The 57,671-nt window shown below is 44.1% G+C and carries 38 protein-coding genes (1 of these 38 cut by a window edge); 18 read left to right on the top strand and 20 right to left on the bottom strand.

The genetic code is table 11. The features are described from left to right. Positions 1-352 precede the first annotated feature (352 nt). The 7 genes from deoD (at position 353) to sstT (ending at position 9,792) form a co-directional block, all read left to right on the top strand. The gene (gene deoD, locus CAG58_RS07425; protein ID WP_161426019.1) at positions 353-1,063 is read left to right on the top strand and encodes a purine-nucleoside phosphorylase; all 711 of its coding nucleotides are present in this window, start codon (positions 353-355) and stop codon (positions 1,061-1,063) included. A gap of 23 nt (positions 1,064-1,086) precedes the next feature. After that, positions 1,087-2,556, top strand: coding sequence for an IS1 family transposase (locus CAG58_RS07420; RefSeq protein WP_161426020.1), 1,470 nt, complete (start codon positions 1,087-1,089; stop codon positions 2,554-2,556). A 349-nt stretch (positions 2,557-2,905) separates the two neighbouring features. After that, positions 2,906-4,393 (top strand): hypothetical protein, encoded by a 1,488-nt coding sequence (locus tag CAG58_RS07415; RefSeq protein ID WP_161426021.1) that lies wholly within the window; start codon positions 2,906-2,908, stop codon positions 4,391-4,393. Beyond that, positions 4,374-5,954: a GGDEF domain-containing protein gene (locus CAG58_RS07410; RefSeq protein ID WP_004396804.1), complete on the top strand. Its 1,581-nt coding sequence runs from the start codon at positions 4,374-4,376 to the stop codon at positions 5,952-5,954. Before CAG58_RS07415 ends, CAG58_RS07410 begins: the two co-directional genes overlap by 20 nt. A 283-nt stretch (positions 5,955-6,237) precedes the next feature. Next, the gene (locus CAG58_RS07405) at positions 6,238-6,891 is read left to right on the top strand and encodes a flagellar brake protein (protein ID WP_233268140.1); all 654 of its coding nucleotides are present in this window, start codon (positions 6,238-6,240) and stop codon (positions 6,889-6,891) included. A gap of 390 nt (positions 6,892-7,281) precedes the next feature. Next, positions 7,282-8,205 carry a DUF368 domain-containing protein gene (locus CAG58_RS07400; RefSeq protein WP_161429832.1) on the top strand — a complete coding sequence of 308 codons (924 nt, stop codon included), beginning with the start codon at positions 7,282-7,284 and terminating at the stop codon, positions 8,203-8,205. Between the two features lie 372 nt (positions 8,206-8,577). After that, on the top strand, positions 8,578-9,792 hold the full coding sequence (gene sstT, locus CAG58_RS07395) for a serine/threonine transporter SstT (protein ID WP_161425826.1): 1,215 nt from the start codon (positions 8,578-8,580) through the stop codon (positions 9,790-9,792). 132 nt (positions 9,793-9,924) lie between these two features. Here the strand turns inward: sstT and CAG58_RS07390 are convergent, their stop codons facing one another. From CAG58_RS07390 to lamB, 3 genes are all read right to left on the bottom strand, one after another. Beyond that, entirely contained in the window at positions 9,925-11,079 is a 1,155-nt protein-coding gene (locus tag CAG58_RS07390) for a tetratricopeptide repeat protein (protein ID WP_161425825.1), read from the bottom strand. A 271-nt stretch (positions 11,080-11,350) separates the two neighbouring features. Then, complete coding sequence (locus CAG58_RS07385; RefSeq protein WP_161425824.1) at positions 11,351-12,178, bottom strand: MalM family protein; 828 nt, start codon at positions 12,176-12,178, stop codon at positions 11,351-11,353. Positions 12,179-12,287: 109 nt separating this feature from the next. Further along, a complete protein-coding gene (lamB, locus tag CAG58_RS07380) occupies positions 12,288-13,478 on the bottom strand; it encodes a maltoporin LamB (RefSeq protein ID WP_161425823.1) in 1,191 nt (396 codons plus the stop codon). Positions 13,479-13,924: 446 nt separating this feature from the next. Between lamB and glgX the strand changes: the two genes are divergently transcribed. The 3 genes from glgX to CAG58_RS07365 all read left to right on the top strand — a co-directional run bounded on the left by glgX (position 13,925) and on the right by CAG58_RS07365 (position 18,773). Then, positions 13,925-15,898 carry a glycogen debranching protein GlgX gene (gene glgX / locus CAG58_RS07375; protein ID WP_004396810.1) on the top strand — a complete coding sequence of 658 codons (1,974 nt, stop codon included), beginning with the start codon at positions 13,925-13,927 and terminating at the stop codon, positions 15,896-15,898. 167 nt (positions 15,899-16,065) lie between these two features. Continuing rightward, complete coding sequence (locus tag CAG58_RS07370) at positions 16,066-17,910, top strand: ABC transporter ATP-binding protein (RefSeq protein WP_161425822.1); 1,845 nt, start codon at positions 16,066-16,068, stop codon at positions 17,908-17,910. A gap of 158 nt (positions 17,911-18,068) precedes the next feature. Further along, on the top strand, positions 18,069-18,773 hold the full coding sequence (locus CAG58_RS07365; RefSeq protein WP_161425821.1) for a DUF445 domain-containing protein: 705 nt from the start codon (positions 18,069-18,071) through the stop codon (positions 18,771-18,773). Positions 18,774-18,813: 40 nt separating this feature from the next. Here the strand turns inward: CAG58_RS07365 and CAG58_RS07360 are convergent, their stop codons facing one another. From CAG58_RS07360 to CAG58_RS07350, 3 genes are all read right to left on the bottom strand, one after another. Continuing rightward, a complete protein-coding gene (locus CAG58_RS07360) occupies positions 18,814-19,566 on the bottom strand; it encodes a phosphatase PAP2 family protein (protein ID WP_161425820.1) in 753 nt (250 codons plus the stop codon). 172 nt (positions 19,567-19,738) lie between these two features. Then, a complete protein-coding gene (locus tag CAG58_RS07355) occupies positions 19,739-20,569 on the bottom strand; it encodes an arginase family protein (protein WP_161425819.1) in 831 nt (276 codons plus the stop codon). Positions 20,570-20,575: 6 nt separating this feature from the next. Next, complete coding sequence (locus CAG58_RS07350) at positions 20,576-21,310, bottom strand: IclR family transcriptional regulator (RefSeq protein ID WP_004396815.1); 735 nt, start codon at positions 21,308-21,310, stop codon at positions 20,576-20,578. 252 nt (positions 21,311-21,562) lie between these two features. Between CAG58_RS07350 and CAG58_RS07345 the strand changes: the two genes are divergently transcribed. Further along, positions 21,563-22,927, top strand: a complete 1,365-nt coding sequence (locus CAG58_RS07345) for a Na+/H+ antiporter NhaC family protein (protein ID WP_158145263.1) — start codon at positions 21,563-21,565, stop codon at positions 22,925-22,927. A gap of 109 nt (positions 22,928-23,036) precedes the next feature. Here the strand turns inward: CAG58_RS07345 and CAG58_RS07340 are convergent, their stop codons facing one another. Beyond that, positions 23,037-24,923, bottom strand: a complete 1,887-nt coding sequence (locus CAG58_RS07340; protein ID WP_161425818.1) for a methyl-accepting chemotaxis protein — start codon at positions 24,921-24,923, stop codon at positions 23,037-23,039. A gap of 306 nt (positions 24,924-25,229) precedes the next feature. Continuing rightward, a complete protein-coding gene (locus tag CAG58_RS07335) occupies positions 25,230-27,776 on the bottom strand; it encodes a glycosyl hydrolase family 18 protein (protein WP_161425817.1) in 2,547 nt (848 codons plus the stop codon). A gap of 368 nt (positions 27,777-28,144) precedes the next feature. On the opposite strand from CAG58_RS07335, the gene CAG58_RS07330 reads away from it, so the two are divergent. Further along, entirely contained in the window at positions 28,145-28,768 is a 624-nt protein-coding gene (locus tag CAG58_RS07330; protein WP_158145260.1) for a DUF2057 family protein, read from the top strand. A 95-nt stretch (positions 28,769-28,863) separates the two neighbouring features. Here the strand turns inward: CAG58_RS07330 and CAG58_RS07325 are convergent, their stop codons facing one another. Continuing rightward, a complete protein-coding gene (locus CAG58_RS07325) occupies positions 28,864-30,252 on the bottom strand; it encodes an SLC13 family permease (RefSeq protein ID WP_158145259.1) in 1,389 nt (462 codons plus the stop codon). 288 nt (positions 30,253-30,540) lie between these two features. Here CAG58_RS07325 and CAG58_RS07320 point away from each other — a divergent pair, with 288 nt between their 5' ends. Continuing rightward, positions 30,541-31,497: an AEC family transporter gene (locus tag CAG58_RS07320; RefSeq protein WP_158137179.1), complete on the top strand. Its 957-nt coding sequence runs from the start codon at positions 30,541-30,543 to the stop codon at positions 31,495-31,497. 272 nt (positions 31,498-31,769) lie between these two features. Here the strand turns inward: CAG58_RS07320 and glgB are convergent, their stop codons facing one another. The 3 genes from glgB to CAG58_RS07305 form a co-directional block, all read right to left on the bottom strand. Beyond that, entirely contained in the window at positions 31,770-33,968 is a 2,199-nt protein-coding gene (glgB, locus tag CAG58_RS07315; protein WP_332402197.1) for a 1,4-alpha-glucan branching protein GlgB, read from the bottom strand. Positions 33,969-34,265: 297 nt separating this feature from the next. Further along, the gene (gene malQ, locus CAG58_RS07310) at positions 34,266-36,446 is read right to left on the bottom strand and encodes a 4-alpha-glucanotransferase (protein ID WP_158137178.1); all 2,181 of its coding nucleotides are present in this window, start codon (positions 36,444-36,446) and stop codon (positions 34,266-34,268) included. A 100-nt stretch (positions 36,447-36,546) separates the two neighbouring features. Continuing rightward, a complete protein-coding gene (locus CAG58_RS07305; RefSeq protein ID WP_154170814.1) occupies positions 36,547-39,000 on the bottom strand; it encodes a glycogen/starch/alpha-glucan phosphorylase in 2,454 nt (817 codons plus the stop codon). Between the two features lie 494 nt (positions 39,001-39,494). Here CAG58_RS07305 and malT point away from each other — a divergent pair, with 494 nt between their 5' ends. Then, positions 39,495-42,203, top strand: a complete 2,709-nt coding sequence (gene malT, locus CAG58_RS07300) for an HTH-type transcriptional regulator MalT (protein WP_004396825.1) — start codon at positions 39,495-39,497, stop codon at positions 42,201-42,203. A gap of 55 nt (positions 42,204-42,258) precedes the next feature. Here malT and CAG58_RS07295 read toward each other — a convergent pair whose 3' ends face one another. Continuing rightward, positions 42,259-42,615, bottom strand: a complete 357-nt coding sequence (locus tag CAG58_RS07295) for a YibL family ribosome-associated protein (protein ID WP_161425816.1) — start codon at positions 42,613-42,615, stop codon at positions 42,259-42,261. Between the two features lie 377 nt (positions 42,616-42,992). On the opposite strand from CAG58_RS07295, the gene CAG58_RS07290 reads away from it, so the two are divergent. Then, a complete protein-coding gene (locus CAG58_RS07290) occupies positions 42,993-44,654 on the top strand; it encodes a methyl-accepting chemotaxis protein (protein ID WP_161425815.1) in 1,662 nt (553 codons plus the stop codon). A gap of 347 nt (positions 44,655-45,001) precedes the next feature. Beyond that, positions 45,002-46,249, top strand: a complete 1,248-nt coding sequence (locus CAG58_RS07285; RefSeq protein ID WP_154170816.1) for a GGDEF domain-containing response regulator — start codon at positions 45,002-45,004, stop codon at positions 46,247-46,249. 96 nt (positions 46,250-46,345) lie between these two features. Here the strand turns inward: CAG58_RS07285 and CAG58_RS07280 are convergent, their stop codons facing one another. The 3 genes from CAG58_RS07280 to CAG58_RS07270 all read right to left on the bottom strand — a co-directional run bounded on the left by CAG58_RS07280 (position 46,346) and on the right by CAG58_RS07270 (position 49,033). Next, the gene (locus tag CAG58_RS07280; RefSeq protein WP_161424993.1) at positions 46,346-46,654 is read right to left on the bottom strand and encodes a YkgJ family cysteine cluster protein; all 309 of its coding nucleotides are present in this window, start codon (positions 46,652-46,654) and stop codon (positions 46,346-46,348) included. Between the two features lie 127 nt (positions 46,655-46,781). Further along, positions 46,782-47,489, bottom strand: a complete 708-nt coding sequence (locus tag CAG58_RS07275; protein WP_004396829.1) for an SDR family oxidoreductase — start codon at positions 47,487-47,489, stop codon at positions 46,782-46,784. Continuing rightward, complete coding sequence (locus tag CAG58_RS07270) at positions 47,489-49,033, bottom strand: cryptochrome/photolyase family protein (protein WP_161424991.1); 1,545 nt, start codon at positions 49,031-49,033, stop codon at positions 47,489-47,491. Before CAG58_RS07270 ends, CAG58_RS07275 begins: the two co-directional genes overlap by 1 nt. Before the next feature lie 232 nt (positions 49,034-49,265). On the opposite strand from CAG58_RS07270, the gene CAG58_RS07265 reads away from it, so the two are divergent. Beyond that, on the top strand, positions 49,266-51,209 hold the full coding sequence (locus CAG58_RS07265; RefSeq protein WP_004396831.1) for a methyl-accepting chemotaxis protein: 1,944 nt from the start codon (positions 49,266-49,268) through the stop codon (positions 51,207-51,209). A gap of 82 nt (positions 51,210-51,291) precedes the next feature. On the opposite strand, the gene CAG58_RS07260 is transcribed toward CAG58_RS07265, so the two are convergent. Continuing rightward, positions 51,292-52,605 carry an NAD(P)/FAD-dependent oxidoreductase gene (locus CAG58_RS07260; protein WP_161424994.1) on the bottom strand — a complete coding sequence of 438 codons (1,314 nt, stop codon included), beginning with the start codon at positions 52,603-52,605 and terminating at the stop codon, positions 51,292-51,294. A 323-nt stretch (positions 52,606-52,928) separates the two neighbouring features. After that, positions 52,929-54,965 (bottom strand): tRNA(Met) cytidine acetyltransferase TmcA, encoded by a 2,037-nt coding sequence (locus tag CAG58_RS07255; RefSeq protein WP_161424992.1) that lies wholly within the window; start codon positions 54,963-54,965, stop codon positions 52,929-52,931. Between the two features lie 225 nt (positions 54,966-55,190). Between CAG58_RS07255 and CAG58_RS07250 the strand changes: the two genes are divergently transcribed. Continuing rightward, positions 55,191-56,225, top strand: coding sequence for an ABC transporter substrate-binding protein (locus CAG58_RS07250; RefSeq protein ID WP_004396834.1), 1,035 nt, complete (start codon positions 55,191-55,193; stop codon positions 56,223-56,225). Positions 56,226-56,305: 80 nt separating this feature from the next. On the opposite strand, the gene CAG58_RS07245 is transcribed toward CAG58_RS07250, so the two are convergent. Together CAG58_RS07245 and CAG58_RS07240 are read right to left on the bottom strand one after the other, a co-directional pair. Continuing rightward, complete coding sequence (locus tag CAG58_RS07245) at positions 56,306-57,277, bottom strand: ParB/RepB/Spo0J family partition protein (RefSeq protein ID WP_004396835.1); 972 nt, start codon at positions 57,275-57,277, stop codon at positions 56,306-56,308. 7 nt (positions 57,278-57,284) lie between these two features. Further along, positions 57,285-57,671, bottom strand: partial view of a ParA family protein gene (locus CAG58_RS07240; RefSeq protein WP_040905504.1) — the 3' portion only. The gene runs 831 nt beyond the window's last position; the window shows 387 of its 1,218 coding nt (coding positions 832-1,218); its start codon lies off the right edge, out of view — the gene reads right to left on this strand; it ends in the stop codon at positions 57,285-57,287.

The raw sequence follows: 57,671 nt of genomic DNA, 5'->3' as shown, positions 1-57,671 counted from the left end.
ATTATTTTATTTGTATAAGGTATAGCACAGCTCCGCAAAGTTATACAAATTATTTTTTTGTACATGAAAATGAGCATCTTTTGCCTCCCTATTCGATCAAGCTGCTAAAAAGCCTAAAATTACAGCGAGAAAACCAGTGTTTTGTGATTCAAACGATTAACAAATCGATTGCGCCATCAAATTAAACAGATTCAGTTATCAATAAGGGATTCAAAAGATTATCAAGGTGTTTTTGTGACTTAGTTCTCACGGAGTACTGGTACGACAAGATAGTATTGCTGAAACTGAACATTCATCAGTCAACAATAATCGTAATTAACTATTGTGACTGATTAACTCTTGGAGAAAAATGATGGCGACCCCACATATCAACGCACAAGCAGGCGCATTTGCAGAAACCATTTTGATGCCTGGCGATCCGCTTCGCGCAAAGTTCATCGCCGAAACCTATTTAGACGATGTGGCCCAAGTTTGTGATGTCCGTAACATGTTCGGTTACACCGGTTTTTACAAAGGTGTCAAACTGTCCGTCATGGGTCACGGCATGGGAATTCCATCCGCGAGCATTTATGTACACGAACTGCTGGCTGAATACGGCGTAAAAAATATTATTCGTATCGGTAGCTGTGGCGCTGTTCGTGATGATGTTAACTTAATGGATGTGGTGATCGCGATGGGCGCATCAACCGATTCTAAAGTAAACCGCATCCGTTTCGGCGGGCATGATTTTGCTGCAGTGGCCGATTATGACTTGCTAGAAACCGCAGTTAACCAAGCGCGCGCTCATCAAATTCCAGTTAAAGTCGGTAATATTTTCTCTGCCGACCTCTTTTATACTCCAGAGCCAGAAATTTTTGAAAAGATGAAAAAGCTAGGCATCTTAGGTGTCGATATGGAAGTCGCTGGTATTTATGGTGTTGCGGCAGAGCACGGCGCTCGCGCACTCGCTATTCTCACCGTCTCTGATCATATTTTGCGTGGTGAAAAACTCAGCTCTGAAGAACGTCAAAAATCGTTCCATGAGATGATGACTATTGCGCTCGATACGGCAATCAACCTTTAATTTTTTACCCCGAGGGGGAGATCGTGTCTAACGACCAATTACCAGCGGCCGCTGAAGGTTTGCAACTCAACTTTTGTAAAACATTGGCGTGTGATAACTTTGGCTTGAGCGACGCAAAACATTATGTTCTGCAACATGCGAACCCAAAGCGGCCAACGATGGTTTGTCGTGAGTGTGGAGCTTTCCCCCCCTTACTTAATAATCGCGATGTGCTTAATGAGCTGTATCGCTTACGTCAGCAACACAGCGATGGTTTGCCCGCGTGCCGGCGCGATAATTGTCAAAATTTTGGCTTATCGGTGCACACTCACAAACACCTTTATCACGCTTTTGGTTACAGTGGCGACAGACAGCGTTATCGCTGTAAACAGTGCCACTCGACTTTTGTCGATAAATGGTCAGGTTCAAATAATAAACTTTTATTACAAGAGAGCTTACTCGGCTTGCTGTTTACCGGATATTCTGTGCGCGAGATTTGCCGCAAGTTACACATCAATCCTAAAACTTTTTATGATCACGTCGAACACATTGCCAGCCGATGCCGACGTAAATTAGCCATGATTGACGCGCGATGGGTCAATCACGCCAAGACGTATCAGTTAGCCTCTTATTATTTGCCGCTACAACCTCGCAGCAATAATGGCGCGCTGTGGATGGCAACGGGTGATGCCAAAACCGGTTATATTTTGTGTCAGCATGTCAACTATTCAATCCATGAACAGGCGCAAGGAACGAACGATCACGATCCTTATCATCTACCTGCCCGTTTTGTCAGTAAAGATTACTCTTCAGAATCCAACCTTCCGCTGTCAGTTTCTTCATCTATTTTACGGGAACGGATTGATCAAAAATATCAAACGATTTTAGCGCGAGGCAATGTTGAAGACCCAATGGGGAATTTAACGCGTTTTGATTATCCTTCAAAAGGAGCATTAATTCGTCCGCCCTATACTGCGTATGCTCATTATCTGCATGTGCTCGATCTGTGTCACAGCGATAAACCTGTGACAATTTTTATGCCCCAAGATCCTTTACTACGCTCTGCCTCAATGAGTGTTTGCTTACCTCGTATCCAAAATAACACCGTACATCTGATGTACGTTGAAGAGGATGAAACCTGGTCAAACCATCATGCATTCAACAAAATCGATATCGTCCTCATGGGCTGGTGGCGAGATCGATGGGCGATTATTAATCATCAGAATAGCGCGAAAGGGATCTGTTATTTAGCGGGTAATCATCCCGATCCTGAGCATTGGTTATCGATCGCTTCCACCCGTCAAATAGCTTTCTACCAACAGCGCTTCCAATTACTGTTTGAATCGTTGATCAATGAACCGCGTCGTAAATTACGTCCCGGTGGCATCTTGCCGTTATTGGATATTTTCCGTGCTTGGCATAACCTCTGTTATCAAGATAAATATGGTTTCACCGCAGCACAAAACTTAGGCGTAACTCAACAGCCTTTAACATTAAAAGAGCTTTTATCATAACGTAGCCTCCGCCAGCATTAAAAACCGCCCGCAAAAACACTCTTCATCCCCTGCGGGCGGTATTCAGTACTCAATCAAGGTCATAGGCTTGAACACAGGGTCTATCGACCCCATCACGTATTCACACTAAACTAAGAGGGAAGTGACTTTCTTACCACACCTTGGGGTGAATCAAGAAATGTGAACTAAGATCAATAAATACAGTGTCATCGAGTAATTCACAGTACATTACTTGTCGATAGAGATAAGCTTAAGCCTAAAGACCATGCACAAAAAGGTTCAATCATCCTTGATTAGGAAAGATAGCCTAAGGTTAATCAATCAGCATGGTACTGATAAGGATGATCATTTGGATAAGCATCAGCGCCTCCTCGAACAGGAAATTAAACAACTAAAATCGAGAATTGATTCTGAACCTCAACAGGTCATCGCTATCGCTCAGCAATGTTTATCTCGAGCCGAGCAGTTGGATTATTCTCAGGGTATCTTGCAATCACAGATCATTCTCTCACGTTGCGCTTGGGTCAATGGCGATTATCGCCTTGGTTTGAAAACCATTAAGCAAGCTTATCTCCACCAACACAGCCAAGATAATGATGATTATCTTGCCGAAATTTTTCATGTTCATGCTCTGCACTTCTGGGGACAAGCAAAATATTACACCGCACAACAGTATTGGATTAATGCGCTTGAGCAAGCTTCCCTTGTCGATGATACCGAAATCCTAATCGAAAGCCTTATCGGACTGGGTAATATTTGGCGCATGACTCATGACTATCAACTGGCTTGTTCTACCCATGAATTAGCCGTCAAAGTCGCCAATAATTGTCGAATCGCTTGGTTAGAAGGCAAAGCTCGGATTTTATGGGCTTGGGACCTTTATCTGCTCAATCATTACTTAGATATGCTTTCTGTGCTCGATGGCGCAGAAGAAGCCTTGCAAACTCATGCCGATCAAACTTGGCAAGCAGAAATATGGGATTTTCGTAGCCTCGCATTATTGGGTTTAGAACGTTTAGCGGATGCCGAACAAGCCACACAACGCGCGCATGATTTAGCTGAGCGACATAACCTGCCATGGATGAAAGCTCACGCTTATATTAGCCGCGCACGATTAGAATTATTGCGTAAAGACATCGATAAAGCTGGTCAGTTACTCGCTTTGGCCGAACAATCTGCAGAAAAATTCGATGATAGAGAGCTGCTCTCGCAAATTTGCTATCAACAATCGTTAGTCGCGGAAGAGAGTGGCAATTACCCGCAAGCATTGGCCGCCTTTCAAAAATATCGACAGCTTTCTCTTAGCATGCAACGTGAACATACCGCGCACTTAGGGTTAGATAAGGCGCGCCTCTCAAAACGGCAATTAGAACAGCGGGCTCGAAAACTCACTCATCGTATCCGCTCCCAGTATGAATATGATCCACAAAAACATTTATCTAATGTGGTGTCCGAAAACTACTGGTGGGAGCAGCTAATGCTTTACAAAGCGGAGTTAAAGCAAAGTAAACATTGCGTGTTGATCATTCGTCATGACGATCCCTCCTATTTAGATACCTGCACGGAAATCATCCATACCTTATGTGTCGCGCCGGATTTATTATCCCGTTTAAGCCCAACACGATTAGCGTTATTGTTGGCGGAAACCGGCCCTCAAGCCCAGCAGTTTTATCATACCCTTGAGCAAATATTGGATGTTTATCCATGGCAACGCAAAGGCTTAACCGGACCAAAACCACGATTAACTTGGCATGATATCTTGAGTTTTCCGTTTACTTTGGAACAATTAGAACAACTTCAAGCACAGGAAGAGGCCAATGGAAACACTGCTCAATAAAATTCAGGATGCAGGGTTAGACGTCACCGCCGTGAATGGGGAAGAAGCGATCATCTTTTGGCATCATGTTTATCAACATATCGCCAATTCTCCTGAAGAAAAAGCCTTGTGTCTTACGTTAAGTGCCGAGTATCGCGCGGAACTAAACCAATTAGCAGCCAGCTCTGAGGAGTTAAATGCCGCACTGGAACTGCTCAGTGCCAGCAAAAACATTGAGCTAATTTTAAGTATTAAACAGAGTCTCAGCGAACGCTTAATTGAGCTTAGCCACTACCATGCGGCACTCAACGAATACGTGACTATCTCCCACCTTGCCGTCACCCATGGCTATATTGATGACTTTGCACAATCAGTACTTGGGATGGGAAACTTATGTGATGCTTACGGCGATCATAACCGTGCGCTGCGTTATTACCAAAAAATCGATGCGCTTGACCACGCTCTCAGTAGCCGATCGTTACGCTTACGTTATAAATTACATATGCTGGCCTGCTATCTGCATCTTCAACGTTTTTCGGCGGCTTATGATTTACTCAAGGAGTGCGAAGAGCTCAGTATCTTGGTCAGTGATAAAACCTTGATGGGGCAAATTGCGCTGTATCAAGCGAAGTTATGTCGTCAACACGGTCAACTGGATCAAGCAGTCACTCGACTATCCCATGTCCAATACGTCAGTGGTAACGTCCATTCGATGTGGCTATCTAACATGATACGCATTGAACAAGCTTATTGCTTATTAGAGTTAGATAAAGCACACATGGCCGCGTTGCTACTCACTACCACGGAAAAACGTCTTAAGAAACTTAACGTACCGATTTTAGAGCAGAGTCTGTATGCGGCATTCAGTGAAGTGTGTGAACGCCAAGGCGACTATCAACGCGCTTTATATTATGAGAAAAAAGGCTTTCGCTTAGAGTCTGACTTAGTAAAACGTATTCCGATTGGTGAACTGGGTGCGGCTCAGCTGCGCCGCTTGGCTCGTTTTGAGCCACAATTAAAACTGATTCTCTCTGAACAAGAAAATCGTGAGCTAAAAGAAACGACTGAGCATCAAAAAAACACCGTTGCTCAATTACAACAAGACGTGTTCACCGATCCATTGACTCAATTACATAACCGCCGTTGGTTAGAAATAAAGCTGAAAGATTTACTGCTCCACGAGACGTCCTTTGCTTTTTTAGTGGTGGATATTGATCACTTTAAATCGATTAATGATGAATTAAGCCATTTAGTCGGTGATAAAGCGATTACTCATGTTTCTGAAACGCTTGCCGATTATTTTAAGTTTCGTGGAGCCTCCTGTGTGCGCTTTGGTGGAGAAGAATTTTTAGTCATCCTTGAAGGCTGTTCATTAGATCAAGCCATCATGCATGCCGATACCTTCCGAGAACGTATCGTCAATTACGATTGGCAAACCATATTAGGCGAACGAGGTCTCACCGTCAGTATTGGTATCACCCTCCATCGTGATGGTGAAAATACTCAGCGAACCTTCTATCGTGCTGATAAAGCGCTTTACAGAGCGAAAGCCAATGGCCGCAATCAAGTTTGTAGTGAATAGTCATCAACTACAAACTTGATCTAAAACGCTTAATTTTTGCTTAAATTGCTTGGAAAAGGCCTCGAATCCACCTAAGATCGGCCACTGTTCACTTTTATAAATTTAACAAAAAGCGAATTCAGACCCCATAAAAAATCGACAAAACAACGATTACACCCAAGAGTCTGAACGCGGAGCATTTATGCATACAACGTCATTAATCAATCATGAAAAACTGGCTCACCCTAAACCACAATCAACAGCCGATACCGTCACCACGGTCAACAGTATTGATGCTTTAGCGATGGTAGAGCATGGCAGTGAGTTAACCTTAAGTATTACCACACCGGTAGGAACAAAATTTCTTTGCAAAACCGCGTTTATTGGTACTCATTCAGACACTTATTTACTGATTGAAACGCCTAAAATTTCAGCCGATGACTTGAATTATTACTTCCAGCAAGGTTTTTGGATCCATATTCGCGCTATTTCATCGCGCGGTGAAGGGGCAAAAATTCATTTCCGTAGCCAACTGCTGCATACCATTCAAGATCCTTTGGCTCTTTTGGTACTTTCTATCCCCAATACCATGCAGGTGACGCAATTGCGTCAAGAACCCCGTTATGAGGTTAATTTGGCGGCTCGTGTGATTTGTGAAAACCAACGTTCTGAATGTGAGGTGAGAGATCTATCGAAAAATGGTTGCCGTTTTATCACACCACCATTAAGCCGCCATTGGCAAGTTGGCGATCATGTCAGTATTGATATCTCGACTGAGCGACAGCATAGCCAAGTTTTTTCGCCTCTAACTGGACGAATTTGCAATCTACAGCGCTCGATTCATCACGTTCGGTATGGCTTGAAATTTGACGAGTCAGGAAGAGAAAGTGCGAAAACGCTGCTCGGGCAGTTAAAGTTCAATGGTACTAAACTGATGCTGACGAAATCATCTCAATAAAACATCATTTTCTTAACGACAAAAAAATAGCCAGTCGCAACACGGCGACTGGCTTGTATTGGGTGAACAAATTGTCGTTCACTAACAACGTCAGTTGATTAAAACGGCCCTCGGCTTAAGAAGGGCCGCAACAAATTATGCACTAGGTTTAATTATATTTAAAGTTGCAATCAGTGACTGGCGTTATATTTACTAATATTTTCATTCAGTTAATTGCAAAAAAGCATCATTAAACTCAGAAAAACAAGGTTTAGATCACACTCAAACACGGCAGCGATTAAAGCCTTCAAGCTCAGTGATGAATCGCGGTTAGCAATAACAACGGTAGGAGGGGGAAGTGGACTTCGCTATACTTCTCCACCGCTTAATAGCCACCTTTAGGTCAGTATAATGAATTATCTCAGCACATTTTTAAAAGGGATCGCTATGGGAGCAGCAGATGTTGTTCCAGGTGTCTCTGGCGGCACTATCGCTTTTATTACCGGAATTTATGATACTTTATTAGAAAGTATTCGGCGCATTAACCCACACCTAATCCAACATTGGCGACAACATGGGTTTCTCTCCACTTTTCGCCATATCAATGGCGGATTTTTATTGGTTTTATTCAGTGGTATATTTACCAGTATACTTACCTTAGCGAAATTCATCTCTTGGCTATTAGTTAACCAACCTATTCCCACGTGGTCATTTTTCTTCGGATTAATCATGGTCTCGGTGTGGCATATGCTGCAGCAAGTAGAAAAACGGCAGGCTTCACGTTTTCTCGCTTTTATCGTCGGTGGTGTCTTCGCTTATACCATCACCATGATTAATCCTATTCAACTCGATGTGACAACATTCAATATCGTGCTAGCAGGCAGCATTGCGATTTGTGCAATGATTTTACCTGGCATTTCAGGCAGCTTTATTCTTCTATTACTCGGCATGTATACTCCGATCCTCAATGCTGTCAAGACGTTACAAATTGATATGCTGAGCTTATTTATGTTTGGCTGTATCCTAGGCATTACCAGCTTTTCCCATCTTTTATCATGGCTACTCAAACGTTATCGAGATGTCACTCTGACTTTTTTAACGGGTCTGATGATGGGAACACTACCTAAAATTTGGCCGTGGAAAGAAACGTTAACGTGGCGAACCAACTCCAGTGGCCAAGAAGTTCCGGTATTACAGCACAACCTATTGCCTTGGGATTACGAGCAACTCACCACTCAACCAGCACAATTAGGCATTGCCATACTATGCATGCTAAGTGCGGTGATCATCGTCCTTGGACTAGAAAAAATTGCTCAGCGTGAACAGAACCATTGAGGCGAGTTTATGTGCTCACCATTGAATTCACACTTCAACAACAGAACCGAGATAATCTAACAACATAAAGGCAATGCAATTACTTTCATTTTACATTGATATTTTTCATGATTGTGAGTAATTAAACCTAGACACCAGATATCGGGTGATTATTATTGGCTACCTTCAGTCAATCATCACTGAAGTAAATAGCACGGATGGATCTTGACTAAACAAGATCGCTGAAGCTAACAATGCCTTGAAACGGATGATGACCAACCACATTGGCTGCTCAACGCATCGAATCGGTCGTTGAACACTGATCAGATCTGCCCATTGGTTCGATTTCAAGGCTCAACACTCTAATAATTACATTTGAACACAGGGATAATTATGCAAAGCAACTCTCTCCTTGCCCGTTTTGCTCGTGGAAATCTGGTATTACAAATTTTAGCTGGGATCGTGCTAGGCATCGCACTGGCTATTATTTCACCAGAAAGAGCAGAAAGTGCGAGCCTGATTGGTAATCTATTTGTCGGTGCACTCAAAGCCGTTGCACCGATTTTAGTGTTTATCTTGGTCGCCGCTTCAATTGCTAACCAAAAGAAAAACAAACACACTTATATGCGCCCTATCGTGGTGCTTTACCTTTTCGGTACTTTTGCAGCCGCATTAACGGCGGTTTTGTTAAGCTTTATGTTCCCAACCACATTGACACTGGTTGCCGGAGCTGAAGGCGCGACACCACCTCAGGGTATTAGCGAAGTCATCCAAACACTTTTATACAAGTTAGTCGATAACCCAGTCAACGCGCTAATGTCAGCCAACTATATTGGTATTCTTGCGTGGGCGGTTGGCCTTGGCTTAGCACTGCATCATGCTTCTGCAACCACTAAATCCGTATTTGAAGATCTTAGCCATGGTGTATCACAAATTGTTCGCTTTATTATCCGCTTAGCTCCATTTGGTATTTTTGGTCTTGTTGCATCCACCTTTGCCTCAACCGGATTTGATGCGCTAATCGGCTATGCTCAACTGCTGGTTGTCTTGCTAGGCGCGATGCTCTTTATTGCGTTAATTGTCAACCCAGCTATCGTTTATGCAAAAACCAAAAGCAACCCTTACCCATTAGTCTTCCAGTGTTTACGTGAAAGTGGAGTGACTGCCTTTTTCACCCGTTCAAGCGCAGCAAATATTCCTGTGAATATGGCACTGTGTGAGAAATTAAAGCTTGATGAAGATACTTATTCCGTCTCTATTCCCCTTGGCGCGACGATTAATATGGGCGGTGCAGCGATTACGATTACCGTATTAACGCTAGCAGCCGTTCATACCATGGGCATTGAAATAGATATTTTCACCGCATTATTATTGAGTGTTGTCGCGGCAATTTCAGCCTGTGGTGCCTCTGGAGTGGCGGGCGGTTCGCTACTTTTGATACCACTTGCTTGTAGTTTATTTGGTATTTCGAATGATGTGGCAATGCAAGTCGTCGCGGTTGGCTTTATTATCGGAGTGATTCAAGATTCTGCTGAAACAGCACTTAACAGCTCAACCGATGTGGTGTTTACTGCTGCCGTTTGTCAGGCGAAACAGAACCAAGCTTAATCTGATAAAGCGTCTGTGCACAATACAAAACGCCCCTTTATTAAGGGGCGTTTTTGTTGGCAAGTTATCCAACTGAGGTAATCAATAGCATGGCTCAGTCAGCCAACGACCACTTTGTATTGCTTGATAAGATTAAGGAGTTTTAGGTTTATCAATCGGACTGAGTGAGAAGTCCAATCGTGCTGGATCGGTTTCAACATCGGCGGTTAGCTCATTCACTTGAGGGCTATCCTCATCTTGAGGAACTTCTACTCGCTCCTCTGGGCCAACGTCTTCCCCTTTCTTCGGAATGGGAACCGAACGCTTATAAAACTTATTGAGTGCACGAATAATGCCATGATTGTTGACGGTATAAGTGGCTATTTTTCTTTGTAGTGGCTTCGCCAGAAATTGCAACTCAACAACCGAGTCGACACCAATCTTAGTACCCACCTGATCCCGTAAAGAAATCGCTGGCTTATGACCGAAAGCCGCCGACAAAAATAGCCATATATAAGCGACTTCATTGCCATTTTCTCCGTGCTCTATCCACGCCTTACCCGCGAGATACATCGCTTCTGGATGACCTTTCTCTGCCGCCCGCTCTAACCAATAACAACCTTTAGCATGATCACGCACCACACCAATACCCTCAAGATAATTGAGACCCAGCTTGATCATTGCTTCTAAGCTATTGAGCTCTGCCGCTCTTGAATACCAATAAAACGAATCTTGTGGTGATGGTGATAGATTGTCTTTTGAAACACACCATTCTCCCATAAACAGCATGGCGTCAATGTGTTGGCTTTCTGCCGCTTCTTGAATGAGCTCAACGCCTTTAACGACGTTAATTTCCGTCCCTCGGCCATAAATCAACGCCTCTCCAGTGGCGAGTTTTGCTGCCAAATCACCTTCAACCGCTCGAATAAATTGCTGCCAAAACTTAGTTTTCTCTTTAATCAGAACATCTTCACGCATTTTCCCACAGACACGTACTACGCCGTACATACCGTTAATATTGTCGAAATTCGCTGCACGTTCATACCAAAATAACGCTTCTTTAAGGTTATTTCGTTCCGCTTCTTTAGCAAGGAACAGCATCGTCGGTACATGACCAGACTCTGCTTTAAAAAGCCGATCCTTTTTCTCCTGCTCACGCATTCGCTCTAACGTTTTACGATACGCTTCTTCACGCGCTTTCTTCTCTGCTTCTAGGCGTTTTTTACGAATCGATAACGAAATCATCCAGATAAAAATCAGGATGAGTGAGAGACCGGTAGCGCCAATAGCAATTCCAATGGTGTTCATGTAATAAAGTTCTTAATCCGTTGGTGACTAATCATAGCGTGAAAAATAGTGATGCTGGTGTATAAAAGTACCTTAATGATCATCAAACTGATAATTCTTCCTGACGACAACGTTCAGTAAACGAAGAAAGCTACGCATTGGTTTTAACCATTAAGTCAAGGCAGAGTAACACATTCGATGATTAAATAAGAACATGCCGCATTAGAAAATGCGGCATGTTCATGGCTTAAAAATCAACCCTAGCGCTACCCCAAATGTTCTAAAGCGCTCATTAGTGAGTTCTGCTATTAACGGCTTTCACAAATACCGCTTGTGCACTCTCAATCCCTAAGGCTTTAGCTTCATCCAGCAGACCAAGTGCTTTAGGAATATCATTTGCAGCAACCGCTTGTTGGATAGCGGTGTGATAATAATTTTTAGTATCTGGCTGAACTGTTGCTGCTTCGGTTGATACTGACGTTTTAGATGGAGAACGATTGAATGACAACCAACTTGGACCGGCAACATCAAGCTCAATGGTCCCCGTTAAATGATGAGGTATTGGAATATCTTTAAGTTCAGGCATATAGTTACCGCGAGCCTCTGCGTCAATGCGGCCAGGATGTGCAACATATGTACTTGCCTGAAGATCAGATGATTTTGTATAAACGATTAAATAGAGTATGCTATATCCTTGAGGTGGAAAAAAATCCAGTTCTGAAACTAAGCGATTTCCTTTATTAAGCCGAGGTTTACGATACTCAAAACTCGCGCTATCAAATGACTCAATCACTTGACCTTGCTTGTCTGTAACCATAACGTGTGGATAAAAAACAGAATCTTTAATTTCACTCGTTATAGTTAAAGAAAGTTGGCCTCGATCTGCTGGGATTTCAAACATCGCGACAGGGCTAGAAATAAGATCATTCTTTAAATATTGTGTACTAGGCGTGATAGAGACCTTTGTTGTGCTAGGCAACCTCACTTTGGTAGCTTGTAATTGAGCAACCATTTCAAATTGTTGTCTTGCTGAATCTGCAGAAGTCTGTTCGATAAGCGGGTTAGACTGACACCCTGCTAAAGCAATGCAGCCTCCTAATAATAATGCTCGAAAATACATAAGGATCCCCTATTTTATTTTTTTAAAGATTCGCATAAACCTTTAAAAAAATAGCTGACCTAAGTCAGCTATTTATCTATGGACTTAATAATGTGAAACTGTTAGCAGTTTACCACCAAGCTTCTACTTGCACACCAACAACAAACTCTGAATCATTACCTGTACCGAAACGATCATCATTTTTCGTATCGTGTAGGTAGCTACCATAAACGCGTAACTCCGGACGAGACCAGAAACTATCACCCATTGCCCAAGCTTGAGCAACAGTCAACTTAGCATGACCAAAGTCTTCGGTTTCTGTACCTGCAGCTTTCTTACCGCCGTGATAACCGGCTTCAAAGACGGTACGCATCGTATCATTCCACTTATACATCGGACGTACTACTGCCGAGTATTGGTCTGTACTTAACTTCGCAGCGCTGATATCTGAGCCGTTCATATAAGCCAATTGGTGGCCCATTTCCCACTGTTCGCCAAGGCTCATTACACCCCAGTTAATCAAACGAAACGCGCTTGCATCATTATTCGCTGACGTACCACGGTCATACCACGCACCTGAGCCAAAATATGCCACTTGTTTTCCATAACCATTAGTGCCGTATTGTAGAATAGTTTGGTTAAATCCATTGCTTAAGCCTTGATGTAAAATCGCACTGAGTAGTACGCCATCGTCTGCTTGCTCACTGACATTATCTTTATCAGTAGCAAAGTTATAAGCAACAGCAAGTTCTAAAGAAGCATTATCCCATACACCAATATTTGCTAGACGAGCATCAAAAATATAGCCGGTTGAGTTTTCATGAGCACCATCTTGAATCAATGCAACAGAGAGCTTTTGATCGCCAATCGAAACATTTTCAATACCACCACCAGTACCAGACGTGTTTAGGAAGTAGAAATCCGTAATGTGGATATCTTTACGTTGATAGTAGCGTTTACCTGCCCAAAGAACCGCGTCAGGATCTGAGGCAAACAAACCTTTTGCTTGCACGTTAAACTGAGCAACGTTAATTTCTTTGCTTTCCCAACCACTCTTACCTTCGTCCGAGCTTGCAATCATTGATTCAACTTTCCAAGTTTGCTCACCAGTTTTTAACTCTTTAGCAAAACCAAACTCGTAGTAGTTGTCATCTTCATTACCTAGACGACCTACGCCATTTTTTTCAAACGCTTGATCACCAGTACCATGATTGCTGATGGCCGTACCAGCACGCATGTAACCATTAAAATCGACAGCAAAAGCAGAACCTGCTGCTAAAGAAGCAGCCACTGCGGCAGCAATTACACTTACTTTTTTCATTGTTAACTCCATTTAGGGTTTTCTTTTATCACTCTATTTTTATCCTCAACCATGACGCGACTCATAAAGGCAGAAATGAATAACGAAAAGTAGAGGTGAGACGGGATGAATCCCCCGTTGTTTCAGCTGCTGAGCAGGTTACTAAAAGTACACAAGGGTGACGTCCTCCACCCTAACTATATTTAGGGGGGATGAGAAAGGAGGAGAGATTTTACCGAATGGTGTTTTTAATAGGTTGATCACGGAATTAGGGGGGAGATAGGTACCAACCAACACCATTAATTCATACAAAATGTATGAGCGATCACTATTTCACAATAAGTTAACCGCAAGAGTGAAATAAAATTACATAATAATATTTGTGACTAGGCGCTTGACCTTATGCTGACAAAGCCTTTTACTTAATAAGTCAGTGACTGAAAATAGAATAACAACGGTAACTTACCATGAAAGCCATGCTCTCTCAGCCGTACCCACTCGGTGCGACACTCGATAACGATGGATGCAATTTTGCTGTCTTCGCCCCCGCTAACAAAGATATTGTGTTAGCACTTTTTCATGTCGATGGCAGCTACCAAACCCATCCTTTGGATCACGAATATGCCGGTATCCAGCACACCTACGTGGAAGGCGTTAAGGCGGGACAACGTTACGGTTTTATTACTCAAGTCGAAGGCGAGCTATTTTATCTGTCTGACCCTTACGCTCAGGCCTTAGATGGCCCACTGACCTATCAGCCGCCGTTAACACCAAATGGTAGTTTTGATTTGCCCAAATGTGTCGTAGTCGATGATCAATTTGACTGGCAAGGCGTGCAACGCCCTAAACGGCCACGTGATGAGATGGTTATTTTTGAAACCCATGTCAAGGGGCTGACTAAACTCAATCCTAATGTCCCTAAATCACAACGCGGTACTTATTTGGGTTTAATTAGTGAACCAATGCTGAGCTTTTATCAGCAACAAAATATCAATACATTGCAACTGCTACCCATCGCCGCCTGTATGCATGAGCCTCACCTACTCGAAATGGGTAAAGTCAATTACTGGGGCTATAACCCATATTTATTTATGGTGCCGGACCCACGTTACGCCAAAAGTGATGCGGTACAGGAATTGAAAACCGTGATCCGCGAACTGCATAAACAAGGCATCGAAGTGATTTTGGATGTCGTTTATAACCATACGGCTGAGGGCGGTGAAGGGGGTGCCGTTTTTAATCTGAAAGGGCTAGATCCTAATTACTACCTCAAGCACGGCTCAATGTACGCTAATTTTACCGGATGCGGCAATACACTTAACCTCACTTATCAGCCCACCTTAAATCTTGTCATGGATACTTTGCGCTATTGGGTCAATGAGTATCAGATTGATGGTTTTCGTTTCGATTTAGCCGCCACTTTGGGGCGTGATGGCGATAATTTTAGTCGTGAAGCCGCGTTCTTTAAAGCCGTAGCTCAAGACCCTGTATTACAACAAGTGAAGTTGATTGCCGAGCCATGGGATATTGGTCCAAATGGTTATCAAGTCGGTAATTTTCCTTTTGGCTGGAATGAAACTAACGATAAATTACGAGATATTGCGCGAAGTTTTTGGCGTGGCGATCAAGGCTTTTTAAAAGAGTTTGCCACACGAATCATGGGTTCACGCGATTTATACAGCGCATCACAGTGGCCCTATAAATTAACCGTCAACTACATCACCTATCATGACGGCTTTACTTTGCAAGATTTGGTTTCTTACAAACATAAACACAATGAAGCCAATGGCGAACAAAATCGTGATGGTCATGGTGATAATCGCTCGGATAACTATGGTTTCGAAGGTGATACCGACAATATGGTCATTCGTACCATTCGTGAGCGACAAAAACGTAATTTTATGGCCAGTTTATTGTTTGCGTTTGGGATCCCCCATATTCTTACTGCGGATGTCGTCTCACATACTCAGCAAGGTAATAACAATGCTTATTGCCAAGATAACGACATCAGTTGGTTAAACTGGCAATTGACGGAACGTAAAGAATATTTCAGACAATGGCTCGGTGAAATGGTTGCTGCTCGTCAGCGTTATATGGTGCCGTTTATTCGCGCCTTCAGTGGTGAAACTCGCAATTCAAACCGCGTTTTTTGGCGACGTAATGACGGTACATTAATGGAGCAGGATGACTGGAATCAACGTAACTCGGTAATACTGCATATTGGCATTGGTGATCATGGCCAAGAGCTCGCTTATTTGATTAATCAAACCAACGCTAATACACGCTTCACACTGCCAGGAGAAACGGATCAAGAATGGTGTGTGATCTGTGATACGAATATGCGCACCGTACATCAAGACTCGGTAAAAGATGAGGTTGTCCTCCTTCCCATGTCGATGGCGATTTTGCACAGCCATCCGCGGAAAAAATCGCACAAATAGCCTCTAGCAAGTAGGTGTTCATCGGCTCGACCACCTACTTGCTGTCGATAATAGCGATTTTGATCTCCCACACCACTTCTGTTATAACAGCGCTTCCTCATTGATGTCCCCTATTTATTAGAAACGCTATTTCTCCCAAACTATAGAGCGTAGATTAAGGTTTTTGCATGTATAAACGATTTGAAAGTTTGACCGATGCTTTCCCCAAACAAGAGCCACAGCGCCCACCCAATACCTTGTGGGCTTTTTGCTTACACTACACCAAAGGTTTTGAAAAACCGTTAATCACTATGGCGCTATTAAGTACTTTAATCGCCGTCATTGAAGTATCTTTATTTGGTTTTATGGGACACTTGGTCGACTGGCTATCCACCAGCCAGCCAGAGACATTTCTCAGTGAGAATCGAAATACACTGATTGGTCTAGGGCTGCTCCTTTTAGTGGGAATGCCAATCCTTGTTTCAGTCTATTCATTATTAATTCATCAGACCATGCTGGGTAACTATCCGATGTCGATACGCTGGCTCGCACATCGTTACTTACTCAAACAAAGCCTCTCTTTCTATCAAGATGAATTTTCCGGTCGCATTGCCACGAAAGTGATGCAAAGCGCTTTAGCGGTACGTGAAACGGTTATGAAGACATTGGATGTCTTTGTCTACGTGATTGTTTATTTCTCAGCCATGCTGTTTATTTTAGCTCAAGCCGATTGGCGACTCATGCTGCCGATGTTGCTCTGGCTTACCGCTTATATCGCGATTCAAGTACACTACGTGCCGAAATTAAAAAAAATCTCTACCGAGCAAGCCGATGCTCGGTCGCTAATGACCGGGCGAATTGTTGACAGTTATACCAATATCATGACCGTCAAACTATTTTCTCATAGCCGACGTGAAACCGATTATGCAGAGCAAGGTATGGAAGGGTTTCTCGATACGGTGCACCGCCAAATGCGCTTAGTGACCGGTTTTAATATTTGCGTCGAAATCGCCAATTATGTCTTGGTATTTACGATTGCTGCTATGTCGATCTATTTATGGATGGGCAGTGCGATCACTGTTGGAGCGATTGCGATTGCCATCAGTTTAGCGCTGCGTATCAACGGCATGTCAAAATGGATCATGTGGGAAGTTGGCGCTCTATTTGAAAACATGGGCACGGTGGTCGATGGCATGAAAATGCTTTCTAAACCGATTGCGATTGAAGACAGCCCTAATGCCCAAACCTTGCAAGTACGTGAAGGGAAAATCGAGTTCGAAAACGTCAGTTTTCATTATGGTGAAAATAAAGGGGTGATCAATCACCTCAACCTGACTATCAAACCTGGAGAAAAAGTTGGCCTCGTCGGTCGCTCCGGAGCTGGGAAATCAACGTTGGTTAATCTCCTGCTAGGCTTTCACGACGTAGAAGGTGGCGCTATCAAAATCGACGGTCAAAATATTGCAGAAGTGACTCAAGACTCATTGCGCGCTGCCATTGGTATGGTGACGCAAGATACTTCTTTGCTCCATCGTTCGATTCGTGAAAATATCTTATACAGCAACCCCAATGCTTCGGAAGAAGCGATGTTAAGAGCCACACGTCAGGCGCATTCTCATGAGTTTATTGAAACTTTAACCGACCCATTTGGTAACGTCGGTTATGATGCACAGGTTGGCGAACGTGGCGTTAAGCTCTCAGGTGGACAGCGTCAGCGGATTGCCATATCGCGAGTGCGACTTAAAGATGCGCCACTGCTGGTGTTGGATGAGGCCACCTCAGCGCTCGATTCAGAAGTCGAAGCCGCCATTCAAGAAAGCCTCAATGAGCTGATGCAAAATAAAACCGTGATTGCGATTGCCCATCGGCTATCGACTATTGCCGCTATGGATCGCTTGATTGTACTCGATAAAGGACACATTGTTGAACAAGGCACTCATCAAGAGTTGATTCAACAAAATGGCATCTATGCACAACTCTGGGCACATCAGACTGGCGGTTTTATTGGTGGTGAAGAAGACGATTTGGCGTAATCGATAGGTATAAAGTGAGTACTTCCTATCATCATCGTTATGAATGTTGGCTGCCTCCCATGCAACCAACGTTCATACGACGTCGACTCAACAATATTAGCTAATTTTTTCTATCTCTTTCGTCCCTTTGGGACATTTCATTTTGGTGTAACTTTATCATGAACAACAAAAGCATTATGACCAACCTCATTGCCTTACTGGTATTAATCGGTGGTTATTACTTCTCTTATCCTATGATGTTTAGTGCAGGATTATTCGCTTTTTCTGGTGCGGTGACCAACTGGCTAGCCATTCATATGTTATTTGAAAAAGTGCCTTTTCTTTATGGTTCAGGGGTTATCCCTGCGCGATTCGATGATTTTAAACACGCGATTAAGACCCTGATGATGGAGCAGTTTTTTACTGATGCGAATATTGAGCGTTTTCTCAATCAAGAAATGAGCAGTTCGCAATCCATCAATCTTGAACCGGTAATTGCTCAGGTTGACTTTAATCCAGCGTTTGATTCCTTGGTTGAGGTGATTCAGCAATCTTCCTTTGGTGGAATGCTGGCTATGTTTGGCGGTGCCGACGCACTGCAACCGCTTAGAGCTCCTTTTGTTGAAAAGATGCAAGCGTCCATGTTCGACATCAGTCAGAGCGATTCCGTGAAAAACGCCTTAAAAGCCCAGCTTGAGTCTCCGGCGATGCTGGATGAAATCAAAGCCAATATCGAGCAGATCATCAATCAACGTTTGCACGAGTTAACACCACAAATGGTTAAAGAAATTGTCCAGAAAATGATTAAACAACATTTAGGCTGGCTCGTTGTATGGGGCGGAGTCTTTGGCGGTTTAATTGGTGTCGTGGCCGGTGCACTATAGGCCATTAATACTCGAAAAAAATGGGCGTAATGCCCATTTTTTATTGTTTTTGATAACGTAAAAAAGACGGTAAATAGCGCCAAGCCCAAGGATACCGTTTCGGAACGAAGAGATACAAGGCACCAATTAACAAAACCGCTGCAAATAAATCCTCAGGCCGATGCATACCAACCCATAAGCGAGAAAAAGCGATAGAGCCACTCCAAGCTAATAATAGCAAAGCGCTTAATCGATGTTTTTGCTCTAACCAAATACCACCAAAAAACAGCAAACAGAGTGCAGCAAACACGGTATGGCCTGAAGGGAAAGAGTAATCTCGCTCTTGTTCCCACACTGCTAAACGTGCCGAAGAGACTTTACCGTTCATTTGCTCCATGGCTAACGCTTGTTGCTGGGCATCTAAGCGATAAAAGTGTTGCGGAGAAGGCAGAGTGAGTGATTGAGTCATCACTTCAGTGTAAGGACGAGGGCTTTGAGTCACGTGTTTGATGCCTGTTTTTAGGATCATCGCCAGAACTAACAGTACCCAGAGTTGCATCGCTTTATCTAACCATTGGCGTCGACACTCAGGCACGCGATACCAAGTCCAACCAATCAGTACCACTAAAGTCAGCAAAAACCCTTCTTTACCGGCAGAGTGAGTAAGTAAGACCAGCCATTGGGTCAGACGATCATCGTCTAAAGCGAATAAGTTGACTTGTGTCCCGACAAGACTGATGGGGATTAATAGCAGCATGAGCGCTATAAATAGCATCAATCCAAATTTAGATTGAGTAATTGGTTGCTTCAACACGTTTACACCTCCACTTTGAAGCTAGGGAGTGTAAACGAGTTTTTATCCACTTCTATCAAACTCTATTCATTTCTTTGTCAATTTTTTAAAAACGCGATCTTGGACGGTTACACAATAATCAACGCCTAATCACGGTACTTGTTCTTAGACAAAACGTCATCACTTTAAACGCTCAACCAGCCATATCAACAGACAAACGATTCAACTCATCAATAATCGCTTTCGTCTCCTTAGAGTAGATCAACTTATCTTTGGCTCCGATTAACTGAATCATTTTTACTTTACCAGAGAGAACAAGCTGACGAAGCATACGCAGCACCATTTGGCAATCAATAACATGATGCTCATCTAATCGATTCAATGGGATTAATGAAGCAAGATCAATAGAAATCAGCAATTGGTCACAGTGCTCAATATAATGATTCAATTGGCTTTTGACTTGGTTTCGTTGCCGAAAATGACATTCTTGATCAGTTAACCAATCGCAACCTAAATCTTCTGCATAATCTAAAGTTTGGCTATTTACTCGCTGGGCATCAATCCCTAAATAGAGTAACCGCGTCTGAGCATAACGAGATAATGCAAAATGATAAGCAGACCCAACTTGACGATCTAAAGTCTGTTTTAATTCAAATTCATGGCCAATATGAATAATCCCGAGTTCGTCATTATCGAGCGCTAACAACGGTAAGGCATTGAGCAACAATTCATGGCAATTGCCCAATATCACCGGAATAGAATGCAAGGTAAAATGATGACTTAGCAAGTCACGAAAACGAGTATCGGCAGGATCATGTAAGACTAAATGACCAGCATCAGCATAGTGGGCATGGATACCTTGTTGATAAAGCCAATCGGCGGCAAATTCTAAACTTTGCTGAGCCAATTCAAATTCTACTTGAGACATTGGCTTTATCTGTTCGCACACAGTACAAAACGTAAAAGCAGACATCGACTGAGGCTCAGGACGACTGAGACGGTAGCGTTTGAATAGACTGAGCATGATGAATTACCTCTCTGGTGGCAACGCTCGCGCGGCCTGTAATACATGTAAAATGATCCGTTGCCGATGGGTCTCGACACGATGAGCCGGTGCCATAACGGAAATCGCCCCGATCAATTTACTCCCTTTCATTACCGGAGCGCTGATCCCAGAAACCCCAGGATCAATTTCAGAGGTGCTCACGGCATAACCATGGCGACGAATTTTCTCTAATTCGATTTGCCATTTTTCCATTTGATGATCTTCACCAAAATAGCGCAGTATTTTTTCACAGCGCTGAGAAGGCATAAACGCCAACATCACTTTAGATGAGGCACCTCGAAGCAGGGGTTGACTTTGACCCTGGACGAAGCTGCATCGAAGTGCCTGCATGCTCTCTTTTTGGCTGACACACAAAGCTCGATATCCCACCGGAACCATGTAGGCCGCCATTTCACCAGTCTGTTTCTGTAAACGACTTAGCACCGCTTCCACTGCATCTAAATTATGTTGACTGGTCTCATAACTGTGCATAAGTAGCAGGGCAGCAGGGCCAATAATTAACGTTTTATCGTGTGGGCTTTCTTCTATTAAGTTCCACTCTTTAAGCAGTTTCAGATGCCGATATAAGCTACTCAATGGCACTTGCAGTTGATCACTTAACGTTTTAGCCGAAACCGGTTCATGATTAACGGCAACTTGCATCAATAACTGCAGCGATTTCTCATTAACCTGACTGGTTGTTGTTTTTGCTTCATTCATGTTGTTCTTTTTAGCCTTTATTGCTTTATCGCTCAAACTTACATTCTTATATATCGAGAATTCTAAACGATTGAAAGCATTGCTTTCTCAAAATATGGGAAAATTAGATGAAAAAATCGCATTATCTTATCCATTCAATAGTGCAATGAAAGACATATAAGAATCTAGATGTTTAGATGGCTAAATTTGACAAACCCTACTGGAACGATTAGGCTGCGTCTCCTTGTTGTTGATCATTAAAGTTGTTGTTCCATGTCTTCAAACTCATCTACTCCCATTACACCATCGGCGATCGCCTTACTCCCTCTACTCGTGTTTCTTGCACTCTTTATTGGTGTCGGCGCTTATCTCACGTTTCAAGGGGTTGAGTTTGCGTTTTATCAACTCCCCGCCCCTATCGCGATTTTACCTGCGGTGATCATCGCGCTATTGCTGAGTAAAGAATCTCTGAATCGCGCTATCGAGCAGTTTTTGCGTGGCGTTGGGCACCAAGATATTATTGCGATGTGTATGATTTACTTATTGGCAGGGGCCTTTGCCGCGGTAGCAAAAGCATCTGGTGGGGTTGATGCAACGGTAAATTTGGGGCTGTCAGCCATCCCAAGTGAAATGATTTTACCGGGGATTTTTCTTATTTCGGCCTTTATCGCCACGGCGATGGGCACATCAATGGGTACCATTGCCGCCGTTGCGCCAGTGGCATTAGGCATTGCTCAGTCATCCGGTATGAGCCTCCCATTAACCGCTGGAGTCGTATTGAGCGGTGCGATGTTTGGCGACAACTTATCCATCATCTCAGATACCACCATCGCCGCCACGCGTTCACAAGGCTGTGAAATGCGCGATAAATTTCGTGAAAATATTCGCATTGCTCTCCCTGCCGCTTTTTTCTCATTAATCTTATTCGCGTTTAGCAGTACCGCAACACAAACCCCTGATACTTCTGCTATTGAGTGGTTGAAAGTATTGCCTTATATGACCATATTGGTGCTGGCTATCTCGGGGATCAATGTCTTTGTTGTCTTAACCGTAGGTATTGTATTGGCTGGTAGTGTCGGGCTTTGGCACAGTGATCACTATAGCTTAGCCAATTTTGGACAAGATATTTACCGTGGATTTGGCAATATGCAGGAGATTTTCTTATTGTCGATGTTGATTGGTGGCTTAAGTGAACTGATGCGTCGCCAAGGAGGACTCGCTTTTTTAACTCAACTGGTGAGCCGTTGGATCCAGCGCTTAGCCAAAAAACAAACCCCAGCAGCGCAAAGTCGCGCTAGTGAGTTAGGTATTGCTGGTTTAGTCGCAATGGTCAATACCTGTACGGCTAACAATACGGTTGCTATCATCGTCTCTGGTGGTATTGCTCGTCAGCTAGCCGAAGAGCATGCGGTGACACCACGTCGTTCGGCAAGTTTGTTGGATATTTTTTCTTGTGTGATGCAAGGTATCCTGCCATATGGGGCACAAGTACTCTTACTTGGATCGATTTTCCAACTCTCTCCCTTGGAGATTGTAGCTCACTCTTATTACTGCTTTTCATTAGCTTTTGCGGCGATTGTGGCGATTTTCTTTACCCGTCCATCCCGTCGTTACTCACAAACGGTAACTCATCAATAAATAAAAGCACACGAACGATAAAACGGCCCCTGAGTCTATACTGAGGGGCCGTTTTAATGACCGATTAGGTCAAATGTATGCCTTGCAAAGCGAAGGCGGTAAGCGTCAACTAACCCACTTTAAACGTCGCCACTTTCGCGCTCAGCTCGGCGGCTTGCTGCTTCAATTGATTCGATTGGCTCAAACTATCTTCAGCCCCTTCCACTAACTGCTCAGTCACGTCTTTAATCGCCGTCACATTTTGGGTAATTTCACCCGTAACGTGCGTTTGCTCCTCCGCCGCTGTCGCAATCTGGGTCGCCATGTCACTGATCAGAGCAACCGCAGCATTGATTTCTTCTAATGCATGTGTCGCTTTATCGGCATCATCAACAGAGTTATTCGCCAAACTTGAGCTACTTTCCATCAATGCAACGGCTCGTTTAGTCGTTTCTTGGAGCGTATCAATGGTCGATTTTATCTCTTCGGTTGAGGTATGAGTGCGCTGTGATAATACTCGAACTTCATCAGCAACCACCGCAAAACCTCGCCCTTGATCGCCTGCTCGCGCCGCTTCAATCGCGGCATTTAACGCCAATAGGTTCGTTTGTTCAGCAATACCTTGAATGGTCGCTAACACGGTGGAGATTTCTTGTGCGTGTTGATTAAGGGCTGAAATAACCGAGCTGGCTTGCGTCACCTCTTTAGCAAGATGATGAATCGACGACTTGGTATTAAGCACTAAAGTACGGCCATTATTGGTGCTGGTGGCTGAATTCTGTGCTGCTTGAGCGGTTTGCTCAGCGTGAGAGGCAATTTCTTGTGTCGCCGATGCCATTTCGGTCACCGCTGTTGCGACCATGGTGACTTCTTGCTGCTGAAGGCTTAATTCAGAAGCCGATTGATTGGCTCGCTGCGCACCATGCTCAGACTGCGCGGTTAATTGCTCAGATTGCTGACGAATATGACCAATCAGTTGTTGTAAGCTTGCTACAAAAGTATTGAAGCTCTCTGCTAGTTTTCCCACTTCATCATTGTTTTCAACCTGAATACGTTGGGTTAAATCACCGCTCCCATTGGCGATTTGCTCTAAAGCATGAGAAACGTTATTTAAAGGACGGAATAAAATATTACACAGCACATTGAATAAGACCGTACAGACCACAACGACTAAAAAGGTAACCAACAACTGTCCCCAGAGCGCATCAAAGAGAGGAGCAATCAACGATGAATAATTGATAACAATCACCGTACTTAACGCTGTGCCTTCAATCGCACGTGCAAATAGCACATTCTCTTGACCATTGATCATCACTTTACTGTATTGACCAGACCGCTGTGCCGTTTGAATATCGCGAAAATTCAGTCCCAACTCACTGACATTCTTATTTAATAACTGAGTATTCGCATGAGTAAAAATATTGCCTTGTTGATTAGCAATAAACATATAACCAGAGCCGGGCAAAATGGTTTGCTTCATGCTATTGAGAATATCGGTGATCTCCACATCGGCGCCAAGCACTAATGTTTGACCATGTAAATTGATCGCTTTACCAAGAGAAACCACATTGGCTCCAGTCGCCGCAGCGACGGTAGGATTATCCATGAACACGGCATTGGGGTTAGCTTTGGCGTTAATGTACCATCCCCATTGGCGAGGATCGTTATTGCCTGGTGGTAATACCACACCATTGGCATTCTGTTGTGAGCCATCAGGATAAGCCAAAAAGACATTATCAAAATCGGCAGAGTGCTTAACCTGTTTAAGGTGGGTAACAATCGCCTCTGGTTTCACCTCTTGTGATAGAGAGGTCAGAGCTCGCTCTTTCGAGACCAGCCAATCAGAAACGTATTGATTATAAGAAGAGGTCGCACTTTGCAAACGTTGCTCGATTTCGATATCCAATCGCCCGAGTGCGGCATTAAACGATACGGCTTCAACCAATACGCCACCGACGATGATGGCAATACTGGCTGAGATAGCCAACTTATTCTTTAGTGAAAGGTTTTTAAACATACGCTATCCCCGTTATGACCTTGTTGTGCTTCGTGTGAGAAGCGCTTATTTATTTGTTTTCGGCATCCTGCATTATAATTTTTAGGCTAGAAATAAATGAGAGACTCTCTACGAAATGGTTTATTCGCATCAAAAAATTATAGTTCATGATTGAGAAAGGTTAGCGATTTGGGTCGATTGTGTGAGTGAGGTAAAGAAACTGAGCATCATCTGTCAGGAGATAACGCAAAAAAGAAACAGGCCCTACCCTAAGGCAAAGCCTGTCAATCTACCGCTCAATGTCACTCATTGAGAGGTAATGAGACATTATTGGGTAGCGCAGTCCGCAACACCTATCTCTTTCCATACCCCCCAAGCACCGGATTGAGCAGGATTATCCCCTTGTGTCCACCATTTGGCTTCCCACACTTTACCAGCCCATGTTACTTGGTTGCCACCGACATAAACGGCAGAGGCATTCCATAGATTGTCACACTGATCATTATTGCTGGTCGCTAAAACGATGACTGAAACGGATGCTGAGCTACTCAACTCACCATCATTGACCGTTACCGTAAAGTTAAGCGTGGTATCAACGGAATAAGAACCCGCGGTGAAGCTCAGTTGGCTGCCATTGATCTGAACTTCAAGCCCAGTTGGTACCTGCCAATCAAAGCTCAGCGTCTCTTGCTGCGCATCATAAGATGCCGAAGCATCAACCAACACTTGCTCACCAGCTCTCACTTCAGAAGGCGCAGAGACAATCGCAACGGGAGGCGTATTTTCCACACCACCGTCTTCGGCTTTAACGGTAATTTGAACCGTCGCGGAACCACTCGCTCCCTCATTGTCTGTTACGGTTAACTTAAAACGTAAGGTTTCGGTTTGAGTGACTTCACCAATCGAAAAACTCGCCTGAGCTTGATTCGCATCACTGAGTTGCACGGTTGGCCCAGCAATTTGTTCCCAGTAATAGCTGGCAATCGTGCCATCGGTATCTCTGGAAGCGCTGCCATCTAAGGTTACGGTCGCTGGAGCGACAACGGTTTGCGCCATACCTGCATCAGCAATTGGTGCACGATTAACTGGCGGGTTCGATCCTTGAGCAAGCCCTTCATGCTTGGCATTAAGAATATCGCCGTTATCCGCATCAATTTCCCATGAGAATAAACCGGCTAAACCTAGCTGACGAACATAAGCCCCTTTGGCTTTAATCGAGCGCGGATCGTCAAACGTGACCAATTCTCCTGTGGTGCGATTCCATACCCAAGGTGCTTCGGCTTGGGCATCATAACCGTATTCAAAGCCATTAATCCCTTGGTTATTATCACCAATCATGTACGCTTTAAGGCCTTTATAATCAATGACCCCATCTTCCCAGACTCCCTGAGCTGTTGAGCCCGTTAATTTGCCGGTCGCAACACCCGTCATCGGATCGGTAGGATCGGTCAACGAAGCCGGCATCACACCTTGCCAACCTCGACCATACATCGCAGCCCCAAGGACCAGCTTATTGGCTGGTACACCTTGGGCTAGCAATAATTGAATTGCGTTATCCGCGGTGTAAGCAGGGCCTTTATACGGTTCACCGTTTTCATCGATTCCCGTTCCATCACACTGACCTGGGCGCATAAAGTTACCGCAATACAGTGCCGTTTGATGGCCAGGAACGTTATTCCAACCACCATAAAAATCGTAGGTCATCGCAAAGATATAATCCATATATTGAATCGCTTGACCATAATCGACTTTTTCTATTTTATCGAAACCGACACCTATCGCAGAAGTGAGCTCGTAAGAACGACCGGTCTCAGCTTCAAGTTCATCCAACATCACCCGTAGCTCTTGCATTAAGGCGATATAAGCTGGTCCATCATTGATCGGATCGCCTAAATCTGGGGCAGCGCCATTGCCACCGGGGAATTCCCAATCGATATCGATACCGTCATAAAACTTCCATGTCTGTAAAAAACGTTTCATCGATGCCACGAACGTATCGCGTTTTGCTTTATCCGTGAAATCATAGAAAGGATCGGATAGCGTCCATCCGCCAACCGATGGCAAAATTTTTAAGTCGGGATAACGCTGCTTGAGTGCCATTAACATCGCATAGTTACCTTTGATCGGCGAACTGTACTGATGTCCTGCTTGAGGAAAACTTTTCTGGTATGCCGCCCAAGGGTCGTGGATCACCACTTCGTAATCAGGTACCCCCTGACAGGCGGTCATCAAGGCATTATAACTATTACCACCGACCGATTTGACCGACTCATTCGGACCACAAATAGGGATAAAACCATACAAGATATGCGTTAAGTTATGGGCAGGAATATTATCCACCGTATAATTACGACCATAAATGCCCCACTCAACGAAATAGGTACCAACGACGGTATCTGGGTCCAATGAATAGGATTTATTATTCGGATCAACGTTCATGGTCAGAGGTTCAAGGTGTGAACCATCGGTATCAGCCAGAATTAACTCTGCTGGCGCACTGGTCGTACACCCAGAATCATCACAGGCTGCAACTTGGAGTTGATAACGGCCACCTTTATCATAGGTGAAGTTGGCGGTGGTTTGACTCCCGCTGATCGGCCCAGAAGCCACTTCCACACCATCAAATAAAATTTTATAAGTATGCCCGCGTTCACCGCTCCATTGATTAAAGGTAATCGAGATCGGCGCTTGTTGACGATATTGCACCATTTGGTGATAGCCCGCGGTCGTTTCCATTGCTAACTGTATTTTAGAAAACTGCAGGTTATTTGATCCATATACATCAATACTTGGCGCGCTTGGCGCTGCAATTACCGTGCTACTTAGCGATAAGGCAAAAGCCATCCCCGCCGAACACAGAATAGTACGCTTCATATCTGTCTCTCTTATGGTTGATTAAACATCTGAGACAGTATTTGATACTCGCGAGCGTTTGGAAAATGTGCTGTTGAAGTTTACGAGGCACAACGAGCAATGAATGAGGCAGATTCAACGTGTTACATGCTAAAGGCAATCTTCAGCCAAAAAAACGGATTTTCTATCGTATAGAGTAGAAAAACGGCTATTTTGGACTATGCTCGCATCGTTTCATATTGAGGATCGGTGAGCGTATATTGAAGCGAATCGAAAGATGATGTTTTGATGAACGCTCATTGATTGCCGATGTGAAAACTTGCTTTTATCACGGACAAGCGGCACCCTGACAGTCTTCCCTTCTTCAAGTAATCAATAGGATAAAATAGATGAATGCCATCAAGCCATTATCGTGTCTTTTTGCGATTGTTTTTAGTGCCGCAACCCTAGCTAAAGTAACGATTGATATTCCTGATAGTATTAATATGTTGGTGGTTAATGGAGAGAAACCTGCGGTTTCTGGCGGTTTTTTTTCTGCAAAAAAAACATTAACCTTAGAAGATGGACAGCAACAGATCGTCTTCCGCTACCAGCCTTATTTCACACAAGGTAATGATCGTATTCAAGTAGAAAGTGAAGTGATTGTTGCGACTTTTTCTGCGCAAGAGACCAATCTAACCTTTGGTCTACCAACCTACCGTAACGCCGTTGACGCGGAAAACAATATCCGTCATCTGACTTGGTCACTGCAAGATTCTAACGGGCAGTCTGTTGCTCTCCAGCAAGATCGACTGATCAAACCCGGGATGCAAATAGGGCGTAACTATCAACAAGAATTGTTGGAATACAATCGAACAGGAGGCCCCGCAGCCATCGTCACCACCACTTCAGTCTCCAACAACATAAAAGCCCCACAGGCGATCGATAATACCGCCGAAGAGATGCTGTATTTCTGGTACAACAAGGCTGATGCTGCCACTCAAGAAAAGTTCAAACGCTTTATTAATCAGTAACCATCGCGATATTCGCCCATAATAAAACCCCAAGTATTCAGAGATAAACTTGGGGTTTTATTGTTTTCAACAGCAGAGATGATGAGCGGTGCTGATTAATTCCAGAATAACATCGCAATCGCTGATAAAATCACAATACAAGCGATGTTCAATGCCATCCCAACTCGCATCATTTCACTCTGTTTAATGTGCCCGGTCGCAAACACAATCGCATTCGGTGGCGTTGCCACAGGGAGCATGAAGGCACACGATGCCGCTATCGCAATCAACACCGACAGTATCACGGGTGAAACACCTAAAGCTTCAGCAACACCAGCAAACACCGGAATTAATAACGCGGCACTGGCCGTATTACTGGCAAACTCCGTTAAAAACACCACAAAAGCCGCAATCACGATAACAATCAGTAAAATATTTAACTCTGAAATCATCGAGCTCAGTTCATTGGCCAGAAACACGCTGGTTCCGGTCTGTCTAAGAATATTACTGAGACAGATACCACCACCAAACAGCAGTAATACACCCCAGTCGGCGGTTTTTTCAATATCTTTCCAGTGAACTACTCGTGCAAAACAGACCAGAACAATCGCGCCTAAGGCGACGATCGTATCAAAGCTTTTAAAACCACCGAGAAGTTCATTAACCGGTTTACTGAATATCCACAATGAGACGGTCAAGGCAAAAATGGCCAAAGTCACCACTTTCCCTTTATCCCAACTCACTGTCTCGTGATTGAGCTCGAACTGCCCTTTTAGATCGGGTTTAAGCATCCAATAAAGTAGCAACATCGCAATAGGTAACATGACGATAGTCGTCGGCAAACCAAACTGCATCCACTCAGAGAAGGATAACCCCACTTGAGCGGCGGCAATCGCATTCGGAGGACTACCAACAATCGTTGCAATACCACCGATACTGGCACTATAAGCAATACCTAACAGCACAAATACATAAGTATTATGGCCTTTGTCTTGGTCAACTTTACTTAAAATACCAAGCACTAAAGGTAGCATCATCGCCGCCGTGGCCGTATTACTGATCCACATTGACAGACCAGCCGTGACACCAAACAGCATGAACACCGCGACACTAAAGCGCCCACGTGCCAGTATTAACACTTTATCAGCAATGACTTTATCCAGCCCTTGACGATGCATCGCGGCCGCTAACGCAAATCCGCCTAAAAATAGAAAGATGATCGAGTTAGCAAAACTATTCAGTGCAGCCTGAGTTTCAAATACTCCAAATATCACCGCTAATATCGGCACTAAAATCGCAGTTACCGTGACATGCAATGCTTCGGTTAACCATAGCACAGCGATAAACGCTAAAATGCTCAATCCAAGGACGACATTAGGGGCAAAAGGTAAGGTATTCAGTAGGATAAAAAACAGGGCAATATCCGCTAACACAATCAAGCTGTTGCGGTTGAATAACCATTCTCGGGTATTGTTGGGCAATGGGACATTCTCGTTTCGATTCATTATTATTTTTCCTTATCGGGCCAAACGGCAGCCAATATGATCCCATAGATTCAAACGAGAGGATAATTATTATTGCGAAATTGTTAACCTTATCAAAACTATGGGCAACAATTTAACAGCTTGAAATGAATGCGCTTCTCAGCACGAAAATCATTAACAAAGTTTGCACAACAAAGCGTGACTTAAACAAAGGTTCCCCCTTAGCAAAAGAGAGATTTTATGGATTGGCTATTCTCGCTCTTGCTTATCTATGAAAGAATGAAAACTCTCTCCATTGGAAGGTCCATCATGCAAGCGCTCATCACCCAACTGCAATTTTCAGCCTCCATTACCGGCCCGATTTGTTTAATGTTACTGTTGGGGGTATTACTCAAGCGTGTGCAGTTGATTAACGATAATTTTATTGATGTTGCCTCAAAACTGGTTTTTCAAGTCACACTCCCGGCGATGCTTTTTCTCAGTATTGTCGGAGCCGAGCATGACTTCTCTTCCAGTCTGTCCTTGATTGTTTTTGGGCTCGTTGCTAATTTTATTTTTTTCTTGTTTACCTGCTGGATGACTCAGCGACAATTTCATCATCCTCAAGATCAAGGCGTGATCATTCAAGGCGGCTTTCGAGCCAATACCGCAATCATAGGCTTGGCATATGTTGCTAATTTATATGGTAATAGTGGGGTCGCATTAGCCGCGATTTATGTCGCAACAACAACGGTGCTATATAATATTCAAGCGGTGATCGCTTTAACGCCAAAAGGCGAAACACAAGGAACGAAGGCACTCACAACGATACTCAAAACATTGACGAAGAACCCGTTGATTATCGCGATCCTACTTGGGGTATTGTGTTATGCGATAGCACTACCGATCCCTACTATGATCAGCGAAGCAGGACACTATTTTGCCAACATGACTCTGCCTCTTGCTTTGCTCTGCACCGGTGGCTCACTGAATATCCAATCACTAAAAAATGATTCCCGATCGACTTGGTTTGCGACTCGCTACAAACTGCTTTGGTCACCGCTGTTGATCACCAGCGCTGCATTATGGTTTGGCTTTCGGGGTATGGATGTCGGGATTATTCTATTAATGACTGGAGCACCAACCGCTGCCGCAAGCTATGTCATGGCGAGAGCGATGGGAGGAAATGCACCACTCGCTGCAAACATTATCGCCTTAACGACGGTGTTTTCTTTTATCAGTTGTACCTTAGGGATTTTCTTACTCTCAAGCTTGGCGCTTATTTGATGAACGTAATGTAAGGATGTTGAATGAGGCGGATTTTTTGCGAACTGCCTCTCAATTGCAATTTGCAAATGCAATTATGAAACACGACGCTATAAAACTGCGAAAATCAGTCCATTTTGCTGGTTTTGTCACCAAAAAATATTGGCACGGTAATTGTATTGTAATAAGTGACCCTTTTAAGCCGAGGGTCACCTAGCCAACTGACGTTGTTAGTGAATATTTTGTTCACAAATAGATAGCCAGCCGCCCAATTGCGACTGGCTTTTTTTTTGCTAATTCAGTTTGTAAAATAACGTCGCTAACGGTGGAATACGTAACCGCAGTGATTGTGCTAACCCTTCGCTCGGCACACGATCGCTGTTGACGACCGATAAAACGTCAAAACCACTCCCGCCATATCGCTTTTCATCCGTATTCAAGAGCAATTGATAAGTGGCCGAGACAGGCACACCTAAACGAAACGCTTCGTGTGGTACTGGCGTAAAATTGGTGATCACCAACACGCGCTCACCTGCACTATTGATCCGCTCATGAGCGATAATGCTCGCATCAGCCGCATCTTGTAGACGCCATTCAAACCCTTGAGGATCACAATCCAGTTCGTGCAGCGCGCTGTGTGTACGATACAAGTGGTTCAAATCGCGGACTAAGTTTTGTACCCCTTTATGACGCTCAAACTCCAACAAAAACCATTGCAGTTGATCATCGTGGTTCCACTCCCCCGTTTGTGCGAATTCAGCGCCCATAAAGTTAAGTTTCTTACCTGGTTGACCATACATGTAACCCAAATAGGCACGCATATTCGCGGTTTGCTGCCATTCATCACCGGGCATTTTGTAAATCAATGACTGTTTACCGTACACCACTTCATCGTGTGACAGCGATAAAACATAGTTTTCACTAAAGGCATAAATTAATGGGAAGGTTAAAGTGTTGTGATGATATTTACGATGCACCGGATCTTCTTTGATATAAGAAAGGCTATCGTGCATCCACCCCATATTCCACTTAAAGCCAAAGCCTAACCCCCCAACAAAGGTTGGGGCAGAAACGCCAGGGAAAGCCGTTGACTCTTCAGCAATGGTCATGGCATTCGGGAAATGCTTATACACTTCTTCATTCATCCATTTCAACATCGCAATCGCGTCGTAATTTTCACGTCCCCCATCAACGTTCGGGATCCATTGATCATGGCTACGCGAGTAATCGAGATAAAGCATAGAAGCAACAGCATCGACTCGTATGCCATCAATATGGAACATCTCAAACCAATAGAGCGCGTTAGACACTAAGAAGCGGCGCACATGTTCACGACCTAAATCATAAATATAGGAATTCCAATCTTGATGCCAGCCACGGCGAGGATCAGGATCGTGATACAGCGGCGTACCATCAAAATTCGCTAACCCATGGGAATCGGATGGAAAATGGGCAGGAACCCAGTCTAGCACCACTCCAATTTGCGCCTGATGGCACTGATCGACAAAATATTTAAAATCATCCGGCGTGCCATAACGACTGGTTGGAGCGAATAACCCTATCGGCTGATATCCCCAAGACCCATAAAAGGGATGCTCAGAAACTGGCATTAACTCTACGTGGGTATAGCCCATATCCACCAGATAAGGTACTAGCTGATCAGCCAATTCACGATAAGTTAAAAAGCGCCCATCTTCACCGCGCTTCCAAGACCCCGGATGCAACTCGTAAAAAGACAGTGCTTGTTTGCGCTTTTCGGAAATGGGGCGCTGTTGCCATTGAGTATCTTGCCATTGATAGCGGCGATGATCGTAAGTCACGGAAGCTAAAGAAGGATACTGCTCAGCATAGCAACCCCATGGATCAGCCTTATGAGGTAAGCCTTCCCCATGAGGACCTTTCAGTTCGAATTTGTATTGTGTTCCTTCGGGTAAATTAGGAATAAATAATCCCCAGATACCATAATCAAGGCGTTGCATCGGATGGCGACGCCCATCCCAGTGGTTAAAAGCACCGATTAAACTGCAAGCTGAAGCATGAGGCGCATAGACTAAAAAACGAGTTCCGCTGATCTGCTGTCCATCACGCTCTAAGGTAACAAATTGCGCTCCCATATGATGGTACATCTGCTTGGGCGTATGCAGCTGTTCAAATTCAGCATATAAGGCATGATATTGGTAAGGGTCATCAATGATTTGCTCTGTGCCAGCCCAATCAACCGCCAGCTGGTAATGGGTAAACCGCAGATCATGATCGGATTTTAGAATAAACCCATCGAACTCATCACGCTCTAAGGCGATTCTTGGTTGCCCTTCTAAGAGCAGCTCAACCTTATCTGCATTAGGCAGCCATACCCGTAGTGCTCCTTGCTCTTGTGGAAGATAAGGACCCAAAAAGGCAAAGGGATCGGCACATGCAGCATGCAATAATTGTTGATAGGTCTGCTGTAACTTAACGATTTTTTTCAGCGGTTTCTTTTTTACGGGGTTCAATATACTTACTCCTAACCAAGACTCTCAAAAGGAAAAACGCCCGCGAAGAGCGGGCTTGCTAGCATGGCATCCATGACCTTGAGTTTGACAGATCCGATTTGTGCTGTAGTAGACACTCGGAATTTATTCGATCATTTAGCCTGATACATCTTAACTAACCCAGTAAAAACATGGAGTGACCTAGCGTTTATTTCTTAACCTTAACTCAAAAAGATGCCGTATTATCGACAGAAACGGCACAGTGATGAGTGAACAACGCCAGTATCATCGCCGCCCAAAGGCGGCTACTCCGGTTTATTATTGGCTCGCTTTCGCGCGAATCTGGGTCAATTTAGTCGCAATACGATTAACATCGTCGCGGGCAAAAATCTCATCTAAGTTCATCGATAGCTTACGACGCCAGTTAGGATACTCATTTACGGTACCTGGAATATTGACGGGCTTATCCATTTCCAGCCAATCTTCTAACTGAACGCTGAGTAACGCGGAAGAACCCGCCGCAACGTGCAGTTGCAATGCTTCACTTAAGTAAGAGTCCATAGGAACTAACTGAGCATCACGTCCAATGCTTGCTGGTAAGTAACCGTGCCAATCAACCGAATTCAGTATGCCTTGCTTACATTTCAAACGATCCGTAAACAGCTCTTGCAGTTGCGCTTCATCAGGATACAAACCAATCTCGCGGCCCATTTTCAAATCATCACAATGCCAAAAACCACGTAACGTCGGCATATCATGAGTACATAAGGCCGCCATCGATTGCTCGGCATAATGAGTCGGAGAAATAAACCCACCGTCTTCTTTTGAAGTTTCAAAGAAAAAGACTTTGTAAGAGTGCACCCCTGCATCGCGCAGCAATGCGACAATTTCATCAGGAACGGTACCTAAATCTTCACCGATCACGCTACACTGGTGACGGTGCGATTCGAGCGCCAAAATAGCCAGCATATCTTTCACTGGATAATAAATGTAAGCCCCTTGAGTGGCATTTTCACCTTTCGGGATCCACCATAAACGCAGCAAGCCCAGCACATGGTCAATCCGTAACGCACCACAATGTTTCATGTTGGCACGGAGCAGCTTGATGTAAGCATCGTAAGCAGTGGCGTGTAAGGTTTGTGGATTAAGTGGCGGCAAGCCCCAATTTTGCCCCAAAGGACCCAGCACATCCGGTGGCGCGCCAATACTGGCATCCAAGACTAAGCTGCCGTTATCCGCCCATGTTTCAGCGCCAGAGTCAGCGACTCCCACGGCGAGATCGCGATATAAACCAACCGCCATGCCTTTTTCATCAGCTAACGCTTGTACTTCATTAATTTGTGTATCGGCGACCCATTGCAAATACATATAAAGATGAACACGCTCACGATGTTCTTCAATGTACTTTTGCACCGCCGCATTATCAAAGTGACGGTATTTTTCAGGGAAAACTGGCCACCCCCACACTTGGTTATCTTGTGCATGCAAATCCGTGTGCAATGCATCGAATGCGGCTTGGTGAACCAGACTTTCGCCACCTTGCTCAACAAAAGCTAAGAAGGCACGCGCGCGATCGGTATTATTATCCAAATGGCGGCGCTTAAACTCATTAAACAGTAACGGCAAGACACTCATTTTAAGCTCGGCCACTTCGGTATAATTGACCCAGTGAGTTTCACGAACTTTTTGCAAACGTTGCTGAAAATCCTGACTACCGACTTGTTGCTGAGCTTCAGCACTGAGTGCAAACTCAGGTACCGAGCTAACATCGATATACAGGATATTTAGCCAGCGACGTGAAGAAGGGCTATAAGGGCTGGCCCCTTCAGGGTTAGCAGGAAATAGAGAATGAATCGGGTTTAAACCCACAAAATCACCGCCACGCGAAGCGATATCCGCCACTAGCTGCTTGAGATCGCCAAAATCGCCCATCCCCCAGTTGTGTTGGGTACGTAAGGTGTAGAGTTGAATGCTTGGTCCCCACAGTTTTTTACCTTGAACCAAAGCCGGTTGCTTAAAACACGCTCGCGGCGTGATGATCAGCGTCATCGTATACGGTGCTTTGCGCCGCTTACGAGTAACCAATAAAGTATGATATCCCCACGCCAAACCGCTTGGCAACGCAAACACTAAAGGGCCACCCTCTGCACGCTCATCACGAACAATTTGTGATTGAAGATAGCCTTCAAGTACTTCTCCCTGCTCGGTTTCTATCCGCCAATTAAATTCACTTTCCCGAGCGCTGACACCTAGGTAGAGTGGAACTTCAACCGCATCCCCTTCTGAGATCACCAATACAGGATCCAAGACATCTTTTTTATGTTTTTTCTGAGCTGACGCTAATAACGTTTGATCATTAGTTGTATCGTAACCCAAAGACGCCAAAAGACGACGAATAGTGTCGTCTGAAACGGTGGCCTCGTCTCCCCAAGCGCTGACATAGCTATCGGCAATTCTTGCCATCTCTGCGACTTGTTTTAATGCATTATGTTCTTTCATCGCTTTCTCCGAAGGGACTGCTTACCCCTCAAAAATCATGTAGGGTGTATAAGAAAAGAGTTATCCAGCCAAGAGTTTCCTTGGCTGGATAGTCGGTTAATTAGCGTTTAACCGCTTTTAATTTCCAAATATTATTCACGTAATCTCGAATACTACGGTCTGAGCTGAACTTACCCACCAGCGCGGTATTCAAAATGGCTTTTTTCGCCCAGCCAGCTTGATCACGATATTGCTTGTCCATCGCTTCATGAGCTTGAATGTAAGAAGCGAAATCGGCCAGTACGAGGTAAGGGTCTCCGCCATCCAGTAAACTGTCATAAGTCGCGCGCAGCTGTCCCGGAGCACCTGGTGTAAACTCATCGCCCAGCAGTAAATCCATTGACGCTTTCAACAGTGGATCGGCTTGATAATAATCGTAAGGGTTGTAGCCGCGTGCTTTCAACGATTCAACGCCATCGACATCCAAACCAAAGATGTAGATATTCTCATCACCAACTTCTTCACGAATTTCTACGTTTGCGCCATCCATCGTACCGATGGTTAACGCACCATTCAGTGCCATTTTCATATTACCGGTACCTGATGCCTCTTTACCTGCGGTAGAGATTTGCTCAGACACATCCGCTGCCGGAATAATGATTTCCGCCATGCTGACGCGATAATCGGGAATAAATACCACTTTAAGTTTGTGATTCACACGAGGATCGTTATTCACTTTCTCCGCAATCTTGTTCAGCGCGTAAATAATTTCTTTAGCAAGGTGATAGCCCGGCGCCGCTTTCGCAGCAAAGAACACCACGCGTGGCTGCATATCAAATTTTGGATCGTTCAATAAGCGATGATAGAGCGAAAGAATGTGCAACATATTCAGATGCTGACGTTTGTATTCGTGTAAACGTTTGATCTGGACATCAAAGATAGCGTTGGTATCAAGCTCAATACCCATATTGTCGCTTACCCAGTCAGCCAAACGTTGTTTATTGGCTTTCTTAACGGCCATAAACTGCTTTTGGAACGCTTTATCATCAGCATACTTGGCAATCTCTTTAAGCTGATCTAAATCCGCAGGCCATTGGTCACCGATCTTCTCGGTGATCAATGCGGTTAATCCTGGGTTACAGAATTTTAACCAGCGGCGAGGGGTCACCCCATTTGTCACGTTTTGGATCTTACCAGGGTAAAGCTCAACGAATTCGGGAAACAGATCCCGTTGCACTAACGCAGAGTGTAAGGCAGCAACACCATTGACGGCATACGACCCGACAACACACAAGTTAGCCATACGCACCATGCGGTGGAAACCTTCTTGAATGATCGATAATTTTTGCTGTTTGGTTACATCACCAGGCCATTTAGCACGAACGTCTTGTAAGAAGCGATGGTTGATCTCGTAAATGATCTCCATATGACGAGGTAACAAGCGTTGGATTAACGATTCACTCCACGTTTCTAAGGCTTCTGGTAATAACGTATGGTTGGTGTAAGCAAAGGTTTTTGAACTGATTTCCCATGCCGCTTCCCAAGTCAAATCATGCTCATCAATGAAAATACGCATTAATTCAGGAATGGCGATGGTTGGATGGGTATCATTTAACTGAATGGTTTCATATTTTGGTAAGTCTTGTAGCGAGAAACCAGCCGCTTGATGACGACGCAAAATATCACGCACTGAAGCCGCACTGTGGAAATATTGCTGCATCAAACGTAGCGTTTTGCCTTTTTCGTGGTTGTCATTGGGATAAAGTACTTTGGTGATATTACCCGCATCAATCAGCGCGTGCTGCGCTTCAAAATAGTTACCATTATTAAAGCTCTCTAATGAGAACGGTGCAATGGCACGACATTCCCAAAGACGCAACGGGTAAACGGTTTCACTCTGGTAGCCCACAATAGGCAGATCCCACGGCATCGCTTGTACCAACATGCCCGGCACCCAGCGGCGCTTCTCTTTACCTTGATCGTGGTAGACTTCGACATGACCATAAAAGCCAATTTCTTGTTTAATGTCAGGACGAGCCACTTCCCATGGATAACCCTCAATTCCACACCAAGCATCCGGCGCTTCTTTTTGATGTCCATCCTCAAACGATTGTTTAAACAAACCGTACTCATAATGCAAACCATAGCCGACGGTTGGATACTCTTGCGCAGCGCATGAATCCATAAAACAAGCTGCTAAACGACCTAAACCGCCATTACCTAATGACGGATCGCGTTCTTCTTCTAATAAATCCGTCAGGTTCTGTCCAAGTTCACTCATTGCTTGGCCAACCTGCTCATACAAGCCCATGCTGATCAGGTTATTGCCTGTTAGTCGCCCAATTAAGAATTCAAGTGAAAGGTAGTTAACACTTTTCGCGTTAACAATTCGTGGGTCTTGCTCTGTTTCAAGTAAATCAAACGTGGTCAATTCCGCTAGCGCTTGACCCATTGCTAAATACCATACTCGGCTAGAAGCATGTTCAATCGTCGTCGCATAGGTCGCGGTAAGGTGGCGTTTCACGTTTGCTTGAAATAATGCTTTATCAAAAGTTTTCTGTTGCGTAGGTTTCATTGAGAAATCTCACTTTTCGGTTTTAATCCATCTGTGGTCTATCGTGCATTGCCTCTTCCCGCAAAACATCCTCCCACTGAAATGGCAAATTAGGATGAGAAGCAAGGGCGTAGATGCAGCGATAGCCTCGTAGAGGTGATCTGTCTCTCATCGATCAAACAGAGAAACAAACGATGAGTGATAACGATCACAGCAACGCGTTTAGTGAGCATAGTGGTCTCTTTTTACAAAACCCGGACAGCTAGATAAACATTTACTCAAAATGCAACAATGATCACATGACATTATTTTCTGTTGCTTAATTTGCAGCGTATCTCGTGTGCAAGAGATAAATATCAGGGTTATTCACCTCACCAATAAGTGACAAACATCACATAATGGGGGCGTAGTTAGTGAAGAACTGTGAATTTGGCAAGAAAGTCGTCTGGGATCAATAACAGTCTGCGGCAAGTTCCAGTAACATCCCTGTCATTAACGATGACGGGACAAATATCATGTGGATTCCATCGAAATTAACTCGCCCAGGACGGCTACACAACGCGATTGTCCGTCCGCGCGTTTTAGAACTCCTGCAAAAGGCCCCTTGTTATAAGTTGGTCCTTTTCCGCTCTCCAGCGGGTTATGGCAAAACCACCATGGCCGCTCAATGGCTTGCCGATAAACCGAATGTCGGCTGGTACAGTATTGATGAAAGTGATAATGATCCTTTTCGCTTCATGAATTACTTACTGCAAGCGATGAATAAAGCGACTCAACAAAGCTGCCCTAATGCGCAAAAATTGGCAGAACGACGCCAATTTTCATCGCCCCACTCACTGTTTAGCGAAGTTTTTGCTGAGATTTCTCAGTTTGATCAAGAATGCTTTGTCGTGCTGGATGATTATCATCTGATCAGTGATGATGAGATTCACGAAGCGATGCGCTTTTTCCTGAAACATATGCCAGATAATCTCACCCTAGTCGTCACCAGCCGCATGACACCGCCGCTGGGCACAGCGAATCTGCGTGTACGTGATTTAATGATAGAGATAGGTAATGAGTTGCTGGCGTTTGATACCGAAGAGACCACGCGTTTTTTCAACCAGCGTGTCGTGGAAGGTATTGATGACGTCACCGCCCTCAACCTGCGTAATTATGTTGAAGGTTGGCCTTCAGCATTACAACTTATCGCCTTACAAGCACAACATCAAAAGCGCACCTTAGCCCAGTCGGTTGAATCGGTCGCTCATTTTAACCATGCCCATTTATGGGATTACTTAGTTGAAGAAGTGTTTGATTTACTGGATAAAGAAACACGCCACTTTCTGATGCAGTGCTCGGTATTGGATCACTTTAACGACAGCTTAGTCAGCGCCTTAACACAACGAGACGATGCCCTAAGTATGATTGAATCACTCAATCGGTATGGTCTGTTTATCTATCCGTTAGAAGGAGATCACAACTGGTATCGCTTTCATAATTTATTTGCTGAATTTCTTGCCCATCAACGCATGGCACGGATCCCTCAGCAAGAGCAAGAATTACATCGCTCCGCCGCGCGCGCCTGGCTTGAAGCCTCTACCCCACATCAAGCCTTACGTCATGCTAACTTAGCGCAGGATACCGATCTTTTAGCGAGTATTTTGACTCAACATGGTTGGAAAATGTTCAACCAAGGTGAGCTTAATGTCCTTGAGTCGGCCATTAATCTCCTCGCGCCACAACAGCTTTATAAAGAACCCAAACTCTGTTTACTGCAAGCTTGGTTGGCACAAAGCCAACATCGCTACGATACCGTGGGCGCGATGCTTGAACAGGCAGAAAAAGAGATGCAAGCGCTGAACGTCGAACTCAGTAGTAAACAGCAAGGTGAGTTTAATGCGCTATTGGCTCAAGTCGCAATCAACAAAAATGAGCCCGAGAAAGCCTTAACCCTCGCTGAACTGGCATTAAGCCAATTAGACAGCACCGTGTATCGAAGCCGCATTGTTGCCACATCGGTTGTTGGAGAAGTGAACCACGTTCTTGGTCACCTCAGTCGTGCGCTATCAATGATGCAACAAACCGAAAAACTGGCACGGCAATATCAAGTCTACCATCAAGCGCTCTGGGCCTTATTGCAACAGAGCGAAATCTTAATTGCTCAGGGCTACGTGCAAGCGGCTTTCGAAGTGCAAGATAACGCCTTCAAGCTGGTGGAGGAGCAGCATTTACACCAAGTTCCCTTACATGAGTTTTTACTGCGTATTCGCGCCCAAATTCTCTGGTGTTGGAATCGTTTAGATGAAGCAGAAGAGTGTGCCCACAAGGGGTTAGAAGTGCTTGGTCAACATTCACCGAGTCAACATTTACACAGTTATTCAATGTTGGCACGTATCGCGGTTGGCCGTGGAGAGCTGGATAAAGCCGGGCGTTATATCGAGCAAGTCCATCACCTGATCAAACAATCACAGTATCATGTCGACTGGACGGCGAACGCCTCATTATCGTTATTATTGTATTGGCAAGCTCGTGGGGATAAAACCGCGATAGAACATTGGTTGACCACTACCCATCGACCAGAAAAAGCTTATAACCATTTTTTCCAACTGCAATGGCGCAATATTGCTCGCGCACAAATTTGCCTCGAACAGTATCCGGAAGCGAAACAAACCTTAGCATTTTTACAACAGCAAGCGAGTGAGTACCAACTACTGACCGACTTAAATCGCAACTTAATTGTTGAAGCCACGCTCGCCGCGCTCGGCAATGATGATGAACTCGCTCGTGATAAGCTCAAAGAGGCTCTACGCCTCACCAATCAAACGGGCATGGTGGGTAATTTTCTGATCGATGGACAAAAAATTGGCCATTTACTGGAAAAAATGGTTCACCGCGGAGAATTAGGCGATCTAGAGCGCCATCGCGCCCAGCTATTGATTAAGGAGATATCAACCTCTCAGCGCAGCCGCTCCATTCATTTTGATGAAGAATTTGTCGAAAAGCTGATTAACCATCCCAATATCCCTGAGCTGGTTAGAACCAGTCCGCTCACTCAACGTGAGTGGCAAGTGCTTGGGTTAATTTATTCAGGCTTTAGTAATGAGCAGATTGCTCAAGAGCTTGATGTGGCAGGAACGACCATCAAAACGCATATTCGTAACCTGTATCAAAAGCTGAATATCGCCAACCGTAAGGAAGCGATGCATACCGCAGAAAACTTATTACAGTTAATGGGATATTAAAATATCTCGAACCTCGGCCTACTGATTGGATTATAACAAGTAGGCCGACCGTCGATTAAAATGGTTTAGGCGCAAAACCAGTCATCACTTCGACCCGTAAGGCTTTACCAATTTTGGTGGTAGGATGAACAATAACAAGCCCTTTAACGGATTTTTTCAGCTTCCCTAAATCGGCCTGCTCTTCTTTAGTCAACTCACGATAAAACGGCATATCCGCCAGCATTTTGCGCTCTTTGTTTAGCTCATATTCTGCTTTGTTCTTCAAACTATTAATTTGTTTGGTCAACTGATCAACGTCATCCGTAAACTTACTCACCATAGCGCTGTCACCGCGAGTCTTGGCCGATTCTAACTTATGAGAACAAGTATCAAGGCGGCTGTGTAATTTTTGCAGATCGTTTTTTAAACTCATGGGGCTTAAGGCTCTTACCGATAAATGGGCACGGATTATAGCATAGGAGAGGCAGAGTGTTGAAACACAAAAACATCGATTCTTGCTCTTGGATTGCTCTCACCGTATAGCGCTGTGAACATCAGATGACCACAAGGTCCGGCTTCTTGAGCAAGTGATATCGAGTCCCCGCTCTTTGATAACCATAAAAATGTGAGACACCACATAGTAATCTTTCATTCACCGTTAAATATCTGCACTAGTATTATGGTAATAGCCTGCATCGCTGACAATGATATCGATAAGATAACCAATCATTCTCACGCCACGAAATGATCAAGCAGGCAAAATGGTCTCAGTTGGTTTGAACTTAATTATCATGAAAGATGGAAAACACCATGAATCTAACCATACGCCAGCGCCTCTATATCTTGTCGATTGTGCCTTTATTACTGATTGCCTTAAGTATGATCTATTCAACCTTCGCAGAAACGCGCAGTTTGACTCAAGGGCAGATGAATAACACTCGCCTTGCGATGATGGAGATGAAAAAAAACGAGCTGAAATCTTATTTGGAGATTTCGCGTACCGCAATCGAGCCATTACTGCGTCGTCAAGCGCCTTTAGAGGAAGCTCTGACCATCTTACGAGAGATTCGCTTTGGGCTTGATGGTTATATTTTTGGTTATGACAGTAAAGGGACTCGACTTCTCCTTGGTCAGAGCAAAGCTGGATTAGGCAATAACTTCATCAATATGACCGATGCCCAAGGTAACTTTTTAATTCGAGATATCATTAATAACGCGAGAAAAGATGAATTTTCCATCTACTATTTTCCAAAGCCTGGGGAATCCGTACCTTTACCTAAACTTAGCTACTCGATTTATATTCCTCAATGGGATTTAACCATAGGTACTGGGTTTTATACTGATGATGTCGATGCAGAAATTGCGGCCATGGAAAAGCGGGCTCAGCAACAACTGACTCAAAGCCTTTGGACATTAACGACGATTGCCACTGTTATTGTCATTATTGTCGGAGTCATGGCGCTGTTCTTAAATCGTAGCATTATGCGCCCACTGGATATGCTGGATGAATCGATTCGCTCTTTTGCCAGTGGCGATGCCGATCTCACCGCTCGGATGGAAAGCTTCACTATTCCAGAATTTGCCCGTTTAAGCAGTAACTTCAATGTGTTTGTGACCAGCCTGCAAGGGATCATCCAACGCGTCCATCAACTCGGACAACAAGTGGTTGCAGAAACCGACACCATGACGCAACGCGCTGCTCAAGTGGACATCATTGCCACTGGACAGCGCGAAGAGACCGAGCAGGTCGCCACCGCGATGACTGAAATGACAACGACCGCTCAAGAGATCTCTAATAATGCCAATCAAGCAGCCAATTCGGCCAGACAAGCGGAAGATAATGCTCAAGAAGCGCATAAGATTGTCGAATCTGCGGCTCGATCAGTACAAGCCTTAGCCAAAGAGGTTGCCGAGGCCAGTACCGTAATTTCTAAACTCGAAGGCGATGTCAAAAATATTTCCAGCTCTTTAGTGGTTATTCAAGATATTGCTGAACAAACCAATTTACTGGCCTTGAACGCTGCAATTGAAGCCGCACGAGCTGGCGATCAAGGCAGAGGCTTTGCCGTTGTGGCAGATGAAGTTCGTAAATTGGCCAGCCGTACCCAAGACAGTACGGAAGACATCCATAACATGATTCAGCAGTTAAAGTCTGCTTCAGACAACGCCGTGAAAGCGATGGACTCCAGTCAACACCGCAGCACATCGACGGTCAAAGAAGCCAGCGAAGCAGCAAAAGCGCTGGAAAGCATTCAGCAATCGATCGGTGTGATCATGGATATGAACTCATTAATTGCCACCGCGACTGAAGAACAAAGTATTGTTGGCCAAGAAATCTCCGAACGGATTGTGGTCATTTCTGACCAAAGTAGTCAGTCTGCCGATCTGGCTAATGAAAACAAAGCCAGTAGCCAAGATCTTAATGGCCGTGCGCATGAGCTGTATAACTTGGTCGGGCGCTTTAAAGTTTAAGGTGTTTACAGTGTAAATTACTGACTCTGATCATCACTGAGTCACAAACCGTCAGCGATAACCAAACGGTTAAGCGTTGCAGATAAGCAACCAGTGAGTGAATCTCCAATCACCTTGATAAGCGAGGTGATTGGATTCAGAGTCTTTGACCAAAACTGATATCGCTTCATTAAAAATGCCTATCTTGATAATTAAACGTTGCAACCGTCGAGTTGAGAAAGGGAACAATAAAAAGCGAATAACGTGTCGACTCTTATAGACAAAGTTGGCTAATTTCGATTAATGGCTCAGGTAATACCCGATAGACATGGGAACAGCGTCCGATTAGAACCATTGGGAGTATTATTGTGCAACATTCCGTACTCATCGTTGAAGACAGTCGAGCTTATCGAAATTACTTAACTGCCCTTCTTTCAAAACTAGAAGTAGAGTTGATGATTGCTGATGACTACCAATCGGCACGTCGTTTACTCGACGCTCCAGAGTCGACCAATATACTCTGTGCGGTATTAGATTACTGTTTACCCGATGCGCAAGATGGAGAAATCGTCGATCTTCTGATCGAAAAAAACATCCCTAGCATTGTTCTCACTGCTCATGTAAATGAAGACATTCGTCAACGACTCGTCAACAAAGGGATACTCGATTACATCCTTAAAGACAGCGTTGCATCTGTCGCTTATTTAGCGCCACTCATTGATCGCTTGATTAACAACTTAACCCATACCGCTTTAGTGGTTGATGATTCGGTGATGGTACGGCGTCATATGTGTCAATTATTACAGCGTTGTTATATTCATTGTTTAGAAGCCGAGAATGGTCAACAAGGCTTAGAAATACTGAAACAGCATCCACAAATCACGCTCGTGATTGTCGATCATGATATGCCGATTAAAAATGGCGTCACGATGATCCAAGAAACTCTAGCCTTGTACCCACGCCATAAATTTATGCTGCTTGGGGTTTCGGCAAGTAATGATCGCTCTATTACCTCACAATTTCTTAAAGCCGGAGCAAATGATTTTCTGCATAAACCCTTTAATCAAGATGAGTTCTATTGTCGGGTGAATAATTTATTAAATTTAAAGGATTCTAACGATCGGATGTTCTATCTGGCCAATAAAGATGTATTAACTGGATTGTGGAATCGACGCTTCTTTTTTGACCATATTTATACAACGAAAAACCTGATCAGTATTGCGATGCTAGACCTGGATCATTTTAAAAAAGTGAATGACTTATACGGTCATGCCATGGGAGATCAAGTCCTACAATCTGTTGCTCAATGTATGCAAGACATTTTTAATCATGAAGATAACGAACTGGTAGCACGTTTTGGTGGTGAAGAATTTTGTCTCTATTCTAAACAAGCGTTTCCGATAGTCATTGAGAAGCTCGAACAACTCATCAAGCAGGTCGCGAGTTTATCCTTTAGCCATAATCAACACACCTTCTCAGTCACGATCAGTGTTGGGCTATTTTGTGGCTATCAAGATATTTCCACCTTGGTGAATCGAGCAGATGACATGTTGTATGAAGCCAAGCGACGAGGAAGAAATCAATTGATCTACAAGCCGCCTCACTTAACAACCTAACAGAGTCACGGTGACAATCAAGCATGGTCAAGGTTAACGTTAAGATAACCTTCTCAGCTTATGGTTTAAAAACAAGTTAAATCCATAAGCTAAACATTAAAGAAATAAATCTCTTTCTTCTCTGCACTCATATTCGCCCATTTCAAAGGCACGACAAACCCAAGGGCGCAATTCATAAATAGTACACATAAAAGTTTCACGATCGAGCGCCGAGCACCATCCGTCATCCAAACGACGCATCGTTTCTCCGCCCCAGCGATCAACCGCGACGTGCTGCTTAGGAACCCCTGTGTCACTAATGAGCATGACTTCTAATCGGCAGCAACAAGCCTGACAAGTGGAACAGGTAATTGACGAAGATGGATCAGGATTGAGTTCGGTATGGATAGGAATTGATTTAGTCATAAAGGTCAATAATAAAGGCGATGAACGCATCATACGCCAACTCGGTCAAGATAGCGAAAACCCTCTATCTGTTTTAAGATAAAACGTTAAGACTCAGCCTAGCGTCTGTAGAATGGACAGAACGTGATTACCATGGCAAGCGCTCTCCGTTATAAGCCAAAAACTGTCCTGTTTGCTGCAAATTCGCTTGAATGATTAACTCAACCAGATGCTGTGCAGCCTGCTCTGGCGTTAATAGCTTATCGGCGGGTACGTTGGCTTGAAAAGGCTTAGACAGCGGCGTATCGGTGGTTCCTGGATGTAGCGCTAAGACGACACCTCGTTTAATCGTGCGCTGCCACTCAATAGAGAGAGTTTTCAGCAGCATATTCAGTGCGGCTTTAGAGGCCCGATAGCTGTACCATCCGCCAAGACGGTTATCACTAATACTGCCCACTTTGGCAGAAATAGTCACAAACTTAGCAGCATCACTGGCTTTCATCAGCGGCGAAAAATACTTGGCCAATAACAGCGTAGGCAAGGTGTTAATGGTAATATTTTGCATAAAAAAATCACTATTCAATGCTTGCAAATTCTTCTCTGGACCCTGATCTTGAGCATGCAGCATACCTACCGCGTTAATTAACCAATCCAGTGTCGAAAAACGCTGACTGAATAAAGCAACGTCAGATTCTTGAGTAACATCCAACTGAGACCAAGTGACACGTTGAGAGGTGAAATCGGGGCATTGGCGATGATAAGTCGCATGAATATTCGCTTCAGGTAAGGCCAATAATAACTGCTTTACGATGGCTAAACCGATTCCACCATTTGCGCCAACCACCAAAATATCCATTATAACTCCTCCAGGTGACTCACGTAGTATTCTGCCGTCTGTAAGATATCCGCTCGCTGCTGATCCGTCATGTTGTCCCATGAGCGATACAACATTCCAATACGGGGATTGACTGCTAAACGATCACGCTGCTGATGCATAAATCGCCAATAAAGGCTATTGAATGGACAGGAAGCCTTACCACTGCGGGCTTTATTATCATAGAAACAGGTCTTACAATAATCGCTCATTTTATTAATATAAGAACCGCTAGCCGCATACGGTTTAGTCCCGACGATGCCACCATCGGCAAATAAAGCCATTCCCCGTGTATTTGGCATCTCAACCCACTCAATGGCATCGACGTAAACACCTAAATACCAAGCATCGACTTCATCGGGATTGATTCCAGTTAATAAGCAGAAGTTTCCCGTCACCATCAGACGCTGAATGTGGTGTGCATAAGCAAAATCGAGTGATTGACCGATCGCTCGCTGCATACAATGCATTTTGGTTTTTGCCGTCCAAAAATAGCTAGGTAAGCGGGAGGTGGCCTGAAGTGCATTGAGCTGAGCATAGTGCGGCATGTTGGCCCAGTAGATGCCACGTATGTACTCACGCCAGCCTAGGATTTGGCGAACAAAGCCTTCCACTTGGGCAAGATCGATCTGGCTCTCACGCTGATAAGCCGCAACCGCTGCATCAATCACTTCTTTAGGATGTAAGAGCTTACTGTTAAGAGCAAAGGACAATCGGCTATGATAAAGACTCCATTGCGCAGGATGCAGATGGGTCATCGCATCCTGAAATTGGCCAAAGCGTGGTAAACACACTTGGCAAAAATGAGCAAGCAATGTCAAACTCTGCGCGCGATTAATTGGCCAAAACAAATCGCCCTTTAAGTGCCCTATCGTTTGTATTCCATGTCGATTTAGGCGTGCAAGAACGTCCGATGGGTTATTTTTGAACAGCAAAGGTTCTGGTAACTGAGCAATATCTTGTGCTTTTAATTTATTGCGGTTACTGGCATCAAAATTCCATTGACCAGCAAGCGGTTTGCCATCTTCGATTAAAACCGTAAAACGTTGTCGCATCCGCCGATAAAAATGCTCCATCATTTTATGCTTGCCTTTAGGGAAATGTTGTTCAATCTCTTCAAACGGCAGCAAAAAGTGCTCGCTATCGACACAACCAATAACCGTATTAGCAAAACGTAAGTTTGCGAGCTGTGCAAGTAAACGATACTCATCAGGGCGCTGATACTCGAAGCTCATGGCTCCAGTCTGTTGTACGTAGTGCGCGATTAATTGTGGTAGATCACTAAAATTCTGTGTCTCATCGAGGGTCAGGTAAACGACTTGATGACCTTCTTCCTGCCTTGCTTTAGCAAATTCTTGCATCGCCAAAAAAAACGCGACGACTTTTTGGATGTGATGAGTCACATAGTCCGTTTCCTGATGAAGTTCAGCAATAATGTACAGTACATCATCATCCACTTTCTTAAACCAAGAGTGTTGAGCATTGAGCTGATCGCCTAATAGTAATCGAACCGTTTTGAAATTCATGCCGTGATCAGATCCTTGCTTCAGAGATGGATAGGGTTAGCTAAACCTTTACGCGAATACAGAGAATAAGATCATTCACTGCTGTTGGATTAACCTTTTTATGATTAAAAATCGTCGTCACATCAGAATGTTACTGAATAGTTAACTATATTTTCGTTCATTTATTACTCACTTTAGTAAACAAACACTATTATCTATAGGTTGGTTAATAATAATAAATGAGGCTTATGTTATGTATTGGAAAACGCTATCAATTCGTCGCAGAATTAACTGGGTTCTATCCGTCATACTGGTGACTTGTACATTGATTGCCATGGGGCAACAGGCAATCCGCACATCAAATGATCAATTGAATGAGCTTAAGTCGCACACTCTGCCGAGTCAATTACGCGGACTCGCTTTTGAAATCAGTAATCAGCTACAACCGGCGATCACAGGATCGAATTTTCTTGCTCATCATTCAGGTTTGCTGGATTGGAGCGCGGAACAAAAATCCATTGCTAATCCCGCCGTGGCTCATCAGGCATTAGAAAATGCGATGACTCGACTCGGAGCAGACAATGCTTTTGCCGTCTTAGATAGCGCAGAAGGAAAATATATTTTTACTTATGATGGTCAGCATCGAGCCACTCGCCTTGCCGATTACCCCTTTAAAGATTTCTATCCCAACTTTCTCGGCAAAAACAAACCCATTGAATTGAACATGAACCAAGATCAAGTAGGTGGGCAATACGTTATTTTTATTAATTATCGCAGTACACAAGTCAATCCTCGAACCAATCAACCTTATGTGGTCGCCGGGTTAGGCTTCAACGTTAGTAGCTTGGTCAGTATGATCGAAAGCTTTAGGATAGGCTCTAATGGGCGAGCCATGCTGGCATCGAGCGACGGAAAAATCCAAGTCGCTCCCAAAGATTCTGTGTTAGCGAATCATACCAGCGGGCAACTGCAACAAGCCATCAGTGCGGGTAAAACCGCTCCCATTATTACTGAACTTACCGTCAACCAAGACGCTTATTTAATTGGATCTTATTGGTTAGCGGATTTGGACCGTTTTGTGGTTGTTGAAATACCCAAATCTCAAATTACCTCACCAATCATGGCTCAATTTATTCAATCGCTCCTGTTTACATTAATTTTTATCGCCGTTGCCTTAGTGATCATGCACTTTGTCGTTACGGCGTTAACTAAACCGATTCAACAACTAAGCAGTGAGATTGATCATATTGCCCAGCATCTTGATTTAAACCACAAAGTGAATATTTTTGATGGTGCAGAGGTAGCGAATTTATCGCAGAAAATTAACCTCTTTATTGAGCGGTTCAGAGATTCATTAAGTTCTGTTAATCAAACTGTAGCGGAATCGCAAGTGGCATTTTTACAATTGAAACATAACGCTAAAGAAACCAATCAAGCCACCGAGGAACAGCGTAGTGCTTTAGGAACCATTTCTCAGGCCAGTCAACATATTACCGAACGAACCGAAGAAGCGACACGACTCGCTAGCCATGCAGGCGAGCTTTCCGCGCAAGGCAATAGCTCATTACAAAATGCCCTCTCTGCGATGCACAGCAGCCTTACCCATATAGAACAACTCGGTTCGAATATGGCAACCAGCCAGCAGAGTCTGCAACAGCTTAACAACCATATTGAAAATATTCTTCGCGTTCTCGAAGTGATTAGCTCTATTTCCGAGCAAACCAACTTGTTAGCGTTAAACGCGGCGATAGAAGCCGCAAGGGCAGGAGAACATGGTCGAGGATTTGCGGTCGTTGCTGATGAAGTGCGTTCGCTTTCCCAACGCACTAGTGAGTCTACCACCGAGATCCAAGACATCATCAACAAGCTTCGATCGGCGTCGAATTCAGTGACCACACAAATTGAAGTCGTGCATGAAAATAGCCAACACAGTTTGACCACTCATCATCAAGCAGTAAAAGACGTGCAAGCATTAAACACCACTCTACAAGCGCTCTTTTCAATGAACCAACAAATCGCTCAAGGTGCTGAAGAACAAAGTGCAGCGGTAGTAGAAATTAATCAAAGCATAGAAAATTTAAATGAACAAAGTAGCCGCACCGAACAACTGACTCAACAAGGTGAACATTCGGTGATCGGCGTAGAAAAACAGATGACTCATTTAGCCGCTAAGATTAATCAGTTTAAGGGAATATAACCGGTTGATTCTTGCCGAAGCTCACTCGCTACGTCTTGCGATAAAGAGACGTAGCGAGTTGTTTCTCTTCCTAGAAAATGATCTACATCGGTGTGTAACCACGTAGCATCATATCGTAAATCGGTTTAATCACAGATTCTTTTACCTTCCAAGCAAAGCGACTGCTTTTTAGAGGGTCAACGACTTGAAACGGTAGCGCTGTCATTGGTTGGAGAGTGAAGTCAAACTCCCACAGCATTGCATGACCCACATCTAAGATCATCGGACATGACGTGTAACCATCCCATTTCGCCATTAATGGTTTATCTTTTATTAGTGCCGTTAAGTTTTGTGTCACCACCGGAATTTGCGTTTTAACAGACGCCGCCGTCTTACCGATTGGCGTTCCTACATTATCTCCCAAGCCAAAAATATTGCTGTAACGCTTATGCTGCATCGTATATTGATCGACCTCTAGGTAGCCCTTAAATTGCTCGTTATCTGCCAATGGTGATTCTCTGATGGTTTTTATGGCCGTCATAGGCGGAGCAACATGAATAAAGTCCCAATCAACGGTGTGTGTCGATTGGTCCGCTAATTGGAATGTGGCTTGTTTTCTACTCGTATCGACTGAGGTTAAGGTATGCTGAAAGTGTGAGTCAATGCTGCGTTGCTGCCAAATCTCACGTATCCGCTGGTCAAATACTTTAACTGAGAAAAGGAAATTCTCTGCTGTAAAATAGTCAAAAACAAATTTATCTCGATGACCGGCTTGGGCAACAAAGTATTCCACCAAGTTGGTCGCTTTCATTGGCGCTCCAGCGCATTTCATCGCCCCCTGCGGTCGAGTAAAGACGGCTTTACCACCTTGGCTATGGGCAAATGCTTGAGCTTGTTGATGACTAGCGATTCCGGCCTGCGGGCTGTAATAAATACTCGTTATCCCATTTTGGCCAATTTCTTGCGGATCAAACCCGTCAATTAAGTCATAACGAAGTTCAACACCCGTCGCGACAATCAAATAGTCGTAGTTCACTAACAGACCATTTTCAGTTACCACTTGATTTCGCTCAGGCCGATACTCAATTACTGAATCTTCAACCCAACGCACACTAGCATCAATAAAATGCTCATTGGGACTAATCACATCACTGACTTGTGTATAAGCACCGGCAAGTAATAACGTTTGGCCCGGTTGATACCAGTGGAAACCACGTGGTTCTATCACGGTGATCGTTGCGCCGTCCAAATAATGTCCCAATTGATTGGCAATACCAATACCGGCCGCTCCCCCTCCAACAATGACAATGTTAGCTTGAGTTTTGGTTTTATTTATCTGCCGATAACCAACTCCCACCGCACCTACTGCGCCAACCCCAACGCCTGCTTTAAGAAACGTCCTTCGTGAAATAGCCATAATGACTCCTAGGGTGTTCTCGCCCAACAATAATTTCTTTTATCGTCTAGCGAAATCATCGATCATGATTTCAAGCTCAAACACTTAAAGTCGGCGACCAGTGCAGTAATCTCACAATGATCAATCACAGCCATGGCTAAGCAGCAGCGTTAAGTAAAATGAGCGTCTAATGATTAAGAGGTTGCGTCCTTTTATCGAAATCGAATATAAGCAACCCCTTATAAAAGTAGTCAGTAGTTACTCTCAATACCAATGAGGATTGATTAAATTCGTAGACTCAGTCACACGCTTTCCAGTTTACAGTGTAAATTTCAATCCTCGTTTTATTGAAGGCTCAGTTTACACTGTAAATCACTCAATAACCGAGCGAGCTGCTGACGTAATACTTGCTCTGTTTGTTTACGTCCGGTAAAGCCATGAATGGCTGCACACTCTGTCCAGGTACGCTGTTGAATGACTTTTTCAATCAATAAATCTTCGATCACCATTGAGGATTGAAAAGCAGAATGAATGAGGAGTTTTTCAATCCATACTGCGACACTTTCATAATTCGCCCCACCCATACTGTAACGAGTCAATAAATCAACCGGCAACGTTATTCGCTTCTCGGTTTTAGCTTCGCTCAATAACAAACAAACCGTCTTTGCAGCTAAGTACTGCAAACTATCTTTCAACTCATAGAGCAAATGTGCTTGGAATTGCCGACGAGCTTGAGAGAGCCATTCAACGTGTCGAGCGTAGATCATCAGTAATGAAAAACAGCCACTCGCTTGATCACGTTGTGAACCTAACTTGATGCTATGAAAACCATTGCGTTGCCAAAAATGGATAAGCTCCGGCGTAGCACCAAAGCTGGTAGCAACATAATCACAAGGATGGTGTTCAATAAAGTGAGTCAGTAACTGGCTGCCAATACCCAAATGTTGTCGCTGGGGATGAACCGCTATTCGCATCACTCGCCAACATTGCTGCTGCGCTGCCTGCGTTATTCCCATCTGATTGGCTAATGTAATCGGGGCAAGATGCCCCCGAGGACGACGCTGACCCAACTGAATCGATTCAATTAACTCTTGGTCCAATCCGCCCTCTTGCACCGCTAAGAGACACCCAACCAGACACTGCTGATAGCTAGCAACGTAGAGCGTTAATTTTTCGTCACTCAACAAATGGAAAAGATCATTCGGCGAAGTTTGATAATGGGCATTAACCAATAAACCAAACGCCTCTTTTAACAAACCCGGTGACGCCAATAACTCGGTTTTCGATACACTAAAATAATCGATATTATCGAGCGTGATCGCTGCTAAATCCGACCGTAAATCATAATTGAGGAGAAAGGTCTCTCGATGCCAAGTCTCTAGAGGGTCTTGCGCAGCCCAGCGAATAGGTTGCTCCAAATGTAGACAATGCGTTTGTGGTCGATGCTGTGCTAACCAGTGTTGAAATTTGAGCGTGAAACCTCGCCCACAACCTTCATAGCCATGAATAGTGGTCGAAAAGACCGCTCGATGATAACGCTCAACAAAACGATACAAAAACGGTAACGGCAGTGCTGCTGCCTCATCGACCAACAATAAATCACAGTCATGCTCATGTTGCTCCAGCTCATCTGGAGCAATAAACTGTAATTGAGAGGCTTGATAATCAATTTTATCTTTACTTACCTTGGCACCGGGTAAACCTTGCGCTGCAAAATAAAACACCGGAGTAATCGCCGATAAGCGTGGCGCTGTAATGATGATCTTGAGCGTTCGCGATTGCATTAATTTGGCAGCAGCGATACCTAAAGCGCTACTTTTGCCTCTACCGCGATCGGCGGTAAGTAATAATGGGCGCTTACGATGTCCAGTAACCACTCGAAGCATCGCCTCAACCGCTAATGCTTGTTCTTGGGTATGGCATGACTCAGGAACAAGGAAAGACTTAGGAAGGGCAGGAATATCGCTTTCGGTAACAATCAATAACTGCTCAAGTGCTCGAGTAAGCCAAATATTATCAGCGGCGGTAGGATTAACCTGATGACCGATAATAAACAGAAGCCCGCCACCAATTAACGTCCCTAAGGCAGCACTAAAACTATTAGCATCAAATCCTTGGCTAAAATCCGTGATCAATACATGACATTCTTGACCTAAAAGACGCTGTCCTTGGTTATACGCTAACGAAGAAGCGGCGAAAAACGGAACACCACCAAGTTGTACAACATGATGTTCCTCTACTGTTGCAAGCCATGCTTGAAGAACATGTCGACTCCATGGTAGTTCACCAGACAGATAAACGGCAAAGCGGTGATTACGCTGTTGTGCACAGCGTTGGAGAGATTGGAAGTAGTTAAGATAATCGGTCGTTAAAGTCGTCATACAGATTCACATTTCATCATGATTTGGCAATGGTAGCACAAAAGGTAAAGTGGATACGGTATCGGCATGCGCGACACAATAAACATCAATGCTAAGCCAAAGAATTGAGAAGGTTAAAATAATTGTTCTTAACGATAAATTATATTTGCTTTATTGAAACACCGATTTAACTAATTATGCATCTGAACACCAGCATTGGGCTGGACTTTAAGGAACGAAAATGCAATGAAATCTTTCATCAAAGGATTGGTCCTCGCAGCCGTCATTACTTCTGCTCAAGTGAGTGCGCAAGCACAAAGACTGAATGTTTACGCTTGGGGTGGCTACCTGCCAGAAAAATCACTCAAACAGTTTGAAGCACAAGAAGGCGTTTCGATCCATTATTCAACCTTCGAGAATAATGAATCCATGTACACTAGGCTCAAACTTCTTAAAGGCAGCGGATATGATGTGGTTTTTGCTTCCGCTTATTTTATTGAAAAAATGGCTCGTGAAGGGCTATTGAGCGAATTGGATCACGCACAAATTCCAAACATGAAAGATGCTATGCCATCGTTATTAGGTCAAGCGCATGATCCAAAGAACCAGTATTCTTTGCCCTACATTTGGGGCATTACTGGCCTTAGCTACAACGCTGCTTATTTGCCTAACGGAATTTCTCGCTGGGCCGATCTGTGGGACCCGAAATATGTCCGTCAAGTCATGCTGATTGATGATATGCGTGATGTATTTGGTATGGCACTGAAACTGAATGGATTTAGTATCAATACCCAAAACGAAGCAGAAATAGAAAAGGCTTATCAATCATTGGTTGCCTTAAAACGTAATGTATTGCTGTATAACTCTGATGCGCCGCATGTACCTTATGTTTCTGGCGAAGTCGCCCTAGGCATGCAGTGGAATGGCAACGCATTCCAAGGCCAAGAAGAGCTACCAGAGCTTACCTTCGTGATGCCTGAAGAAGGTGCTGTACTATGGATGGATAACTTTACTATTCCTTCCGGTAGTAATAATAAAGCACTAGCCCATAAATTTATTAATTTTATGTATCAAGCTGAGAATCAAGCTGAGATCGTAAACAGTTTAGGTTATGCATCCGCAACGCAATCAGGAAGAGCTTTATTAGCGGACGAACTACGTAATAATCCGTCGATTTTTCCTTCTGATGAAGAGATGCAAAAAGGCGAATTTATTAACGATGTAGGCCCAGAAGCGCTCGTTATTTATGAACGCTACTGGCAGCGTCTGCGTAATCAATAATCGTCCATACACTTAACATAAAAAAAGACAGCCCATAAAATGGGCTGTCTTTTTTTATGTTGAAAGAAAACGATAGCGAGCTAGCTAAGTTTCTTTTCGAGAAAGTCTAAAATCTCTTGAGCCAATTGGTCATCAACTTTTTGGATATTCAGCGTTAATAGCGGCCCTTTACGCTGATAGTTGACTCGGCCTTTGACCAGCTCAATTTTATTATTCAGCGTTTTTTTCGGTGGCGAAAGCTGCTCTATCCAAGATTCTATCGTTTCTGTGACCTCTTTGGTGATCCGAGTAACCCCTTGAGACTGACAGTGTTGCCAAACAAAGCCATTGGCTTGCTGACATTTATCCAACAACTCTTTTTGCTGATCAGGTGTTAATTCATTAAATTGCTTATGTAATTTAACGATGGTCGGTCGACCAAGTTCAACCACATTTGGGTAAGCTTGTAACAGAGCTAGAGGTAGTGAAGCCGCCTTTAGCGCTCCGCTGACTAACGCCTCACTGCACTGAAACATCTTAGCTAACGCTTTTTGATCTTCTGCTGCTCCACTATCAAGCTGAGCTTGCATTTCTTTGCCTTTTTCATACAGAGATAAGGGCTTATGTGCATTCGCTACATCAGACAAAAATTTAGCATGATCGCTAGTGATATTATCAGCGACATAAACTAAAAAATCTTGCTTGGCAATCAAACACGATTTACGACGGCGGCTACCATCTAGGATCTCAATTTGTCCGTTCTCAAGCCGACGACCGACAGCCGGATATTGCTGCCCACGCTCACGTAACGTATTGAGAATATCGGCCAACGCATGTTCATTAAGGAACGATTGCTCACGCGCATTTTGAGTGAAAACAGAAGTGCGACTATCAATTTCTGAAGCCGGTATACGAATAAGTTCAAAAGTTACCATCGCTTCACCGGCAACGGTTAACTCAATGATCTGCGCTTGAGCTTTAGCGGCGGCTTGTGCCTCTTGCGGGGTAGAGGCCCGTCTTTTATCGGCTTTACCGAACAATTTAGCGTTCAGATCAGATGTTTTTATGGCCATGAATTACTTACCCCTGATTTAAAGAAAGCCAATGTGAATGCAAAACACGTTCTAGCTCAAGTGCGCTTTTTTGCACCGCGTCTTGCGCTGTGGCTAAGGTTTTTTTACCGCCCTCAAAATCACTCGTCGTTAAATCAAACACGGTACTGTAGGTATCAGCACAAGTTTCAAAAGCACGGCTGCGTGGAATAGTAGCCATCATCACTTGCTCGCCCAATAAATAGTTCATCTCGGTTAATACAGAAACTTGCTTTTTATTATCGTCTTCAAACATCGTTGGCATTAAACGAACAAACTCTAGCCCTTTCCAATCATCTGGAAACATTTCATAAACCGTTGGCAAATGCTGGAAAAAATTCACGGTTGATGCCCAGTCAAGACGTTTTGCCGCACA

The organism is Vibrio sp. V31_P5A7T61 (assembly GCF_009904895.1).
GTDB lineage: Bacteria > Pseudomonadota > Gammaproteobacteria > Enterobacterales > Vibrionaceae > Vibrio > Vibrio metschnikovii.
Note: the sequence above shows the minus strand (reverse complement) of the source record. Positions and strands in the feature narration are given on the sequence as shown.

Coding starts and splice junctions, on each gene's coding strand:
- deoD (WP_161426019.1), top strand. CDS start 353: ATGGCGACCCCACATATCAACGCACAAGCAGGCGCATTTGCAGAAACC.
- CAG58_RS07410 (WP_004396804.1), top strand. CDS start 4,374: ATGGAAACACTGCTCAATAAAATTCAGGATGCAGGGTTAGACGTCACC.
- CAG58_RS07405 (WP_233268140.1), top strand. CDS start 6,238: ATGGTAGAGCATGGCAGTGAGTTAACCTTAAGTATTACCACACCGGTA.
- CAG58_RS07400 (WP_161429832.1), top strand. CDS start 7,282: ATGAATTATCTCAGCACATTTTTAAAAGGGATCGCTATGGGAGCAGCA.
- sstT (WP_161425826.1), top strand. CDS start 8,578: ATGCAAAGCAACTCTCTCCTTGCCCGTTTTGCTCGTGGAAATCTGGTA.
- CAG58_RS07390 (WP_161425825.1), bottom strand. CDS start 11,079: ATGAACACCATTGGAATTGCTATTGGCGCTACCGGTCTCTCACTCATC.
- CAG58_RS07385 (WP_161425824.1), bottom strand. CDS start 12,178: ATGTATTTTCGAGCATTATTATTAGGAGGCTGCATTGCTTTAGCAGGG.
- lamB (WP_161425823.1), bottom strand. CDS start 13,478: ATGAAAAAAGTAAGTGTAATTGCTGCCGCAGTGGCTGCTTCTTTAGCA.
- glgX (WP_004396810.1), top strand. CDS start 13,925: ATGAAAGCCATGCTCTCTCAGCCGTACCCACTCGGTGCGACACTCGAT.
- CAG58_RS07370 (WP_161425822.1), top strand. CDS start 16,066: ATGTATAAACGATTTGAAAGTTTGACCGATGCTTTCCCCAAACAAGAG.
- CAG58_RS07365 (WP_161425821.1), top strand. CDS start 18,069: ATGAACAACAAAAGCATTATGACCAACCTCATTGCCTTACTGGTATTA.
- CAG58_RS07355 (WP_161425819.1), bottom strand. CDS start 20,569: ATGCTCAGTCTATTCAAACGCTACCGTCTCAGTCGTCCTGAGCCTCAG.
- CAG58_RS07350 (WP_004396815.1), bottom strand. CDS start 21,310: ATGAATGAAGCAAAAACAACAACCAGTCAGGTTAATGAGAAATCGCTG.
- CAG58_RS07345 (WP_158145263.1), top strand. CDS start 21,563: ATGTCTTCAAACTCATCTACTCCCATTACACCATCGGCGATCGCCTTA.
- CAG58_RS07340 (WP_161425818.1), bottom strand. CDS start 24,923: ATGTTTAAAAACCTTTCACTAAAGAATAAGTTGGCTATCTCAGCCAGT.
- CAG58_RS07335 (WP_161425817.1), bottom strand. CDS start 27,776: ATGAAGCGTACTATTCTGTGTTCGGCGGGGATGGCTTTTGCCTTATCG.
- CAG58_RS07330 (WP_158145260.1), top strand. CDS start 28,145: ATGAATGCCATCAAGCCATTATCGTGTCTTTTTGCGATTGTTTTTAGT.
- CAG58_RS07325 (WP_158145259.1), bottom strand. CDS start 30,252: ATGAATCGAAACGAGAATGTCCCATTGCCCAACAATACCCGAGAATGG.
- CAG58_RS07320 (WP_158137179.1), top strand. CDS start 30,541: ATGCAAGCGCTCATCACCCAACTGCAATTTTCAGCCTCCATTACCGGC.
- malQ (WP_158137178.1), bottom strand. CDS start 36,446: ATGAAAGAACATAATGCATTAAAACAAGTCGCAGAGATGGCAAGAATT.
- CAG58_RS07305 (WP_154170814.1), bottom strand. CDS start 39,000: ATGAAACCTACGCAACAGAAAACTTTTGATAAAGCATTATTTCAAGCA.
- malT (WP_004396825.1), top strand. CDS start 39,495: ATGTGGATTCCATCGAAATTAACTCGCCCAGGACGGCTACACAACGCG.
- CAG58_RS07295 (WP_161425816.1), bottom strand. CDS start 42,615: ATGAGTTTAAAAAACGATCTGCAAAAATTACACAGCCGCCTTGATACT.
- CAG58_RS07290 (WP_161425815.1), top strand. CDS start 42,993: ATGAATCTAACCATACGCCAGCGCCTCTATATCTTGTCGATTGTGCCT.
- CAG58_RS07280 (WP_161424993.1), bottom strand. CDS start 46,654: ATGACTAAATCAATTCCTATCCATACCGAACTCAATCCTGATCCATCT.
- CAG58_RS07275 (WP_004396829.1), bottom strand. CDS start 47,489: ATGGATATTTTGGTGGTTGGCGCAAATGGTGGAATCGGTTTAGCCATC.
- CAG58_RS07270 (WP_161424991.1), bottom strand. CDS start 49,033: ATGAATTTCAAAACGGTTCGATTACTATTAGGCGATCAGCTCAATGCT.
- CAG58_RS07265 (WP_004396831.1), top strand. CDS start 49,266: ATGTATTGGAAAACGCTATCAATTCGTCGCAGAATTAACTGGGTTCTA.
- CAG58_RS07260 (WP_161424994.1), bottom strand. CDS start 52,605: ATGGCTATTTCACGAAGGACGTTTCTTAAAGCAGGCGTTGGGGTTGGC.
- CAG58_RS07255 (WP_161424992.1), bottom strand. CDS start 54,965: ATGACGACTTTAACGACCGATTATCTTAACTACTTCCAATCTCTCCAA.
- CAG58_RS07250 (WP_004396834.1), top strand. CDS start 55,191: ATGAAATCTTTCATCAAAGGATTGGTCCTCGCAGCCGTCATTACTTCT.
- CAG58_RS07245 (WP_004396835.1), bottom strand. CDS start 57,277: ATGGCCATAAAAACATCTGATCTGAACGCTAAATTGTTCGGTAAAGCC.